57 protein-coding genes and 1 riboswitch (1 of these 58 only partly in view) are annotated in these 56328 nt (G+C 70.5%); of the genes, 31 read left to right on the plus strand and 26 right to left on the minus strand.

Features of this window, described 5'->3' with window-relative positions; genetic code table 11:
- A partial coding sequence (locus tag AB0O28_RS00005) for a hypothetical protein (protein WP_363634520.1) occupies positions 1-273 on the plus strand: 273 nt, incomplete at its 5' end.
- Positions 274-320: 47 nt separating this feature from the next.
- Here AB0O28_RS00005 and AB0O28_RS00010 read toward each other — a convergent pair.
- Positions 321-1385 carry a glucose-1-phosphate thymidylyltransferase gene (locus AB0O28_RS00010; RefSeq protein WP_363634522.1) on the minus strand — a complete coding sequence of 355 codons (1065 nt, stop codon included), beginning with the start codon at positions 1383-1385 and terminating at the stop codon, positions 321-323.
- Between the two features lies 1 nt (position 1386).
- Entirely contained in the window at positions 1387-2784 is a 1398-nt protein-coding gene (locus tag AB0O28_RS00015; protein WP_363634524.1) for a sugar transferase, read from the minus strand.
- A gap of 618 nt (positions 2785-3402) precedes the next feature.
- Here AB0O28_RS00015 and AB0O28_RS00020 point away from each other — a divergent pair.
- Entirely contained in the window at positions 3403-4164 is a 762-nt protein-coding gene (locus AB0O28_RS00020; protein ID WP_363634526.1) for a crotonase/enoyl-CoA hydratase family protein, read from the plus strand.
- 46 nt (positions 4165-4210) lie between these two features.
- Here AB0O28_RS00020 and AB0O28_RS00025 read toward each other — a convergent pair whose 3' ends face one another.
- From AB0O28_RS00025 to AB0O28_RS00035, 3 genes are all read right to left on the minus strand, one after another.
- The gene (locus tag AB0O28_RS00025) at positions 4211-4582 is read right to left on the minus strand and encodes a hypothetical protein (RefSeq protein ID WP_363634528.1); all 372 of its coding nucleotides are present in this window, start codon (positions 4580-4582) and stop codon (positions 4211-4213) included.
- Positions 4583-4703: 121 nt separating this feature from the next.
- Complete coding sequence (locus AB0O28_RS00030; RefSeq protein ID WP_363634530.1) at positions 4704-5318, minus strand: GntR family transcriptional regulator; 615 nt, start codon at positions 5316-5318, stop codon at positions 4704-4706.
- 78 nt (positions 5319-5396) lie between these two features.
- Positions 5397-6401 carry an EamA family transporter gene (locus AB0O28_RS00035; RefSeq protein WP_363634532.1) on the minus strand — a complete coding sequence of 335 codons (1005 nt, stop codon included), beginning with the start codon at positions 6399-6401 and terminating at the stop codon, positions 5397-5399.
- Positions 6402-6576: 175 nt separating this feature from the next.
- Between AB0O28_RS00035 and AB0O28_RS00040 the strand changes: the two genes are divergently transcribed.
- Both AB0O28_RS00040 and AB0O28_RS00045 read left to right on the plus strand, forming a co-directional pair.
- Positions 6577-8676, plus strand: a complete 2100-nt coding sequence (locus AB0O28_RS00040) for a nitrate- and nitrite sensing domain-containing protein (protein ID WP_363634534.1) — start codon at positions 6577-6579, stop codon at positions 8674-8676.
- The gene (locus AB0O28_RS00045; RefSeq protein WP_363634536.1) at positions 8673-9026 is read left to right on the plus strand and encodes a DUF742 domain-containing protein; all 354 of its coding nucleotides are present in this window, start codon (positions 8673-8675) and stop codon (positions 9024-9026) included. The genes AB0O28_RS00040 and AB0O28_RS00045 overlap by 4 nt, the downstream gene beginning before the upstream one ends.
- Positions 9027-9166: 140 nt before the next feature.
- On the opposite strand, the gene AB0O28_RS00050 is transcribed toward AB0O28_RS00045, so the two are convergent.
- Together AB0O28_RS00050 and AB0O28_RS00055 are read right to left on the minus strand one after the other, a co-directional pair.
- A complete protein-coding gene (locus AB0O28_RS00050) occupies positions 9167-9571 on the minus strand; it encodes a hypothetical protein (protein WP_363634538.1) in 405 nt (134 codons plus the stop codon).
- A 76-nt stretch (positions 9572-9647) separates the two neighbouring features.
- Positions 9648-10067, minus strand: coding sequence for a hypothetical protein (locus AB0O28_RS00055; RefSeq protein WP_363634540.1), 420 nt, complete (start codon positions 10065-10067; stop codon positions 9648-9650).
- A gap of 261 nt (positions 10068-10328) precedes the next feature.
- Between AB0O28_RS00055 and AB0O28_RS00060 the strand changes: the two genes are divergently transcribed.
- A complete protein-coding gene (locus AB0O28_RS00060; RefSeq protein WP_363634542.1) occupies positions 10329-10685 on the plus strand; it encodes a hypothetical protein in 357 nt (118 codons plus the stop codon).
- A gap of 29 nt (positions 10686-10714) precedes the next feature.
- Here AB0O28_RS00060 and AB0O28_RS00065 read toward each other — a convergent pair whose 3' ends face one another.
- From AB0O28_RS00065 to AB0O28_RS00075, 3 genes are all read right to left on the minus strand, one after another.
- Positions 10715-12292 (minus strand): hypothetical protein, encoded by a 1578-nt coding sequence (locus AB0O28_RS00065; RefSeq protein ID WP_363634544.1) that lies wholly within the window; start codon positions 12290-12292, stop codon positions 10715-10717.
- A gap of 191 nt (positions 12293-12483) precedes the next feature.
- Positions 12484-13311, minus strand: a complete 828-nt coding sequence (locus AB0O28_RS00070) for a Sua5/YciO/YrdC/YwlC family protein (protein WP_363634546.1) — start codon at positions 13309-13311, stop codon at positions 12484-12486.
- 65 nt (positions 13312-13376) lie between these two features.
- A complete protein-coding gene (locus tag AB0O28_RS00075) occupies positions 13377-14006 on the minus strand; it encodes an NAD(P)H-binding protein (protein WP_363634548.1) in 630 nt (209 codons plus the stop codon).
- Between the two features lie 200 nt (positions 14007-14206).
- Here AB0O28_RS00075 and AB0O28_RS00080 point away from each other — a divergent pair, with 200 nt between their 5' ends.
- Entirely contained in the window at positions 14207-14560 is a 354-nt protein-coding gene (locus AB0O28_RS00080; RefSeq protein WP_363634550.1) for a helix-turn-helix domain-containing protein, read from the plus strand.
- 14 nt (positions 14561-14574) lie between these two features.
- Here the strand turns inward: AB0O28_RS00080 and AB0O28_RS00085 are convergent, their stop codons facing one another.
- Positions 14575-15129: a TetR family transcriptional regulator gene (locus AB0O28_RS00085; protein WP_363634552.1), complete on the minus strand. Its 555-nt coding sequence runs from the start codon at positions 15127-15129 to the stop codon at positions 14575-14577.
- A gap of 102 nt (positions 15130-15231) precedes the next feature.
- Between AB0O28_RS00085 and AB0O28_RS00090 the strand changes: the two genes are divergently transcribed.
- Positions 15232-15684, plus strand: coding sequence for a nuclear transport factor 2 family protein (locus tag AB0O28_RS00090; protein WP_363634554.1), 453 nt, complete (start codon positions 15232-15234; stop codon positions 15682-15684).
- Positions 15685-15726: 42 nt separating this feature from the next.
- Positions 15727-16242 carry a GNAT family N-acetyltransferase gene (locus AB0O28_RS00095; protein ID WP_363634556.1) on the plus strand — a complete coding sequence of 172 codons (516 nt, stop codon included), beginning with the start codon at positions 15727-15729 and terminating at the stop codon, positions 16240-16242.
- Here the strand turns inward: AB0O28_RS00095 and AB0O28_RS00100 are convergent.
- Both AB0O28_RS00100 and AB0O28_RS00105 read right to left on the minus strand, forming a co-directional pair.
- Positions 16239-17120 carry a GNAT family N-acetyltransferase gene (locus AB0O28_RS00100; protein WP_363634558.1) on the minus strand — a complete coding sequence of 294 codons (882 nt, stop codon included), beginning with the start codon at positions 17118-17120 and terminating at the stop codon, positions 16239-16241. The genes AB0O28_RS00095 and AB0O28_RS00100 overlap by 4 nt on opposite strands.
- Before the next feature lie 44 nt (positions 17121-17164).
- Positions 17165-17596: a MarR family transcriptional regulator gene (locus tag AB0O28_RS00105; RefSeq protein WP_363634560.1), complete on the minus strand. Its 432-nt coding sequence runs from the start codon at positions 17594-17596 to the stop codon at positions 17165-17167.
- A gap of 75 nt (positions 17597-17671) precedes the next feature.
- On the opposite strand from AB0O28_RS00105, the gene AB0O28_RS00110 reads away from it, so the two are divergent.
- Together AB0O28_RS00110 and AB0O28_RS00115 are read left to right on the plus strand one after the other, a co-directional pair.
- Positions 17672-18850: a TIGR03086 family metal-binding protein gene (locus AB0O28_RS00110; RefSeq protein ID WP_363634562.1), complete on the plus strand. Its 1179-nt coding sequence runs from the start codon at positions 17672-17674 to the stop codon at positions 18848-18850.
- A gap of 339 nt (positions 18851-19189) precedes the next feature.
- Positions 19190-21331 (plus strand): glycoside hydrolase family 6 protein, encoded by a 2142-nt coding sequence (locus AB0O28_RS00115; RefSeq protein WP_363634564.1) that lies wholly within the window; start codon positions 19190-19192, stop codon positions 21329-21331.
- 81 nt (positions 21332-21412) lie between these two features.
- Here AB0O28_RS00115 and AB0O28_RS00120 read toward each other — a convergent pair whose 3' ends face one another.
- Entirely contained in the window at positions 21413-23968 is a 2556-nt protein-coding gene (locus AB0O28_RS00120) for a DUF6185 family protein (RefSeq protein ID WP_363634566.1), read from the minus strand.
- 147 nt (positions 23969-24115) lie between these two features.
- Entirely contained in the window at positions 24116-25078 is a 963-nt protein-coding gene (locus tag AB0O28_RS00125; RefSeq protein WP_363634568.1) for a lytic murein transglycosylase, read from the minus strand.
- A gap of 149 nt (positions 25079-25227) precedes the next feature.
- Here AB0O28_RS00125 and AB0O28_RS00130 point away from each other — a divergent pair, with 149 nt between their 5' ends.
- Complete coding sequence (locus tag AB0O28_RS00130) at positions 25228-26337, plus strand: ThiF family adenylyltransferase (RefSeq protein ID WP_363634570.1); 1110 nt, start codon at positions 25228-25230, stop codon at positions 26335-26337.
- A gap of 255 nt (positions 26338-26592) precedes the next feature.
- Here AB0O28_RS00130 and AB0O28_RS00135 read toward each other — a convergent pair whose 3' ends face one another.
- Positions 26593-27477 carry an NAD-dependent epimerase/dehydratase family protein gene (locus tag AB0O28_RS00135; RefSeq protein ID WP_363634572.1) on the minus strand — a complete coding sequence of 295 codons (885 nt, stop codon included), beginning with the start codon at positions 27475-27477 and terminating at the stop codon, positions 26593-26595.
- Positions 27478-27644: 167 nt separating this feature from the next.
- Between AB0O28_RS00135 and AB0O28_RS00140 the strand changes: the two genes are divergently transcribed.
- The 7 genes from AB0O28_RS00140 to AB0O28_RS00170 all read left to right on the plus strand — a co-directional run bounded on the left by AB0O28_RS00140 (position 27645) and on the right by AB0O28_RS00170 (position 32363).
- On the plus strand, positions 27645-28493 hold the full coding sequence (locus tag AB0O28_RS00140; protein ID WP_363634574.1) for a helix-turn-helix transcriptional regulator: 849 nt from the start codon (positions 27645-27647) through the stop codon (positions 28491-28493).
- A 125-nt stretch (positions 28494-28618) separates the two neighbouring features.
- Entirely contained in the window at positions 28619-29047 is a 429-nt protein-coding gene (locus tag AB0O28_RS00145; protein WP_363634576.1) for a hypothetical protein, read from the plus strand.
- Positions 29041-29274 (plus strand): helix-turn-helix transcriptional regulator, encoded by a 234-nt coding sequence (locus tag AB0O28_RS00150; protein ID WP_363634578.1) that lies wholly within the window; start codon positions 29041-29043, stop codon positions 29272-29274. The genes AB0O28_RS00145 and AB0O28_RS00150 overlap by 7 nt, the downstream gene beginning before the upstream one ends.
- Positions 29271-30275 (plus strand): NAD(P)-dependent alcohol dehydrogenase, encoded by a 1005-nt coding sequence (locus AB0O28_RS00155; RefSeq protein ID WP_363634580.1) that lies wholly within the window; start codon positions 29271-29273, stop codon positions 30273-30275. The genes AB0O28_RS00150 and AB0O28_RS00155 overlap by 4 nt, the downstream gene beginning before the upstream one ends.
- A gap of 240 nt (positions 30276-30515) precedes the next feature.
- The gene (locus AB0O28_RS00160; RefSeq protein WP_363634582.1) at positions 30516-31442 is read left to right on the plus strand and encodes an SPFH domain-containing protein; all 927 of its coding nucleotides are present in this window, start codon (positions 30516-30518) and stop codon (positions 31440-31442) included.
- Between the two features lie 3 nt (positions 31443-31445).
- A complete protein-coding gene (locus tag AB0O28_RS00165) occupies positions 31446-31721 on the plus strand; it encodes a hypothetical protein (protein ID WP_363634584.1) in 276 nt (91 codons plus the stop codon).
- A 15-nt stretch (positions 31722-31736) separates the two neighbouring features.
- Entirely contained in the window at positions 31737-32363 is a 627-nt protein-coding gene (locus tag AB0O28_RS00170; protein WP_363634586.1) for a GPP34 family phosphoprotein, read from the plus strand.
- Positions 32364-32375: 12 nt separating this feature from the next.
- On the opposite strand, the gene AB0O28_RS00175 is transcribed toward AB0O28_RS00170, so the two are convergent.
- A complete protein-coding gene (locus AB0O28_RS00175) occupies positions 32376-33014 on the minus strand; it encodes an HNH endonuclease family protein (protein WP_363634588.1) in 639 nt (212 codons plus the stop codon).
- A gap of 269 nt (positions 33015-33283) precedes the next feature.
- Between AB0O28_RS00175 and AB0O28_RS00180 the strand changes: the two genes are divergently transcribed.
- The gene (locus AB0O28_RS00180) at positions 33284-34186 is read left to right on the plus strand and encodes a pirin family protein (RefSeq protein WP_363634590.1); all 903 of its coding nucleotides are present in this window, start codon (positions 33284-33286) and stop codon (positions 34184-34186) included.
- A gap of 132 nt (positions 34187-34318) precedes the next feature.
- Here AB0O28_RS00180 and AB0O28_RS00185 read toward each other — a convergent pair whose 3' ends face one another.
- On the minus strand, positions 34319-34900 hold the full coding sequence (locus AB0O28_RS00185; protein ID WP_363634592.1) for a TetR/AcrR family transcriptional regulator: 582 nt from the start codon (positions 34898-34900) through the stop codon (positions 34319-34321).
- Between the two features lie 83 nt (positions 34901-34983).
- On the opposite strand from AB0O28_RS00185, the gene AB0O28_RS00190 reads away from it, so the two are divergent.
- The 4 genes from AB0O28_RS00190 to AB0O28_RS00205 all read left to right on the plus strand — a co-directional run bounded on the left by AB0O28_RS00190 (position 34984) and on the right by AB0O28_RS00205 (position 39485).
- Positions 34984-36207 carry an FAD-dependent monooxygenase gene (locus AB0O28_RS00190; RefSeq protein ID WP_363634594.1) on the plus strand — a complete coding sequence of 408 codons (1224 nt, stop codon included), beginning with the start codon at positions 34984-34986 and terminating at the stop codon, positions 36205-36207.
- A 109-nt stretch (positions 36208-36316) separates the two neighbouring features.
- The gene (locus AB0O28_RS00195) at positions 36317-37222 is read left to right on the plus strand and encodes a hypothetical protein (RefSeq protein WP_363634596.1); all 906 of its coding nucleotides are present in this window, start codon (positions 36317-36319) and stop codon (positions 37220-37222) included.
- Positions 37223-37292: 70 nt separating this feature from the next.
- The gene (locus AB0O28_RS00200; protein WP_363634598.1) at positions 37293-38381 is read left to right on the plus strand and encodes a hypothetical protein; all 1089 of its coding nucleotides are present in this window, start codon (positions 37293-37295) and stop codon (positions 38379-38381) included.
- Between the two features lie 321 nt (positions 38382-38702).
- A riboswitch (cyclic di-AMP (ydaO/yuaA leader) is annotated at positions 38703-38860 on the plus strand.
- A gap of 58 nt (positions 38861-38918) precedes the next feature.
- Positions 38919-39485 (plus strand): NlpC/P60 family protein, encoded by a 567-nt coding sequence (locus AB0O28_RS00205; RefSeq protein WP_363634600.1) that lies wholly within the window; start codon positions 38919-38921, stop codon positions 39483-39485.
- 70 nt (positions 39486-39555) lie between these two features.
- On the opposite strand, the gene AB0O28_RS00210 is transcribed toward AB0O28_RS00205, so the two are convergent.
- Entirely contained in the window at positions 39556-40125 is a 570-nt protein-coding gene (locus tag AB0O28_RS00210) for a TOPRIM nucleotidyl transferase/hydrolase domain-containing protein (RefSeq protein WP_363634603.1), read from the minus strand.
- Between the two features lie 74 nt (positions 40126-40199).
- Complete coding sequence (locus tag AB0O28_RS00215) at positions 40200-41483, minus strand: PEP/pyruvate-binding domain-containing protein (protein ID WP_363634605.1); 1284 nt, start codon at positions 41481-41483, stop codon at positions 40200-40202.
- A 59-nt stretch (positions 41484-41542) separates the two neighbouring features.
- Between AB0O28_RS00215 and AB0O28_RS00220 the strand changes: the two genes are divergently transcribed.
- Both AB0O28_RS00220 and AB0O28_RS00225 read left to right on the plus strand, forming a co-directional pair.
- On the plus strand, positions 41543-41938 hold the full coding sequence (locus AB0O28_RS00220) for a DNA-binding protein (RefSeq protein WP_363634607.1): 396 nt from the start codon (positions 41543-41545) through the stop codon (positions 41936-41938).
- Positions 41935-42570: a transcriptional regulator gene (locus tag AB0O28_RS00225; RefSeq protein ID WP_363634609.1), complete on the plus strand. Its 636-nt coding sequence runs from the start codon at positions 41935-41937 to the stop codon at positions 42568-42570. The genes AB0O28_RS00220 and AB0O28_RS00225 overlap by 4 nt, the downstream gene beginning before the upstream one ends.
- A 299-nt stretch (positions 42571-42869) precedes the next feature.
- Here AB0O28_RS00225 and AB0O28_RS00230 read toward each other — a convergent pair whose 3' ends face one another.
- Positions 42870-43112 (minus strand): hypothetical protein, encoded by a 243-nt coding sequence (locus AB0O28_RS00230; protein WP_363634611.1) that lies wholly within the window; start codon positions 43110-43112, stop codon positions 42870-42872.
- A gap of 511 nt (positions 43113-43623) precedes the next feature.
- Between AB0O28_RS00230 and AB0O28_RS00235 the strand changes: the two genes are divergently transcribed.
- A complete protein-coding gene (locus tag AB0O28_RS00235) occupies positions 43624-44547 on the plus strand; it encodes a helix-turn-helix transcriptional regulator (RefSeq protein WP_363634613.1) in 924 nt (307 codons plus the stop codon).
- 693 nt (positions 44548-45240) lie between these two features.
- Positions 45241-46578, plus strand: a complete 1338-nt coding sequence (locus AB0O28_RS00240) for a cellulose binding domain-containing protein (RefSeq protein ID WP_363634615.1) — start codon at positions 45241-45243, stop codon at positions 46576-46578.
- 647 nt (positions 46579-47225) lie between these two features.
- On the opposite strand, the gene AB0O28_RS00245 is transcribed toward AB0O28_RS00240, so the two are convergent.
- Both AB0O28_RS00245 and AB0O28_RS00250 read right to left on the minus strand, forming a co-directional pair.
- The gene (locus AB0O28_RS00245) at positions 47226-47696 is read right to left on the minus strand and encodes a hypothetical protein (RefSeq protein ID WP_363634617.1); all 471 of its coding nucleotides are present in this window, start codon (positions 47694-47696) and stop codon (positions 47226-47228) included.
- 485 nt (positions 47697-48181) lie between these two features.
- Complete coding sequence (locus AB0O28_RS00250; protein WP_363634619.1) at positions 48182-49198, minus strand: YafY family protein; 1017 nt, start codon at positions 49196-49198, stop codon at positions 48182-48184.
- Between the two features lie 93 nt (positions 49199-49291).
- Between AB0O28_RS00250 and AB0O28_RS00255 the strand changes: the two genes are divergently transcribed.
- Positions 49292-49690, plus strand: a complete 399-nt coding sequence (locus AB0O28_RS00255; protein WP_363634621.1) for a VOC family protein — start codon at positions 49292-49294, stop codon at positions 49688-49690.
- Positions 49691-49734: 44 nt separating this feature from the next.
- Here the strand turns inward: AB0O28_RS00255 and AB0O28_RS00260 are convergent, their stop codons facing one another.
- Positions 49735-50907, minus strand: coding sequence for a hypothetical protein (locus AB0O28_RS00260; protein ID WP_363634623.1), 1173 nt, complete (start codon positions 50905-50907; stop codon positions 49735-49737).
- The gene (locus AB0O28_RS00265) at positions 50904-51401 is read right to left on the minus strand and encodes a SigE family RNA polymerase sigma factor (RefSeq protein WP_363634625.1); all 498 of its coding nucleotides are present in this window, start codon (positions 51399-51401) and stop codon (positions 50904-50906) included. The genes AB0O28_RS00260 and AB0O28_RS00265 overlap by 4 nt, the downstream gene beginning before the upstream one ends.
- A gap of 387 nt (positions 51402-51788) precedes the next feature.
- Between AB0O28_RS00265 and AB0O28_RS00270 the strand changes: the two genes are divergently transcribed.
- Entirely contained in the window at positions 51789-52610 is an 822-nt protein-coding gene (locus AB0O28_RS00270; protein ID WP_363634627.1) for a 5'-nucleotidase, read from the plus strand.
- A 161-nt stretch (positions 52611-52771) separates the two neighbouring features.
- Here the strand turns inward: AB0O28_RS00270 and AB0O28_RS00275 are convergent, their stop codons facing one another.
- Positions 52772-53647, minus strand: coding sequence for a ribosome-inactivating family protein (locus AB0O28_RS00275; protein ID WP_363634629.1), 876 nt, complete (start codon positions 53645-53647; stop codon positions 52772-52774).
- Positions 53648-54057: 410 nt separating this feature from the next.
- Here AB0O28_RS00275 and AB0O28_RS00280 point away from each other — a divergent pair, with 410 nt between their 5' ends.
- Together AB0O28_RS00280 and AB0O28_RS00285 are read left to right on the plus strand one after the other, a co-directional pair.
- A complete protein-coding gene (locus AB0O28_RS00280; protein WP_363634631.1) occupies positions 54058-54864 on the plus strand; it encodes a ribosome-inactivating family protein in 807 nt (268 codons plus the stop codon).
- 270 nt (positions 54865-55134) lie between these two features.
- A protein-coding gene (locus AB0O28_RS00285; RefSeq protein WP_363634633.1) for an endonuclease/exonuclease/phosphatase family protein crosses the window boundary here: on the plus strand, positions 55135-56328 show its start. It continues 2376 nt past the right edge of the window; the window shows 1194 of its 3570 coding nt (coding positions 1-1194); its start codon is at positions 55135-55137; its stop codon lies beyond the right edge, outside the window.

The raw sequence follows: 56328 nt of genomic DNA on the forward strand, positions 1-56328 counted from the left end.
GCCCCCCAGCACACCGCACCGGTCTTCCTCGTCGACGCCAACACCGGCGTCCAGGTCACGAACAACCTGCTCGTCGGCGGCACCTACACCATCAGGGTCAGAGCCGCCCGCGGCGCCGTCGTCCGCGGCAACGCCGTCGTCGACAAATCCTGGGACTACGGCCCCTCCGACTCCGACTGCCCCACAACGAACTGGACGGGCAACCGGCTGGTCACCATCGACGACGACTACAACGTGACCTCCGTCGTGAAGGACCTCTCCTGCCAGGGTTAGGAACGCACGAGGCCGGGGCCACCACAGGGGTCAGGAGCCGGCGACGGTCAGGAGCTGATCTGGACCCTGCTGTGGTCCCCCAGCACCAGGCGGTGCGCCCTCGGGGTCTCGGGCGCCGGGGTGACCTCGACGTCATGCCCGATCAGTGAGGCCTCGATCCGGCGCACCCCTTGGATGGACGCGCGGGACAGCACGATCGAATACTCGATCTCACTCCCGCTCACCACGCAGTCCGCGCCGATGGAGGTGAACGGGCCGACGTACGAGCCGGTGATGACGGTCCCCGCGCCGATCACCACCGGTCCGACGACGCGCGAGCGGCGCACGGACGCGCCGGCCTCCACCACGACCCGGCCGATGATTTCACAGTCCTCGACGTCCCCGTCGATCCGGGGCTCCGACGACTCCAGCACGAGGCGGTTCACCTCGAGCATGTCGGCGACGTTCCCGGTGTCCTTCCAGTAGCCCGAGATGACCGACGGCTCGACATCGTGGCCGGAGTCGATGAGCCACTGGATGGCGTCGGTGATCTCCAGCTCACCCCGCCAGGACGGTTTGAGCTCCGCCACCGCGTCGTGGATCGCCGGGGTGAACAGATAGACGCCGACCAGGGCGAGGTCGCTCTTCGGTTCACGCGGCTTCTCCTCCAGACCGACGACCCGGCCGTTCGCGTCGAGTTCCGCGACGCCGAACTGCCGGGGGTCGGACACCCGGGTCAGCATGATCTGCGCACTGGGCCGCCGCGCCCGGAAGCGCTCGGCCAGACCCTCGATCCCGCCCACGATGAAGTTGTCGCCCAGATACATGACGAAGTCGTCGTCGCCGAGGTAGTCGCGGGCGATCAGCACGGCGTGCGCGAGCCCGAGCGGCGCCTCCTGGCGGAGATAGGTGGCCTGCAGGCCGAACCGGGAGCCGTCGCCAACCGCCGCTTCGATCTCGGCGTGCGTGTCGCCGACGACGATGCCGACCTCGCGGATGCCGGCCTCGGCGATCGACTCCAGGCCGTAGAACAGCACCGGCTTGTTGGCCACCGGCACCAGTTGTTTGGCCTGCGTGTGCGTGATGGGGCGCAGACGGGTTCCGGAGCCGCCTGCGAGGACGAGGGCCTTCATGTCAGTACGCCCCGTCGCCGCGGGTGACAGCCGACCACGTCTTCCACAGCACCTGCAGGTCGAGCATGAGCGACCAGTTCTCCACATAGCGCAGGTCGAGCCGGACCGACTCGTCCCAGGACAGGTCGGACCTGCCGCTGACCTGCCACAGGCCGGTCATGCCCGGCTTGACGACCAGGCGGCGGCGCACGTCCACGCCGTACCGCTCGACCTCGGCCGGCAGCGGCGGACGCGGGCCGACGAGGGACATCTCACCCCGCAGCACGTTGATGAGCTGGGGAAACTCGTCGAGCGAGTAGCGGCGAAGGACGGCCCCCACCCGGGTGATCCTTGGATCGTTCCGAATTTTGAACAACACCCCGTCCGATTCGTTCTCCTCAAGGAGAACCTGCCGCAGCTTCTCCGCGTCCACCACCATCGTCCTGAACTTGAGCACCTCGAACTCGCGGCCGTGCCGGCCGACCCGGGTCTGGCGGAAGAGCGCGGGCCCGGGGCTGGTCAGGCGGATCGCGGCCGCGATCGCGAGCATCGGCACCGCCGCGATCGCCAGCGCGACCGCCGCGACCACCCTGTCGAACACGCTTTTCACGAGCTGGCCCGTACCGTCGAGGTCGGGGTGCTGCACGTGGAGCAGGGGCATCCCGGCGACCGGCCGCACGCTCACCCGGGGGCCCGCGACGTCCATGAGCGCCGGAGCGACGAACAGCTCGGCGCCCCTCGACTCGATGCCCCACGCGAGGCGGCGCAGCGCCGCGCCGTCCAGCTCGGGGCAGGCCAGTACGGCCACCGCGTCGGCGGACACCTCGTCGACGACCCCCGGCACCTCGCCGAAGTTCCCGAGCACGGGGATGTCGTCGACGTCGAGCCGCTGGCTGCGGTCCTGCGCGTTCGGCAGGCACGCCGCGACGACCCGCATCCCGTGGTACGGCTGCCGCCGCAACTGCATGACCAGGTCGAGAACGGCCGCGCCGTGCCCGACCGCGACGACCCTGCGCATGTACTCGCCCCGGGACCGGGACCGGTGCAGGCGCTTGCGCATCCGGTGGCGGAACACCAGCGTGACGAACGTCGCGAGCGGCACCATGGCCATGACGTAGCTTCTGGCCACGGTGGTCTGCGTGACGTACGCCCCGATCGCGACCGTCGCCACGAGTCCGAAGCCGCCCTGCGCGACGGCCCGGAACTCCTCCGTCCCCTCGCCGTGCGCACTCCTGCGGTAGCTGCCGACCAGGCTCATGACGCCGGGCCACAGGACGGTCAGGGTGACGCCGAAGATCAGATCAACCACGGGAATGAACGCACCCAGCGCGAGCCGAGTCCCCTCGACCGCGCCGAACGCGAGAACGGAGCACGCCAGATCACCGGCCACGAGCAGCCTGAAGTAGACCGCCGTCGCCATGCTGGTGTATTTCCGCTGCCCAACACCCGCGGGGACAGTTCGCGTCTGGGTCGGCCCCAACCGCGTCTCCATCAATCACGCCCCTAGGTCGCGTCTGACAAACCAAGCCCTGCCGCGCGGGGCCCGGGCGGCGCCTCGCTGCGTTCTCGTCACCGGACGGAGGCTCCGCTCCGCCCTCCTCCTCGGCCTTACGATGCGTCCACCCGGATCCGCGCTCGCGACGGGAAGCATTTGTCAGACACTCCTCAGTCGCCGGACTTTGCAGAATTGACGCCCGTTCCGTCACACAGGTTGACGCGGAGCACACGGTTTCATGGCCTGGCACCCGACTCTGATATTAAAGAGCGCCTCTTCCGTTAGGAACGACGATCGTCTGTCCACATTCGGCCGCATTGGAACTATCCAAATGACTTGACGGGAACGGTCCAATGATGCCATCTTTAGCGACTTTCCGAATATTGACGCCATAGATAGGGCGGTTCCCGCCCGGCCGAAATCGCCGATTCACGGTGGGTGGTTGGATTTGGGGTGTTTCGCCCATTATGTCCTCGTATAGGCGGTGCCGCTGTCCACTGAGCGTGGATGCCGTTCGGCACAGGCCGGAATACAGTCGGCGTCATGTCCGTACGCGTGGACCGGGACGGCCCGGTCACGATCGTGATCCTGTCCCGCCCCGACGTCCGCAACGCCGTCGACGGGGCCACCGCCGCCGCCCTGGCCGGGGCGTTCCGCGCGTTCGACGCCGACGAGAGCGCGTCCGTCGCCGTGCTGTGGGGCGAGGGCGGCACGTTCTGCTCCGGCGCGGACCTGCACGCGGTCGGCACCGACAGGGGCAACCGGGTGGAGCCCGACGGCGACGGCCCCATGGGGCCCACCCGCATGCGCCTGTCGAAGCCGGTGATCGCGGCCGTGGAGGGCCACGCCGTCGCCGGCGGGCTCGAACTGGCCGTGTGGTGCGACCTGCGGGTGGCCGCCGAGGACGCGGTCTTCGGCGTCTTCTGCCGGCGGTGGGGCGTGCCGCTGATCGACGGCGGCACGGTGCGCCTGCCGCGCCTGATCGGCACCGGCCGCGCGCTGGACCTCATCCTGACCGGGCGGCCGGTGCCGGCGCGGGAGGCGCTGGAGATGGGCCTGGTGACCCGGGTGGTGCCGCCGGGCACGGCGCTGGAGGCGGCGAGGGAGCTGGCGCACCGGCTGGCGGCGCTGCCGCAGGCGTGCCTGCGCGGCGACCGGATGTCCGTGCTGGAGCAGGAGGGTACGGCGGAGGGGGAGGCGATGGCCGCCGAGTTCCGGCACGGCCTGGCCACACTGGAGGCGGGACGTCTCGCCGGCGTGGAGCGCTTCCGTGCCGGCCATGGCCGGCACGGCATCCAGGAATAGGGCCCGACACGGCACGGGAAGAGGACCCAGGAGTAGGGCCCGGCGCTCAGTCGTATTCGAGGTCGGGTAACGGGGACGGCGGCTCCGGGCTGCGCCACACCACGACGTAGTCCGCACGCGCGCTCGCGACCGCCGTGCTCAACCGGTCGAGGTCGAAGTCCGGCAGGTAGCGCAGCCGGGCCAGGAAACTCGCGTCGGTCGCCGAGTGCGGGACCACACAGCCCTCGCCCTCCCGGTCGAGCAGGACGATGAAGACGTCCTCCTGCTGGGCGGACGGATCCCGGTGGCTCTGGCCGCCGACCCGGACCTCGACCACGTCCTCCCAAGCGAGGGCCTCGACGCTGCCGTCGGCGTAGTGACGCGTCACGCCTTCTTCGGTGACGTACACGTAGGTGTCCGGCACTGGGTTGCCGTGCATGGGCGCGATTGTGACGACTTGAAGCGGCAGCGTGCAAGAGAACCCGCGTGGGAGACCGCCTGCGGGAGGCCATGTGCGGGGTGATCGGCGTCCCCCCGGCCGCACGGCGGCCGTCGCGGGCTCAGGCGTGCCGCCACCGCAGGTGCTCGCGCACCGCGTGGACCGCCGCGTCCGCCGGTCCCTCGGCGATGACGCGCAGCAGCGCGGCGTGCTCCGTCGCGAGCTCGTGGGGATCGGCGTACGCGTGCCTGAGCCGGACCAGCCCGAGCCGCGTCTCGGCCGCGAGCGTGGCGTACAGGCGCTCCAGTCGCGGGCTGCCGGCGGCGGCGACGAGCGCCTCGTGCAGTGCCATGTGCTCGGCCACCACGGCCGCCCAGGGCGCCCCCGGAGGCAGGCCGGCCAGCCGGTTCAGCGCCTCCTCCGCCGCCGTGACCCGGCGCCCCGCGACGGCCTGCGCCATCAGTTCCTCCAGCGGCCCGCGCACGTACATCAGGTCGGCCAGGTCGGCGGAGGTGATCACCGGGACGTACGCGCTGCGGTTGCGCTCACGCCGCAGCAGTCCCTCGTGGACGAGCAGGGCCAGCGCCTCCCGCACGGTGGGGCGGGCCACGCCGTACCGGGCCGACAGCTCCTGCTCGGGAAGCGCGGCCCCCGGCTCGATGTCCCCGGACAGCACCCGCTCGCGCAGCGCGGCGGCGAGCGCCTCGACGGTGGAGACGGGCCTCAGGGTGGTCACGGGGCCGAGCCTAGTGCGGCGACCGGCGGGGTGGAGCTCCGCCGCGGTGCCGTTCCGGGCCGGGGAGCGGGACACGACCTACGATTCATGCCCTGCCGCGCGTGGCCCGGGCTCGCGACGAGCCGCGATCGGCAGACGTTCCCCGGCGCCGGCCGTCCGGTCCACGGCGGGTACGACGGGTTCCCGCATGATCGGCCTGGCGGGCAGCGCCACCACGACCAGTCCCAGGGCGAGCAGCACCAGACCTGCTAAGGAGACGGGGGACAGGTGCTCGCGCAGCGCCACGACGCCCAGCAGGGCCGCGACGGCGGGCTCGGCCAGCGCGAGCGTGGCCGCCGCGGCGACCGGGGTCGTGCGCAGGCCCCGGCCGTACAGGAGATAGGCCAGACCGGTCGTGGCGCAGCCGAGGTAGAGCGCGGCCAGCAGACCGCCCGGACGTGCGAGCCAGGCCGGTCCGGTCAGTGCGAGGACCGGCAGCATGAGCAGGGCCGCGCCGCCGAAGAGAGCGCCCATGACGATCCCCGATCCCATGCCCCCGCCGATGGCGCGGGCCGCCACGACCGCGTAGAAGGCGTACAGGAGCCCGCCGAGGAGGGCGAGCGCGACGCCGCCCGCCTCCGCGCCGCCGGCTCCCCCTCCCCCGCCGGTCACGAGCACGGTGCACCCGGCGACGGCGGCGGCCGTGGCGAGCGCCCAGCGCCCGCTCGGCCGCTCGTGCCCGACGATCCAGGACAGGAGCCCGGTGAAGACCGGGCCGCTGCCGATGGCCACCACGGTGCCGATCGCCACGCCCGTCCTGCCGACCGCGGCGAAGAAGCACAGCTGGTAGGCCGCGACGGCGGCGGCGCCCAGGACCAGTGCCCAGCGCGTGGCATTGCCGGGCGCGGGACCGTTCCCGCGGGCGGTGCGGCGGCCCCGGCGATGCGCGACCAGCGCCAGCGCGCCCAGCAAGGCCCCGCCGAGCACGAGGCGGGCCGCCGCCAGCGAGACGGAACTCGCGGTGGCCAGGGCGCCCACGGTGCCCGCGGTCCCCCACAGGACGGCCGCCCCGACCACCGCGAGAGGGCCCGATCTGGAGTTCATGGTCGATTGTCTGACAACCAGACACAGGACAGCAAGCACTTTATTCCGGGAACGTCGAGACTGTCCCGATATGGGGCTGTAGCCCAAGTCGTTAGGAACGATCCCTGGTGGCGCAGCTCACGGATTGCTATGGTTTCGCCACTGTTAACACATGTGTAACCGACGGGCAGGTCTGATGGCTGGTCGGAAACGATCCATCCGCTTCAAGATTTTCGCGATCCTGCTGGTGCCTGTGACCGCCCTGGTGGTGATCTGGGGGTTCGCCGCCAAGCTGACCATCGAGCAGGGGCAGCAGCTCCTGCGTATCCAGAAGGTCTACGACAACATCGTCTATCCCGTCAGTGAGGCCATCAACGCGCTGCAGAGCGAGCGGTTCGTGTCGGTGAGCTACCTCGCCTGGCGCACCAGCTCATTGCGTACGGACCTGCAGGCGCAGCGCCGCAAGACGGACGCCACCGCGGTCCTGCTGGCCCGCCTGTCGGAGGAGGCCCGGGACGAGACGCCCCCGGCCATGTGGGACCGGGTGCAGGACCTGCGCCGGCAGTTGGACCGGCTCGACGTCCTGCGCGGCCAGATCGACGACCAGCGGCTCACCCGGCTCGACGCCATCGAGGAGTACAGCACGGCCGTCGAGGCCGCCCACCAGGTCTACGACCGGCTGATGATCTCCCCGGACATCGACATCATCGAGCAGACCAAGGCGCTCATCCTCATCACCCGCAGCCGCGAACTGGTGAGCCAGCAGTCCGCCCTCGTGCTGGGCGCGCAGGCGTCCGGGCGGATGACGCAGGACGAGCGGGACGCCTTCTCCGGCATGGTCGGCAAGCGGCGCCTGCTCTACCAGCTCGGCACCAGCCAGCTCGACGCCGGCCTGCTCAAGCAGTACGGCACGCTGAACTCCTCCGCCGTCTACACGTCGTTCGTCTCCCTGGAGGACGACGTGATCGCCAGAGTGCGGCCGGGCCAGCCGCTCCCGCCGGAGGCGATCGCCTGGCCGACGACCGCCCAGGCCCTGACCCGTCAGCTCACCGAGACGACCGACGCGGCCGCCGACGCCACCGCCGCCCGCGCCGTGCCGCTGGCCCAGGACGTGCTCTGGGACATCGGCATCGTCGGCGCGCTCGGCCTGGCGGCCCTGCTCGCGACCGCGTTCATCTCCGTCAGGTTCGCCCGGACCGTGGCCGGCGAGCTGAGCATCCTGCACCGGGCCGCCGCCGACCTGGCCGGGCGGCGCCTGCCCGACCTCGTACGGCGGCTGCGGCGCGGCGAGGACGTCGACGTGGCGGCCGAGACTTCGCCGATGGCCCAGGCGAGCGGCACCGTCGAGATCGAGAACGTCGGCCGCGCCTTCACCTCCGTGCAGCAGACCGCGATCGAGGCGGCCGTCGGCCAGGCCGAGCTGCGCAAGGGCGTCAACAAGGTCTTCCTCAACCTGGCCCGGCGAAGCCAGTCGCTGCTGCAACGCCAGCTCGGCATGCTGGACGGCCTGGAGAAGGAGATCAGCGACCCCGATCTGCTCGAGCGGCTGTTCGGCGTCGACCATCTCACCACCCGCATGCGCCGCCACGCCGAGGGCCTGATCATCCTGTCCGGCGCCGTGCCCGGCCGGGGCTGGCGCAATCCCGTCCGGCTGTACGACGTGGCCCGCGCCGCCATCGAAGAGGTGGAGGACTACCTGCGGGTGGACGTCAACCTGCCGCACGGGTTCTCGCTCGCGGGCAGCAGCGTCACCGACGTCGTCCACCTGCTCGCCGAGCTGATCGAGAACGCCACGGTCTTCTCCCCGCCCCACACTCGTGTGCAGGTCAGGGGGGAGATGGTCGCCCGCGGCTTCGCGATCGAGGTCGAGGACCGCGGGCTCGGCATTCCCCCGGAAGAGCTGTCGCACCTCAACGCGCGGCTCGCCGATCCGCCCGAGTTCGACCTGGCCGACAGCGACCGGCTGGGACTGTTCGTCGTCGGGCTGCTGGCACGGCGGCACAACATCCGCGTCTCCCTGCGCACCTCGCCGTACGGCGGGACGAGCGCCGTGCTCCTGCTCCCGCAGGAGATCGTGGTGGAGAACGAGACCCGGGAACCGGTGGTCGAGCGCCTCGCCCAGCCGGAGGTCCCACCCCCAGCCCTGGCCCTCACCCCGCCGATCGGCGGCCAGGCCCAGGATTCCCTCCCCCGCCGGGTGCGGCAGGCCAACCTGGCCCCGCAGCTCAAGGAGGAACGGAGCGATGTATTCTCCTCCTTCCAGGCCGGCTGGCAACGCGCTCAGGAGGACTCGTGACCGAGCACGAGGACGGGCCGCTGCTGCGTCCCTACACGCTCACCCGTGGCCGTACCCGCCCGACCGGTCCGGAATTCGACCTGATGACCATCATCAGGACGGCTCCCTCGGCGTACAGCGGGGTCACCGGGCTGGCTCCCGAGCACTGGCGGATCCTGCAGCTGTGCCGGGTTCCCTCCTCCGTGGCCGACCTGGCCTCGGAGCTCGGCCTGTCGCTGAACGTCGTGCGCATCCTGCTGGGCGACCTGCGCGACCAGGGACTGATCACGGCGCGGCCGCCGGCCACGGTCGCCCAGCTGCCGGAAGAGCGCCTTCTCCGCGAGGTGATCCAGGGGCTTCAGGCACTGTGATCCCGCGAGAGGCACTGACCCCGCGGGAGGCACTGTGATCCCGCGAGAGGCACTGCCCCCGCGAGAGGCACTGGGATCCCGCGGGAGTCCTCCTCGCGGGGCGCCGCTCTCCTCCCCGGGCGTCCGCCGGCGCGCGACGCCTAGGAGTCGGCTTCGCACGACTCCATGAGCCGCTGGACGTGCCAGCGAGCTGGGGTCAGCAGCTCGTCGGCGTACCGGTCCAGCAGGGCCGCGCACGCGAGCGGATCGGCGGTCTCGACGGGCGGCAGGACGAGGAGCTCCTCCTCGCCGTCCAGCACGAGGTCGCCCCGCACGCCGAACGTCCCGTCGCCGACCGCGACCGCGGTCTCGAACACGAGGTCGTGCCCGGGCAGCGCGAGCGCGGCACCGAGCCGTACGGCGGGTCCGGCCAGGTCGCAGACGGGCTCCACGCGGACATGGGGGAAGAAGTCGCGGGAAACGGACCGCCCCATCTCGCTGAACCGCGCAGCGGTGCGCATCAACGCGCTCAGGAGTTCGGCGGCACCCTGACTGTTGGCGTCCACCCACGCAGGGTAGATCACCGAAAGTTGCGGTTTAGCCAAAATATTGCGTTCAGCCGGAAATTCCGCCGAAAACGGCTCAGCGGAAGGCGTAACACTCCACCTCGGCCCGCCGCCGGGTCAGTCCGCCGCCCACCGACTCTTCGACGCAGGAGCGCTGAGCGGCGGTGAGTTCGAGCACTCCGCAGACGCTGACTCCGGAGTACGTGCGGCAGTCGAGGTTCGGATTGAAGGCGCCCACCGTGTACTGCTCGCGCACCTGCGCGCGGCAGCGATGCCGCGCCTCGGACGTCTTCCGGTAGCGGCACTGGCCGACGAGGATGTCGTACTGTTTCCGGCTCACCTCCTGCCGCTCCACGCCCCCTTCGGGCGCGGACGCCTGCGCGATCCCCGCCCTCGGACCGATTCCCGGGCGGCCGCCGGCCCCTGCGGCCACCGAGGCGACCGTCCCGAGCATGGTCATCGCAGCGAACATGGCGACAGCGACGATCTTTCTCATGGCGATCCTCCCGAGCAGGAACGTACCCACGGGCGAACGGCAGCCCTCCTGCGCCGCGCGGGGCCCGCATGGACGGTCGTGACCTTGTGTCATGCCGAAGTCGACGTATTCACTACGAGGCGTAAATACCCCATTGCGAAGTGTGACGACAGACGATCAAGGGTAGGTGAGGCCACGGAACCGACGGGGACGGCGTTGACGCCATCCACACCCGATTCTCGGTTCGAAATCCGGTCATTTTCAACACAACGGAGCTTTTACGTGCGATTTGTTCACGCAATCACGACGGGCGCGCTGGTCCTCACCGGGCTCACGGTCACCGGCGCGGGCGCGGCCGCGCTGGCCGACGCGGGCCCGCAGGCCACATCCCGCGCCGTCGTGGACGGCTACCAGGTCGTGACGCTGCCCAACGCGAACGTGCCGAACTTCACCCGGCGCACGGTGTACTGCCCCCAGGGCAAGCGCGCCGTGGGCGGCGGCGGCGAGGCGCAGGGCAACGACGCGGTCCTCGTAGGCAGCTTCCCCACGCCGGACGGCACCGGATGGATCGCGCTCGGCCGGCAGAACAGCTACAGCACCGTCGGCATCAGCGTCTACGCCATCTGCGCCAACGTCTGATCGGATCACACGCGGCCGTTTCGCGGCCGTCACGCGGAGGGAGCGGGCATGGCCCGCGCCCTCCGCGTGCGCGTCCGCTCCAGTACGACGGCGCGTACGGCGACGAACAGAACCACCGCGCAGAGCAGGACCGCGAGCAGCACCGCGACGCCGTAATCGTCGGGCAGTCCCATGCTCCAGCCCAGGAACGGCAGGAAGACCGCGGCGAACGCGGCCGGCGCGGCGAGCAGGAGACGGGTCCCCCTCGGCGGCCACCGCAGCCAGACGGTGAGCACGCCGACCGCGCCGATCACGAACAAGGGCACGGAGTACACCAGGGAGAAGAGGGCGGCCATACCCTGCGCGGTCGCGAACAGCAGAACGCTCACCCACATGATCGCGGCGAAGACGCAGAAGCGGACCGGCCACCTGCGCGCGCCCGTCGTCGTGCCGAGGGCCGCGAGCAGCGCCACGAGCGCCACGAGGACGGCGACCCCCAGCTCTGTGCCGATCCGCTCGCCGGGGGACGCGAGGGGGGCGGCGGCGTCCTCCGACAGCGGGGCCCTCTCCGCGCCGTGCAGGGGGAAGCCCAGCCGCCGCCACCGTCCCGACACATCACGCAGCGCGACCCCGTCGGTCCCGTTCGCCACGGCCACCACGTGCCCGCCCGGCACCGCCTGCACGGCGACGGCCACGGAGGCGGCCCGGTCGCTGCGCTCGCCCAGGGGATCGGGATTCCCGTAGGCCCGGTCGAGCCAGCCCTGCCTGCCACTGGAGATCTCCCAGGCGACCGTCCAGGTCGCTCCCCCGTCGGCGGTCTCCTCGACCCTGAGCCTGCCCGATGTGACCCGGTAACAGTGCTTCGGGTCGGCGGGCACGCATGCCCGGGTCGCCGGAGACAAGGAGGGAGACGAAGATGGCGAGGGGGACAACGAGGGGGACGCGGAGCCCTTCCACTCGTGCCACGACCTCCCGGCGTCGGCGGTGGCGATCGCGGGGCCGTAAGGGGCGACGGCGATCACGATCTCCCCCTGACGCACCTCGACGGCCCGGGCGGACGACGAGGCGGGCACCGCGCTGGTCGCGGTCACGGCGAAGACCGCGGCGGGGAGCACCACCAGCGTGCGGGCCCGCAGGAGGTCCCGGTCCGTACGCCGGGCCGCGCGCCGCCACACGAGCCACGCGACGGCCAGGACCGGAAGGGCGATCAGGTCGGTGGGGTCGGCCGCCACCCGCGAGGACGGCACGAACACCGCCCACGCCCGGGTCGCCGCCTCCGCACCCGCCGCACTCGTCTTCATCCACGCGAACAGCGCCCCGGTCAGCACGATCGCCCCGGCGGCCGTGCGGTCATCCAGCGGGACGCGTCCCGCGGCCCGGAGCGCGTACGCGGCGAGCAGGGCCAGCAGCGGGGGCGCGACGAGCATGCCGGCGATATCGCTGAGCTTGCCGGTGACCACACCCGGCCACAGGAGTTTCAGCACCCGGTCGTTGACGATCAGCACGGTGACCGCCGCGGCGGTCAACGGATGGCCGAGCCAGGCCGCCTGCGCGCCGATCCGAGCGCCCCGCACGACGCCCGGGGCCGTCTTGATACGTGAGCGGTCGTTCCAGAGACGATCACGCATTCGCCGATCGTAGATCGGTCTCCTCCGGGGCTGCAGTCCCTTCCCCGGCGGTCGGTCCGATCGTTGCGCGAATGGCATGAAGCGAGCCGGCCGTGCCCGAAAGCCATCCCGCTTGTCCTGCGTGACGGCTTTTCCTGCGTGACGGGCCCTGCGTAACGGCTCGGGGGGCGCCCGCGCCGTGTCGTCCCGCGCTACGGGGTGCTGACGGGCGACGGCGCCGGGGTCGGCTCCTTGGAGATGAAGGGCGAGGAGGTCCCGCCCAACGACAGGCGGGCAGGCAACCCGGCCGTCCAGCTCTGGCGCTCCGCACGGACCAGCCCGGTCACGGTGAGCGTCCCGTCGCACGGCCACTCGTCGGCCGGCTCGCCCGACCGGTCCCACACCGCGAGCGGGCCGTCCAGGCGGGCGGTGAGCAGATGCTGCAGCGGGGTGCGGGGCAGGAACAGGTCGGCGTCGGGCGTCTCGCGCCGTACGGCCCGGGGAAGCATCGGCTCGCGCAGCCGCACCAGCGTGGCGGGCTCGGCCCGCTCGACCAGCGCACGGATTTCGGGAGCGGTCAGATTCGCCACCTCCCTGGCCATCGAGACGTTCCGGACCAGCACGCGGACCCGTCCGGACGCACCGTCCACGCGGGCCAGCGCCTGCTCGGATCTGGCGTCGCAGACGACCTGGTCGGCGAACAGGTCGCGCACGCCGGCCACTCCCCCGGTTCCGATCGCCGCGACGGCCGCGGCCAGGGCGTCCGCGCCCGTGATCCCCTGCCAGCGAAGGCCGGGACCGCAGGCCGTGCAGCCCGTCGCGGCGGACGCGGACCGGCGGGCGTCCGGCCCGCGGCACTCTCGTCCGCAGTCCGCGCACAGGACGGCGGAGGGCGCCGCCGCGGCGCGCGGCCGGCAGTCGTCGCAGCAGACGAGCGGATACATATACCTGCGGCCGGCCCGGTCGAACAGCTCTCGCACGCAGGCCGGACAGAGCCCGTGCTCGCTTCGCCGAGCGCCGGGGGAAGCCGAGATGACCATGAAAGCCGCACTGCCCCCGGCCGACGCCTCTAATCACATACGTCCCACCAATCTCAGCGGCGTGGTCACGCCTGCTCCACACCGAGGTGAACGCGCCGATGACGGGGCCGCTCCGCCTCGTCGAGCACGGCCACCGCGAGGTCGGGGTAGGAGATCCGGCTCCCGGCGTCGCCCGGCGCCGGGCGGTACCGCCCGGTGCGCCCCCCTTCGTGATCGAAGTCGCCGGACGGGCTGATCACCAGCCAGTCCACCGGAGTGGCCGCCTCGCGCAGGACGGCGGTCCCCGCCTCGTGGCCGAGGTAGAACTCGAGGTAGTCCTGGGGGTAGCCCGGTGTGTCCCGCAGCAGCGTCCCCGAGGCGGTCCGCAGGCCCGTGGCCAGGCCGACCGCGATCAGGCGCCGGACACCGGCCCGTTCCAGACCCCCGAGCAGCGCACGGGCCGCCGCGGGGAAGAACTCCATCGGCGGGGCGGTCAGATCGGCGGCGGCGTTGACCGCCACGTCGTGGCCCACGGCGATCCGCGCGATCGCGTCCGCGTGTGTGACGTCGCCCGCGACGACGTCGTCCGCCTCCGGACCGCCGTACGCGGCGGGATCGCGGACCACCGCCGTCACCGTGTGCCCGCGCTCGCGCGCCTCCCGTACCACCGCGCGGCCCGCCCTGCCGCCCGCCCCGAACACCACGATCGCGCTCACGCGCACCCCTCTCCGCCCGGACCGGTCACAGTGGCCGGCCGTCTTGGAGCGGACGCTATCCGGGTGGGCGGTTACCTCCGGGTCACCGGCCAGGGAGTGATCTTCCCCCGCACGGAGGATCGGCGACGTGGGCGGGCCGCTCGAGGCGCCGTCGCGCGGCAGGCTGGATAGATCACTCGACACGACCTAGCGTTGTCGCCGTGACCGAACCACTCGACCCGGACATGTTCGATCCGCTCTGTCCGTCCGGCCTGATGCCCATCAGGCTCGGAGACAAGTGGTCCGGGATGATCGTTCGCTGCCTGGAACAGGGGCCGCGGCGCTTCTCCGAACTGCGCGTCCCCCTGCGCGGCATCTCGGCCAAGGTGCTCACCCAGTCGCTGCGCACGCTCGAACGCGACGGGTTCGTCCTGCGCACGGCCCACCCCGGGCCGGTTCAGCGGGTCGAGTACGCGCTGACGCCGCTCGGCCGGAGCCTGCTCGAACCGCTGGACGCCATGTGCGCGTGGGCCGAGGAGCACTGGGAGGAGCTTCTCGACGCCCGCGAGGCGTAGCCGTACGGGCCTGCTCAGCCGTCGGCGAGGGCGCGCAGGGACGGGCGCAGGGCCTCGGCGATCCGTTCGGGCGACGCGTCGCGCAGGGCCGTGAGGCCGAGCAGCTGGTGGGCGATCGTCACGCCCAGCATCGTGCTGACCATCAGGGCCGCCCGTAGTTCGGCCTCGTCGGAGCCGATCGCGTCCGCCAGCTGCGCCACCTGACCGTCGAGCTTGCCGCGCACCTCCTCGGCCGCGTCGGGGTGGGTGAGCATGGAGCGCATCATCGCCAGCGTCGCCTGCGGCAGCGGTCCCATCTTCATGCCGATCCTGCCCAGCAGTTCCTCGACCGGCTCGAGCTCGCCGTCCAACGGCGGGATCGACGGGATTCGCACGGCCCGCTCGAACAGGTCCTGCTTCGACCCGAAGTACTGCATGACCAGGGCCGGGTCGACCTCCGCCGCCGCCGCCACGGCCCGGATCGTCGTGCGCTGGAAGCCGCGCTCGGCGAAGATCGCCCGCGCGGCGGACAGGATGCGCTCCTCGGTGCGGCGCCGGCGCTCGGCCCGGCTCGTCGGCGTCCCCTCCACGCGACGACTCTACCGGCGTTGACCGTGCAGGGTCGTTCGCTCTACAGTCGTTGAGTCAACGAATGTTGAGCGAAATGCTCGCCGAATGATCGGAGTGAACGGATGACACTCACCCCGCGCGAGGTCCTGGCCCGCTTTCACCGGGCGATGGTCGACAGGTCGGCCGACGACCTCGCCGGTCTCTACGCCGCCGACGCCGTCCACACGTTCCCGTTCCGGGCACCGCTGTTCCCCGCCCGCCTTCAGGGCCGGGAGGAGATCCGCGCCCTCTACCGTGCTTCGTGGGGCGCGAGCCCCGTACGGCTCGCCGAGATCCACGACGTCGTCGTCCACGAGGCGGCCGACCCCGAGGTCGTCACCGGTGAATGGGAGGGCACCGGCAGCGTCGGCCCGGACGGCCGGCCCTTCCGGGCCACCGGCCTGCTGACTCTGCGCGTACGGAACGGCGAAATCGTGGAGACGCGGGACTACATGGACGTGTTCGGCACCTACCACGCCATGGGCCGGCTGCGGGACGTCGTTGCCGCCGCGGAGAACGAACCTGCCACGGCCTGATCCGGGCCGCGCAGGCGCGCGGGCACGGCCACAATGGCGACCATGACGATCTCGCCGATCACTGTCCGCCGGTCGGGAACGGCGGACGCCGCGGCCCTCGTCCGCCTGCGCGCCCTGATGCTGGAGGACATGGGGGCGGACGTCGGGGACGAGAACGCGCCCTGGCGGGCGGCGGCCGAGGCGTGGTTCACCCGGCGGCTGGGCGATCCGAGCAACTTCGCCGTGTTCGTGGTGGATGACCCGGAGCTTGGCGTGGTGAGCTGCGCGGCGGGCACCTGTGACTCCCGCGCGCCAGGGCCGACGAACCCGGGCGGCCTGCACGGCCACGTCTTCAACATCTGCACCGACCGGCGCCGACGCCGGCTCGGCCTCGCACGCGCCTGTCTCGACGCGCTGCTCGCCTGGTATCGCACCGAGACCGAGGTCCGGACGATCGACCTCAACGCCACGTCGAACGGGATCGAGCTGTATCAGTCCTTCGGGTTCGACGCGCCCCGCTACCCGGCTCTCCAGCTGCGGCTGGGCCCGCCGCTCGGGCGTGGTTTCGGCAGTGATTAGAGGTCGAGCCGGTAGCGCACGGTCCGGTGCGTCGGCACGTAGCCGAGGGCGTCGTTGATGCCGCGCATGTACGTGTTGCCGTCGGCGGTGTCGGCGAGCAGCCCCGCGAGGTCCGGGTGGCGTTCCCGCACCAGCCGGATCATCTCGGCCTTCATCCAGCGGCCGAGACCCCGCCCGCGGTGTTCGGGAAGGACGCCGGTGCCGTAGTGCTGGCCGTCGCCGGTGCCGTCACCGGGGACCACCAGCTCGGTGAAGCCCGCGATCGTCCCGCCGGCCTCCTCGACCGCCGCGACGGTGTGCAGGAGCTCGCCGCGCCGCACCACCGCCTCGGCGACGGCCCTGACCCGGGCGACGTCCCAGGGAGCCGGCCTGTGGTCGAGGCCGTCCATCGGCATGTCGTCCATGGCGCGGCGGGACGCGGCGAACGTCTCGGCCAGTTCGTCCGGGACGACGCCCTCCCAAGCGACCAGCCGGTATCCCGGATGCGGCTCCGCGAGGGCCGCGGCGAGGACGGCGGGGTCCACCTCGGCCAGTGCCAGGCGGGTGAACGTCAGGCCAAGCGCCGGGCGGAACCCCCGCGCGGCCAGGAACGCCTCTGCGGGGCCGCCGGCCTTCGCCTCCGCGGTGACACATCGCCGGCCCTCCTCGCGCGCCGCCGCCAGGGCCGCGGCGAGCAGGCGCGACCCCACCCCGGCGCGGCACTCGGCAGGGTGGACGTGCAGCTCGAGCTCGGCGAGATGCTCGTCGCCCGCGGCGGTGAACAGGCGCAGGTACGCCGATCCCACGGGGACGCCGTCGGGCCGGGAGGCCAGCCAGGCCAGACGGTGACTCGAAGCACCGGTGTGCGGGTCGACCAGACGGGTCAGCTGAAGAGACATGGGCGCACACCATACGGATCGGTGCGCTCATCGATCAACGGGATTTACCGGAACTCCTGCGCGGGCAGGGCCGACAGGGCCCGCAGCGCCCGCAGGAACGTATCCCTTTCGTCATCGGGCAGCCGGGCGAGCAGCCGTTCCTCCATCCGGCGGATGCCCGCCTGGGCCGCGTCCCGTACGCGGCGACCCTCGGGGGTGATGGACAGGAGCCGGGCGCGGCGGTCGGCCGGGTCAGGGCTCCGCTCGATCAGGCCCCTGTGCTGAAGGTCGTCCAGGACGCGGATGATGCGCGTCTTGTCCGCGCCGATCGCCTCCGCCCGCGCGGCGTGCGTGCGCACCGGCCGGTCGTCCAGACCGAGGAGCACGACGTACGCCCACATCGACAGGCCGTGCTCCCGCAGGATCGGCGTCTCGGCGGCCATCAACGCCCTGGTCAGGGGAGCCGCCATCGCGGCGAGATCGGGGCGGTCGGACATGCCCCACAGCTTAGGCTTCGACAAACAATAAGCATGCACATATCGTCCGCGCAGACTTACTAATTGAGGAGACATATGGACATCCGGGACCTGGACCGGCGGGCCGTGCAGGCGAGCGTCGGCGTGGTGGCGGAGGTGCGCCCGGGCGACCTGGAGCGCCCGACGCCATGCGTGGGCTGGACCCTTGCCGACCTGCTCGCGCACATGACCGCCCAGCACCTCGGTTTCGCCGCCGCGGCGGAGGGCCGCGGGGCCGACCTCGACGCGTGGCGGGAGCGGCGCGCCCCCGACCCCGTCCGGGCCTACGCCGTGGCGGCCGAACGCCTCATCGACGCGTTCGCGGCCGAGGGGGTGCTCGACCGCGCGTTCGTCCTGCCCGAGATAGGGGTGGACGCGCCGTTCCCGGCCGTGCAGGCCATCGGCTTCCATTTCATCGACTATCTGGTCCACGGGTGGGACGTCGCCCGCACGCTGGGGATCTCCTATGATCCCGGCCCGAACTGGCCGAGGCCGCCTGGCCGATCGCCCTGGCGGTGCCGGACGGCGACTACCGCGACAGGCCCGGCGCCGCGTTCGCGCCGATCCTGCCCGCCGGGCCGGAGGCCTCCCGCTTCGACCAGGTCCTCGCCCGCCTCGGCCGGGCCCCCGCTCACGAGATGGCGGCCCTCCCCGCCGACGAGTCCTGAGTGCCCGCGTGCTCACACGGCCCGGCTTGCGAGCTGGGCTATCGTGAAAATGCCGCCGATGTCCGGCTTCGTCACACCGGCCGCGGCGCAGGCGCACCGTACGGCCGCTCTCGTCGGGGGAAGGGAACGTCCGATGTCCGAAGTGCTCCGTGCCGTGGACAAGCTGAGACAGGCCATCAACCGCCATGACCTCGACGCCCTGGCGCAGTGCTTCGACGAGCGGGCCGTTCTCGTGGCCCCGGACGGCATCGCCGAGAGCAGGGAGGAGATCGCCTCCTACTACAGCCAATGGCTGGAGGCGTACCCCAACATGGTGATCACGCCGCAGTCGGTGACCATGTTCGGGGACACGGTGGCGGCGGAGTTCACGATCAGCGGCACGCACAAGGGGCCGCTGCTCTTCCCCGGCGGGGACGTTCTCGAGGCGACCGGGCGGCCCATCCTCCTGCGGTCATGCAGTTTCTCCACGGTGGAGGACGGGCTGATCCTCAGTCACCGGCTCTTCTACGACCAATTGGAGGTGGCAGCCCAGATCGGCGGCTGCCTCTGTTTCGGCGACCACCCGTAGCCGTCCGGGCGCGTCCGTCGCCGACGACGTCGTCTCCGGCACGTTCCTGACGGCCTTCCGCACGCGCGAGCGCTATAGCCCGACGTCGTCGGTCGCCCGGCCCCGGGGCGCGCTGAATATTTCACCGAATTCGGCGGCGACCGGCAGATCTTGTACGGCGTTTCCCAAGGTGCCTTACGGTTCCCGCGCGTTTGTTTTGGAAAGGTCTATTTTCACTTCGGGCGAATCGTGTACATGAGCCGAGCGATTGCCGAATCTGGGGGGCGTCGGCGCCGTGTGCGAAGCCGGAACGGGCGCCGGATGCCAGAACTGGTCAAGTCACCCTGGAGACGATCGCTTATGCCCTTCGGCCATCATCGGTTCGCCCGCAGGATCCTGACGGCCGTCGCGGCGGTCGCCCCCGCCGTGGCGCTGGCCGCGGCGGGATCGGTCCTGGGCACGGCGTCCGCCGACGCCGCGGTCACCTGCCAGGTGACCTACTCGAGCGCCCAGTGGGGCACGGGTTCCGGCGGCTTCACGGCCGGGCTCACCGTCAAGAACAGCGGCGACCCGCTGTCGGGTTGGAAGCTGACGTTCACCTTCCCCGGCTCCCAGAAGCTCACGCAGGGCTGGTCGGCCCGGTGGACCCAGCTCGCCGATCGCGTCACCGCCGAGAACGAGTCCTGGGGCGGCACGGTGGCGTCCGGCGGATCCCTTCATCTCGGGTTCAACGGCACCTGGACCGGGAGCAACCCGGCGCCCAGGGACTTCGCCGTCAACGGCGTGCCCTGCCAGGGCACCCTGCCGAACATGTCGCCGAGCCCGGTCGTCAGCCCCAGCGCGAGCCCGTCACCTGGCCCGCTGCGGATCCTCATCGAGCCCAAGCAGGTCACCGTGCCCGAGGGGGGCACCGCGAGCGTCCAGGTGTCGCTCAGCCGCAGGCCCGAGGGCACGGTGTCCATCGGCACCGCCCACATGACCGGCGACGAGGACCTGACGATCGTCCACAGCCCGTCCTTCACCCCGGACAACTGGAACATCCCGCAGCCCCTCACCGTGGCCGCCGCCGAGGACGACGACGCGGTGAACGGCAGCGCCACCTTCGACACGCGCAGCAGCCAGGCCACCGCGCCCAGCGCCGTGCTGTGGACCGCCACCGAGCAGGACAACGACACCGCCGATCCCTCGCCGAGCCCGAGCCCGAGCGTCAGTCCCAGCCCGGACGTGCCGGTGGACAACCCGTTCGCCGGCGCCACGGGGTACGTCGACCCCGGCTGGGCGGCCGATGTGGAGTCCTCCGCCGCGAAGGTGGACGACGCGACCGCGCAGAAGATGCGGAGCCTGAAGACGACGCCCACCGCGGTCTGGCTGAACCGCATCGCCGACGTCACCGGCGGCTCCGGGGTCACCCGTACGCTCAAGGACCACCTCGACACCGCCCTGACGCAGGGCGCCGGGTACGTCACGCTCGTGCTCCACAACCTGCCCGACCGCGACTGCCGGTCGCGCGTCTCCGACGCCGAGCTGCACATCCAGGGGAACGGACTCAACCGCTACAAGGCGGAGTTCGTGGACCCCGTCGCCGCCCTCCTGGCCAAGCCGGAGTATCGGAACCTGCGCGTCGTGACCGTCATCGAACCGCGTGCCCTGATCGACCTCATCGTGGGGGCCTCCCAGGGCATCTATCCGTGCGAGCAGGCGGCAGGGTCGGGCGCCTACCTGACGGGAATCCGGTACGCCCTCGACAAGCTGTCGTCCCTGCCGAACGTCTACACGTACCTGGACGCGGGCAGCGCGGGATGGGCCGGCTGGGAGACCAACTTCACGCCGCTCGCGGCCATCATCACCGAGACCGCTCGCGGCACGACGGGGGGCCTGAACAGCCTCGACGGCATCGCCACGAACGTCGGCGACTACGTCCCCCTCCAGGAGCCGTTCCTGACCGGCCCCAACCAGACCGTGAGCGGCCAGCCGATCCTCCAGAGCAGGTTCATCGACTGGAACCCCTACCTGAACGAACGGGACTACGCCGTCGCGATGCGCAGCGCCCTGATCGCCAAGGGCTTCCCCGGCTCGCTCGGCGTGGTCGTCGACACCTCCCGCAACGGCTGGGGCGGGCCGGCCCGGCCCACGGCCGCGAGCACTTCGAGCGACCTCAACAGGTTCGTGGACGAGAGCCGCGTCGACAGGCGTCCGTCGCGCGCCGCCGAGTGCAACCAGGACGGTGCGGGGCTGGGGGCCCGGCCGGTCGCGGCGCCCGCGCCCGGTGTCGACGCCTACCTGTGGATCAAGCGGCCCGGCGAGTCGGACGGCGTCGGCGGACCGCTCCTGCCCGAGGGCTCCGACCGGCTGATCGACTACAGGTGCGATCCCAAGGGCACCCTCACGCCCGGGACGGACGGCTGGCGGCCGACCGGCGCTCTCCCCAACGCGCCGCTGATCGGCGACTGGCACCACGAGCAGTTCGTGATGCTGGTGAAGAACGCCTACCCCGCGCTCTGAGGCCGGGTGCGGCTCCGGCCCGAGCGCCGGAGCCGCACCCGATCTTCTCGCCGGCCGGGCCCTGACGACGAGCCGGGACGTCTACGTGCCCGCGCGTCCCTGGAGCAACTGCGCGTCGGCGGGGAGCGACGCCTGGGTGGAGGTGTCCACCTGTGAGGTGATGTCGATGCCGTTCCTCAGCTGACTCCACAGGCCAAGGACGGCCGCCGCCTGCGCGACGATGAGCGCGATCCCGCTGCCCGCGGTACCGAGCCGGTAGACGACGGCCACGGGGGTGAGCCGCGACGCGAGGCCACCCGGGCGGGTCTGGAGGGTCCGCGCGTCCATGAGGACGGCGACGACGGTGAGCACCAGGAACAGCAGCAGCACCCGCACCAGCGAGCCGCGCACGGGGGCCTGATCGATGACGTTGTTCAGCACGGCGTGCGCCCCCGTCGCCGCGGCGTACGCGAGGACCGGCACGACACCCTTGAGATAGCCGCGTCTGCCGGGCAGGCGACGCCACAGCGCGCCCAGCACGAAGCCCGCCACCGGCCAGATCAGCAGCCCGCCGATCAGGTCACCGGCCAGGCCGTAGAACCCGTTCGGGTCGCCGAGCCGGTCGAGCCAGCCGTCGCGCCCCCGGCTGTCGGTGCTCCAGGTGGCCCAGATGAGGAACACGGCGGCGGGCGCGCCCACGTAGGACGCGTACCGCGCGGCGAGCCGGGCGTTCGCCCACCACGACACGCCCGGCCCGCGCGACAGCGCCAGGTCGAGCGGGCTGACCCCGTCCTCCCTGTCCGGGTCGAGGCCGATCTCCATCCGGAGCGTGCGGATGCGGCCGGCGACCGGCTCGTTCTCCTTGTGGAAGGCGTCGTCGTCCATGTCGCCCGCGGCCCAGCGCCGCCGCAGGCCCTTCTCCCGCGCCTCCAGGTCCCGGTACTCCTCGACGATCACGGCCAGCCGTCGCCGCGACACGCCCGGGTCCGCGGCCTCGGCCCGCCGCGTCAGCCGCAGCAGCAGGGGCAGCGCCGCGAGGCCGACGAGCGCGGCGAGCGGGACGGGCATCCCCGCGTACGTGCCGGGCCATCTGATCGTGCCCACGACGAACAGGAAGACGACGAGCCACGTGGTGTGCGGCCCGACGGACTCCGTACGCCGCCCGTGCAGGCGCAGCAGCAGGAGAAGCAGGAGCACCACCAGCGGCCACATCAGGTACGCGACGCTCCGCAGCAGGAAGAAGGGCGATTCGACGACGTTCCACAGGCCTCCTGTGCGCACGACGACCGCGTGGATCACGAACGCCAGGGTCAGCAGCGCGAGCCCCGGGACGCTCCAGCGCAGCAGCACGCGGACGGCCCGGGGCGTCCGCCCGCCCGGGATCCGGGCGGCCCGGACCGCGATCGCCCACGCCGCCCCGGTGAGCAGCAGCGCCGCCGCGACGGCCGATGCGATCCATGCGGAGTTTTCCGGGTCGTGGAAGTACCGCATGGACAGGGGCCCGAAGCCGCAGACGGCGACGAGCACCGCGCCCGCGAGCACCACCGCGGCGAACGCCGGACCGCTGAGCCCCGAACCGGTGGATGCCGGGCCGGTGGGGGCGGGGCCGGTGGATGCCGGACCGGTGGATGCGGGGTCGGTGGATGCCGGACCGGTGGATGCGGGGCCGGCCCGCCGGATCCGCGTACGCGCCGACCGCCATGCGGCCGCGCAGAGCGGCGCCGCCAGGAGGGCGATCGCCACCCCGTCCGTCAGGCCGATCATGTGGGCCAGGAAGCCCGCCTCGGTGAGCACGAGGACGACCGTGATCGCCTCCACCGTGGTGATCATCGCCAGGGCGCCGAGGGCGGTCCTGACGAGGGCGCGCTCGTCCCGGTCGCCCGAGCGCCGGCCGAGCAGCACGAGCAGCCAGGCCAGCAGCAGGTACGGCAGCGCGAAGCCCAGGCAGGTCGCGACCGCGAGCACATTCTGCCCGCGCAGGGCGACCCAGCGCTGGAACATCGCCCGCGCGGACAACGGCACCGCGACCTCGACGCGCGGCGGGGTGGCGCCGTCCCGCCAGACGTAGGTGCCGCCGGGGAGCGCCTGCGACGGCAGAGGCGTCACGGTGCGCACCCGGGACTCCGGCGTCTTGACGACCACGGTCCGCCAGCGCGCCCCGGCCAGCCCGGACGGAACGTCCCCGGGCGAGGGCAGCAGTGCGACGAACCAGGTCCCGCCGGACTCGCGGCTCGCCCACAGCCCGGCGGACTCCTCGCCCCACTGCGAGCCGTAGTCCTCCAGACGGATCTCCTGCGTGCTCTGGGCCACCACTTCGGCGCCGTCGGCCGACGTCGTGACGGTCGGTGTGCCGCCGTCCGGCAGCAGGCAGCCGACCGCGCTCCCGTCGCCGAGCAGAGCGGCGGACCCCGCCCAGTCACGGGGGACGCCGACCCGCGTCGTGCTCGTCATCACGGGGGTGTCGTGGCCGCGCTCCGTGATGGTCACGGAGGTCTCCACCCAGGGCGAGCGGGGAGGCCCGAACCCGCAGGGCGCCACGCCGGCGAGCGCCGGGCCCGAGCCCCAGATCATCAGGCCCCAGATCATCAGGCCCCAGATCGTCAGGCCGAGCGCCACCACGGCGAGCGGCACCACAGTGAGGATCCCGATGGGCTTCATCCCCGCACCACTCGTCAGGCGTCGCACAGCCGACCTCCCGTACGCGATCGATCCCCAAGGATGAGTCGCGCGGAAAGCGGCTTTGGTTACGAACCCTCCCGCCACCGCCCCTCCCGGGCGCCGCGCCGAGCCTCGGCGTCGCCGCCGTCAGGGGCCGGTCAGGCGGCGCTCGCCCTTCGTGGTGATCACGTAGACCTGCCAGGTGTAGTAGGCGTAGTAGTTCCTGATGTCCCGCTTCATCTGGCGTGCGTGCGACAGGACCGCGTCGACGTAGGCCTGCGAATGGTTGTAGGCGTACAGCGCGCGCCGGTAGTCGCGGGGCGCTCCCGACGCGTGGAGGTAGTTGGCCGCGGCGAGCAGGGCGTCGCGGGTGTCGTCGATGTCACCGCCCATGCCGTACGCCTTCCAGGTGCCCGGCATGAACTGCATCGGCCCTCTGGCGCCCACGTAGCTCGGCGACCGCACCCGTCCGAACTTGGTCTCGACGAGCATGACCGCCGCCAGCACCTCCCACTCGACGCCGAACCGGCGCTCGGCGCGCCGGAAGGCGGCGAGCAGGACGTCGGCCGGCTCCGCCCGCTCGACCTTGATCTTGATCGGTCCGCTGACGGGGTGGGCGAGGGAGAGCAGGTCGCGGATGGCCGTCACGTTGTCCCGGGCCCGCGCGGCCTCCTCTTTCGGCAGCTTCCCGTACGTCCGGGACGCGACCTTCGCGTTGCGGGCGAGGTAGCGGTACACACGCTGCTCGTACAGGGACAGCAGGACCACGGGCTCGGGCGCCTCCCCCTTCGCGGGGTCACCCGTACGCCTCCAGTCGTCGATCGCGTCGCGCAGGTGCCCGGCCGTACGGGTGAGGGCGTCGGCCAGCCGGGCGGGGTCCTTGGGGATCGCCTCGTCCGGCGCGGGCAGGTCGCGTGCGGACGGCTCCGGCGCCGGACTCGCGGAGGACGCCGACGTGGACGGGGACAGGCGCTCACGCGGAGCGACGGAGGCGGCCTCCCCCGCCGCGCCGCCGCAGCCCGAGAGCGGAACGGCCACGGCGGCGAGCACGGCGGCCAGCACCCTGCGGAGCGGCATCGGCGGTGGGATCACGGCAGGCTGATCGTTCATCGTCCCCAACGTATGCCCAGCGGTGCCGTTCCATGTCCTCGTCCGCGCGGCGGGACGCCGGAAGTCGGGAACGTTACGGCCCACCCCTTTTTCCTCCGATTGAAATTCGCTGTTGACTCGCCCAGTTATCGCACAGTAATCGTCGTCACGTGCAACTGCCTCGGGTGAAATTCGAGCACCGGCCCCACCGGTACGAGGACGGCACCGTTCGCATCGGCGGCGAGATTTACGGGATCGCCGCCGAAATCGCCGACCCGTACGGCTGGGTGTGGACGACCCTCACCCTGATGGACGGCACCCGCTCCCGCGACGAGATCGCCGAGCGGCTGCGGCTGGCCCATCCGGAGGTGCCGGACGCCGTGGCGATCGTCGAGCAGCTGGTCGCCACCCGATACGTGGAGGACGCCGCGGCCGTGCCGCCGGCCGGGCTGAGCGAACGCGAGCTCGACCGCTACAGCAGGAACCAGGCCTTCTTCCGCACGGTCGACGCCGTGCCGCGCGCGCACGGCTGGGAGACCCAGCTCCGGTTGAAGTCCGCCCGGGTCGTGGTGCTCGGCCTCGGCGGCACGGGCAGCCACGCGGCCTGGGCACTCGCCGCCAGCGGTGTCGGCACGATCCACTGCGTGGATCCGGATCTGGTCGAGCTGTCCAATCTGAGCCGCCAGGTGCTCTACGGCGAGGACGACGTGGGGCGCCCCAAAGCGGAGGTGGCGGTCGAACGACTCCGCACCGTCAACTCCGACATCTCCGTCACGGGCGAACGCCGCCACATCGGCGGCAGGCGGGAGCTGGACGACCTGGTCGCGGGCTGCGACGCGCTCGCCCTCTGCGCGGACCGGCCCACCGGCCACGAGATCAGGGTGTGGGCCAACCGCGCCTGCGCCGCCGCGGGCATCCCCTGGGCCGGCGGCGGGTACAACGGGCCGCTGGTCACCGTGGGGTGCTTCGCGCCGGAAGCGGGCGCCTGCTACGAGTGCCTGAGCAGCGGCGAGGAGGAGAGACGCCGCCCCGGCACGCCGGTGGACCTCGGCGGGTCCGGCGTCATCGCCACCTCCGCGGGTGTGTCCGGGCAGCTCGTCGCTCACGCGCTGCTGGGATTGCTGACCGGGGTGCCCGTGCCCCCGGTCGGCACCATCCAGGGCGTCAACCTGATCGCCGCGGACCATCACGTGTGGGTCCGCCATCCGCCGCGTCCCGGCTGCCCGGTGTGCGGGACACGGGCACGCGCACGGGATACGAACACAGTCCATTTCGGTTGACGACCGAAATCGACGGCGGCGGAATGCCCATCGAATGTCCTGACTGCCTGTGTCAACCGGCAAATCGTGAACCGGTTTTCATGTCCCCGCCGGAGGCGACGGGAAAGGGCCGGTCATCGTCATCGGCGGGTCGTGGGGGTCCCCCGCCGACCACCACCGGACCCGGCCGAGGCCCGCCGGGCGCGTCGCGGAGACGCCGCTCTCCGAGTACGCCGTACGAGGGGATGCGCGGGCCGTCCGGCCGGCCGCCGCCGATCAGGACTGTGCGTAGGAGCCGGTGGTCAGGTCCTCGATCAGCCCGGGTCGCTCCGGGGCCCACCCGAACAGCCGCCGGGCCCGCGAGGCGTCCATCGGCGACGACCGGGTGAGCACGCCGGCGGACTGCCCCATCGCGGCGGCCGCCTGCTCCGGCGTGATCGACACGGCCCGGGCGCCGGTCAGCTCGGCGACGGCCTCGGCGATCCGCCGCATCGTTGTCCGCTCGGCCGAGGCGGCGTTGACGACGGCCCCGGGCGTACGGCGCTCGACCGCGGCCACGTACAACGCGGCGAGGTCGTCGACGTGCACCGACGTCCACGCGTTGGTGCCCTCGCCGACGTAGGGCACCGTCCCGCTCCGCCTGCCGCCGGCGATGAGCCCCTGCAGCAGCCCCGACCCGCCGCGCCCGTAGACCAGCGCCGCCCGGATCACCGTGGCCGCCACGTGGCCCGCCGACAGGACCCGCCGCTCGCCGAGGACCTTGTACGGCATCGGCGAGGTCTCCGCGGTGACGGGGTGATCCTCGTCCACGGTGGCGCCCCGCGTGTCCGGGTAGACCAGCCCGGTGCTGGTGTAGACGAACGCGCCTCCGTCGTTCAGGCCGCCGAGCAGCGCCGCGAGGGCATCGCGCTCGATCTCGCCCATCTCGGGATCGGTGTAGTCCACGGCGGTGTGGACCACGGCCTCGGCCGCCGCGGCCGCGTCGCGCAGCACGTCGAGGTCCCGCAGGCCGCCGGGCACCGCCTTCGCGCCCAGCCCCTCGACCCGCTCGCGCGCCCGGTCCGACCTGGCCAGGGCGGCCACCTCGTGACCGGCCCGGACGAGGTGCTCGGCCACGACTCCGCCGACGTAACCGCTCGCACCGGTGATGAGAATCCGCATGATCATGTTGCCTTTCGCTGGGATCGGTTGACCTGCGGCGGGTCCGTGTCCGCCGTCGCAGGCCGGTGCAACCCCACGGTCGCGCCCGTCCATCCCGGACAGCCAGGGACCGAAAGTCCGTGGCTGCGCGGGCCGGCGCTCCCGCTTGCGGGCGTACGGTCATCGACATGGACAAGCACGGCCTGGCGAAGTTCCTGCGCGGCAAGCGGGAGCAGGTCGGCCCCGCCGACGTCGGCCTGCCCGAGGGACGCCGCCGCACCCCCGGGCTGCGTCGCGAGGAGGTCGCCCAGCTCGCGTACATCTCCGTGGACCACTACACCCGCCTGGAGCAGGCGCGGGGCCGGCACCCGTCACGGCGCGTGCTCGACGGGATCGCCCGCGCCCTGCGCCTGTCGGACCAGGAACGGGCCCACCTGTTCCATCTGGCCGGGGAGCGGGAGGAGAGCCGGTCCGCCGAACCCGTACGCGAGGTGCGGCCGAGCACGCTGAACCTGGTCAACCGGCTGACCGACGCCGCCGCGATCGTCGTGGACGACACCTGCGCCGTGCTGGCCTGGAACCCGCTGGCCGCGGCCCTGTTCGAGGACTTCTCCGCTCTGGCGGGCCGGGAGCGCAACGTCATCCGGCGTTACTTCCTGCACCCCGACCCCGAGCGGCGGTACTACGGCATGGGCAGCCCGGAGCGCTTCGTCGTCACGGCGGTCAGCTACCTGCGCGTCGCCGTCACCCGTTATCCCGGCAGCCGTGAGCTGAGGAGCCTGGTCGAGGAGCTGCTGGCCGGGAGCGAGGAGTTCGCCCGCCTCTGGAACTCCCAGCGGTTCCACATCGAGCGGCATCTGCGCCAGACCGTGCGGCACCCGCGCGTCGGGCCGATCGAGCTGGACTTCGACGTGCTGACCGTGCCCGACCAGGAGCAGCAGGTGGTCATCTTCACCGCCGAGCCCGGGTCCCCGGCCTACGAGTCCCTCCAGTTCCTCAAGGTCATCGGCGCCGAGCAGGCGCCCGCCGGCGCCTGACATCCCTCCGGTTCCTGCCGGGCGGGGGTGCCGCCCGGCGTGCAATGTAAAAAAATCTGTACATGAGGTCAAAGATTGGCTACCTTGGAAGTGTCAAAGATTTCATACATCAGGAGGTTCCGATCATGACTCACGAGGAGAAGCGCGCCTGGATCAGGCTCGTCGTCGCCGTGATCGCCTACGCGGCGTACGTCGTCGCCGTCCTCAGACGGGCGGACGGCGGCCCGTTACCCGACGTGCCGTACGCCGCCGCCCTGCTGTGGACGGTGGGCGGGGCGATCGCGGCGTCGATCCTGGCGGAGATCGGGATGGCGATCGTCAACCCGCGGGCCTCGCGCGTCGTCGACGCCCGCGACAGGGAGATCGGACGGCTCGGCGACCACACCGGTCAGGCGTTCGTGGTCATCGGGGCGCTCGCGGCGATGCTCATGGCCGTGGCGGAGTGGGACAGGTTCTGGATCGCCAACGTGGTCTACCTCTGCTTCGTGCTCTCGGCGATCCTCGGCGGCATCACCAAGATCGTCGTCTATCGCAGGAGCGTTCCGGAGTGGTGAAGCCCACACGCGTGACGAACCGCATCCGCGCGCTGCGGTTCGCCCACGACGAGATGACCCAGGCCGAGCTCGCCGACCGCATCGGCGTGACCCGGCAGACCGTCATCGCCATCGAGCAGGGCCGATACTCACCGACCCTGGAGATGGCCTTCCGGATCGCCCGGGTGTTCGGCGTTCCGCTCGACGACGTGTTCCAGTATCCCGACCTCCCCGAGGAGACGACGTGAAAGCCATCGTCCAGGACGCGTACGGCACGGCCGACGTGCTCGAACTGCGTGACGTCGACCGCCCCTCGATCGGCGAAGAGGAGGTGCTCGTCGAGGTCCGCGCGGCCGCCGTGGATCCCGGCGTCTGGGTCCTGATGACCGGCCGGCCGTACCTCGCGCGTGTCGGGGGATTCGGGCTGCGCCGACCCAAGGTCCCCGTGCGGGGCCGCGACGTCGCGGGGGTGGTGGCGGCCGTCGGCGCCGGCGTCACCCGCTTCCGGCCCGGTCAGGAGGTGTACGGCACCTGCCCGAGCGGCTCGCTCGCCGAGTACGCGAGGGCGCCGCAGGACCGCCTCGCGCCGAAGCCGGCCGGTCTCACGTTCGAGCAGGCCGCCGCGGTGCCGGTCTCCGGCATGACGGCGCTGCAGGCCGTCCGCGACGTCGGCGGCGTACGGCCGGGACAGCGGGTGATGGTCATCGGCGCGGCGGGGGGCGTGGGGTCGTTCGCCGTGCAGATCGCCAAGGCGCTCGGCGCGAGCGTCACCGGCGTGTGCGCGGCGGCGAAGGCGGACTTCGTGCGGTCGCTCGGGGCCGACGACGTCATCGACTACGCCCACGAGGAGATCGACCGCGACGGCGCGCGTTACGACGTCGTCGTCGACACGGCGGGCAACCGGCCGCTGTCGCTGCTGCGGCGCGCCCTGACGCCGCGCGGGACGCTGGTGATCGTCGGCGGCGGGCACGTCGCGTACCGCTTCGCCGGGGGCATGGGACGCACGTTCCGGGCGCCGCTGCTGTCGATGGTCACGGGGTCGATGTTCCGGGGGCGGCGGCTGCGCCCGATGTTCTCCCGCGAGCGCGCCGAGCACCTGGAGGAGCTGACCCGGCTCATCGAGTCCGGAGCCGTCGTCCCGGCGATCGACCGCGTCTTCCCCCTCGGCGACGCCCCCGGCGCGCTGCGCCACCTGATGGGCGGGCATCCGGCCGGCAAGGTCGTCGTCACCGTGGCGGAAACGGCCTGACTCACCTGCGGTCCGGCAGCTCGGTCTTCCAAGGGCCTGGAACTCCTCCTCGGTCAGCACAACACCCTCGTCGCGGAGCACGCGCGACGCTTCACCGCAGCCGTCGTCGACGCGATGCCGGTCGCCGAGTCCGTGCCCGGCTACCCGTCCCACCGCAAGGGCCGGCGGCCCGTACGATCTCGGCTCTGGCGAAAAGTGATATCACTTTGCTAGTGTCGTGCTAGACACCGAGGAGAAGACATGACAGATGTGAGCATCGCGGTCGACATGCCCACCCCCCAGACCCACGAGCGCGCGGCCCGCGCCTCCGCGGGATGGCCGATGCTGATCCTGGCCCTGCTGTGCCTGCTGAGCCCGGCCGCGCTGATCCCGATCGGAGCCGGCCTCGCGGCCGACGGCGACGGCGGCGCGGGAGCCGTCCTGATCGCCGCCGGGGCGCTGCTCTTCCTGGCGGCCCTCGTCGTCCTGACCGGCCTCACCGCGGTCGCCCCCGGTGAGGCGCGGGTGATCCAGTTGCTCGGCCGTTACGTGGGCACGGTCCGCACCCCCGGCCTCAGGTTCGTGCTTCCCTTCACGCAGAAGCGCAAGGTGTCGACCCGGATCCGCAACCACGAGACCGACATCACGAAGGTCAACGACGCCGACGGCAACCCGATCGAGATGGCCGCCGTGGTCGTCTGGCAGGTCGAGGACACGGCGAAGGCGGTCTTCGAAGTCGACGACTTCGTGGAGTTCGTCGCCTTCCAGACCGAGACCGCGGTCCGGCACATCGCCGGCAGCTACCCGTACGACGGGCACGACGACATGCTGTCCCTGCGCCAGAACGCGGACGAGATCACCGGCCGCCTGTCCGCCGAGATCCAGGCACGGGTGGCCTCGGCCGGGGTCAAGGTCATCGAGTCGCGCGTCACCCGCCTGGCGTACGCTCCCGAGATCGCACAGGCGATGCTGCGCCGCCAGCAGGCCGGAGCGGTCGTCGCGGCCCGTCAGCGGATCGTGGACGGCGCCGTCGGCATGGTCGAGGCCGCCCTGGCCCGCCTGGACGAGCACGACGTGATCGAGCTCGACGAGGAGCGCAAGGCCACCATGGTCAGCAACCTGCTCGTCGTCCTGTGCGGCGACCGCGACGTGCAGCCCGTGGTGAACACCGGTTCCCTGTACCACTAGACCGTGGCGACCGAAAGGAAGAGCATCCTGCTGCGGCTGGATCCCGCGGTGCACGACGCGCTGGCCCGCTGGGCCGCTGACGAACTACGCAGCACCAACGCGCAGATCGAGTTCCTGCTGCGCCGGGCGTTGTCGGAGGCGAGCCGGCTCCCGGGCGACGCCGGTCGCATCCCCCGGCGCGGCCGGCCGGCCAAGAAGAAGACCTCGCCCGAAGAAACGCCGCCCGGACGGACCCCGCCTCCGGAGGCTCCCACCGCCGGCCCACCCGACGACGACTGAGAGGAAGGCAGTCCCGTGGACGTCCCCGCCTCCTTGACGGCTCAGCTCTATCTGCTCGCCTACGACCCCCGCAAGGAGCGGGTGGTGACGAACCACCGCTTTCCCTACCTGCTGCGTGCGGCCGCGCTCACGGACCTGCTGCTCATCGGCCGGATCGCCGACGACGGCGGCAAGGTGCGCGTGGTGTCGGAGGACCGGGTCGCCGACCCGGTCCTCGACGGCCTGCTGCACCAGCTCGCCCAGTCGGGGCCCCGGCCGTGGCGACACTGGATCGGCAAGGACGGCCGCGCGACGGTCCGTGCGGTGCGGGACGAGCTGGAGAAGGGACGCTGGATCAGGGTGGAGCCGCACCGGCCGTTGCTGATCTTCGCCATGAATCACGTCCGCGTACGCGACACGCGTGTGGTGAAACGACTGGCGACGCGGGTCTCCGGCGCGCTCACCGGCCCGGTGTCCCGGGTCGGGGACCGGGAGGCGGCCCTCGTCGGCCTGGCCGCCGCGGGAGAGCTCGGGACGGTCCTCCCGCGAGCGAGACGACGGGCGCACAAGCAGCGCATCGCCCAACTGGCCGAGCGCGGCGGCCCGGTGGCGCCGGCCCTCCGCAAGATCATCCAGCAGGCCCGCGCGGCGAGCGGAGGCTGAGGCTGTCCACCGTCAGCAGGTGCGGAGCATGTTGAGCAGGGCGACCTTCTCCGACCGGGTCACGAAGAGACGGTAGTGATGCTTCACCGTGATCCACGAGGTCGCGTAGCGGCACCAGTAGCCGCGGCGCGGCGGACGCCAGCTCTGCGGACCCCTGCCTCCCTTGGCCATGTTGACCGAGTGGCTCACCACGACCAGCTCCGGACGCGTGAGGTCGTTGGCGAACGCGCGCCGCTTGGCCTGGCTCCACCTCTTGGCCCCGGAGCGCCAGGCGTAGGCCAGGGGAACGATGTGGTCGACGTCGGTCTGCTTCACGCTCTTCAGCACCTTGCCGTCGTACGGGCTGTGCCAGACGCCCTTCACGGCCTGGCACGCCGCGTTCCTGCGTACGCGCCGCCCGTCGCGGGCGAGAACCACCTCCCGCGCGTCGCACTCCCCCTTGTGGTGCGCCCATCGGGGCTGGAAACGCCGATGGCTGTACCCGCGGATCGACAGCGGCTTGGCGACCTTCAGATGAGCCAGCATGCGGCGGGCCGTCGCCCCGGCGCCGGTTTGCTGGCGGGCGTCGGCCGCGGCCTGCGGGGCGAGCGCGACAGCGGTGATCGGGAGGACCAGAAAGGACAGTACGGCGACTCGGAGCGTGCGACTCATGAAGATCATGGTTCCAGCCATACCAGTCTCTCCCCACCGGCCGTGACGATATGCGACGGATCAGATGCGGAATCGTCTCACCCGCCGGATGTCCGGGGCCGCGGAGACGCCGAGGGAATGTCCGGCGATCACCGGTGGTTCCAAGACAACGAAAGTTGAAGTTTCAATCAGAAAGGGCGGCCATGCCCGCTGTCACCGCAGACACCCTGACGCTGCCACGAGTCGCCGTACCGGATCCGGCCGTTGCAGCACCGCGCCCCGTTCTCTCGGTGACGACCGCGCCCAGCGGCTTCGAGGGCGAGGGCTTCCCCGTACGGCGCGCGTTCGCCGGGGTGCCGCAGGCCATGCTGGACCCGTTCATCCACATGGACCAGATGGGCGAGGTCGAGTACGCCCCGGGCGAGCCGAAGGGCACGCCGTGGCACCCGCACCGCGGCTTCGAGACGGTCACCTACATCATCGACGGGGTCTTCGAACACCAGGACTCCAACGGAGGCGGCGGCACCATCACCAACGGCGACACCCAGTGGATGACCGCCGGGTCAGGCCTGCTGCACATCGAGAAGCCGCCGGAGCACCTGGTGGTCTCGGGCGGGCTCTTCCACGGCATCCAGCTGTGGGTGAACCTTCCTCGCGCGCACAAGTTCCACCTGCCCCGCTACCAGGACATCCGGGGGCGTGAGGCGGCACTGCTCGCCTCGGCCGACGGCGGCGCGCTGCTGCGGGTGATCGCCGGCGAGCTGGACGGGAACGCCGGCCCCGGCGTCACGTTCACCCCGATCACGATGGTGCACGCGACCGTCAGCCCCGGCGCCCGGCTGGACCTGCCGTGGAACCCGGAGTTCAACGCCCTCGCCTACGTGCTGGCCGGTCAGGGCTCCGTGGGCGCCGAGCGGCGGCCGATCCGCAAGGGGCAGCTCGCCGTCCTCGGCTCCGGCGGGTCGCTGACCCTCGCCGGGGACACCGCTCAGCCCCAGGCCGAGCCCAATCTGGAGGTGCTACTGCTCGGCGGGCGGCCGATCCGCGAGCCGGTCGTGCACTACGGGCCGTTCGTGATGAACACCCGCGCCGAGATCATTAAGGCGATGGAGGACTACCAGGCGGGCCGTCTGGGCGTCGTCCCCGCCGAGCGGGTCCCGCACGCCGACGGACCCCTGACCGCGACGGACTGACCCGCCCGCCGGAAGGCCGGCCGGCAGGCGCGCACACCCGCCGCCCGGCCGGCCTTCGACAGCGGAGCCGCGGTTCCCTACGCGGGCCCGACGTGGACCGCGACTCCGGTACGACCCTCCGGGCCCCGCCGGTCACTGCGGCCCAAGACGCGCGCCGACCGTACGCAGCGCTTCGAGAAGATCGCGCGCCGACGGGGCGTGATCGGGATCGACGAGCCACTGGGTCGCCATCCCCCCGAGCAGCGCCTGGTAGAACGAGCCGACGGCCATCGCCTTCCGCTCGTCCGCGCCCGGATCCAGGTTCTCGAAGATGGCCGCGAGTCCCAGCCTCGCCTGCCGGTTGGCGGCCCCGAACGCCTCGCGCAACTCGGGCAGACGGTCCATCTGCGCGATGAGCTCGAACTGAATGGCCCAGAGCGGCCGCAACCTGACGAAGGACTCGATGATCCGCGTCCAGGTCGCCTCGAATCGCTGTGCGGGGGCGCCGCTGAGCGACGCGTCGGCGGCGAGAGTCTGCTCGATCTCCTTTCCCCATTCCTCCATCGCCTCGATGAGAGCCGCGTTGAGCAGCGCCTTGGTCGATCTGAAGTGATAGCCGATGGCGGCGAGGCTCGTGCCGGCGGCCGCCGCGATGTCCCGCGCGGTGGTGCCGGAATATCCCTTCTCCATCAGGCAGCGCTTGGCTCCCGCGAGCAGATCTTCCCGGTTTCCCATGGTCGGAGCTTAGCCGACGTCCGAACAAACGTCTTGCACATTTGTCCTAGACATTTGATTGAGACGTTTGTACAGTCTCAGTCATGAAGCACATCCTGATCTCCGGCGGGAGCGTCGCCGGCCTGACGCTGGCTTTCTGGCTCCGTGAGCACGGCTTCGCGGTGACCGTCGTGGAACGCGCGCCCTCGCCGCGGGACGGCGGCTACAAGATCGACATTCGGGGAGCGGCACTCGACGTCGTCGCCCGCATGGGGCTGCTGGAGGAGGTGCGGCGGCACAGCACGGACATGCGGGTCGCACGCTTCGTCGACGCGCGGGGCAGGCAGACCGGCACGATGAGCGCCGACCTGTTCGGCGGTCGCGAGGGAGACGACGTCGAGATCATGCGCGGTGACCTCACCCGGCTCCTGCACGCGGCGATCGGAGACACCGTCGAGTACGTCTTCGACGACTCCGTCACGGCCCTGCGGGAGACCGCGGACGGCGTGCGCGTCACCTTCGCGAACAGCTCCCCGCGTACGTTCGACCTGGTGGTGGGCGCCGACGGCCTGCACTCGAACGTCCGCGCGCTGGCCTTCGGTGAGGAGTCCCGGTACGTCCACGACCTCGGGCACCACATCTCGATCTTCACGGTGCCGAACCATCTCCACCTGGACCGCACGGAGATGATGCACCCGGCCCCCGGCAGAAGCACCGGCATGTACAGCACCGGGCGCGGCGACGACGCCAAGGCGATGTTCCTCTTCTCCTCGCCGCCGCTGGAGTACGACCGGCGGGACACCGGCCGGCAGAAGAAGCTGCTCGCCGAAATCTTCGCCGGTCAGGGCTGGGAGGTCCCTCGTCTCCTCGACGCGATGTGGGACGCGCCGGACTTCTACTTCGACTCCATCAGCCAGGTGCGCATGGACCGCTGGTCGTCGGGCCGGGTGGCCCTGGTCGGTGACGCCGCCTACGCCGCGTCACCCGCGTCCGGTCAGGGCACCAGCCTGGCCCTGGTCGGCGCCTACGTTCTCGCCGGCTGCCTCGCCGAGACGGCAGCAGACCACGCCGCAGGAGACCACGCCGGGGGGTTCGCCGCGTACGAGCGGGAGATGCGGCACTTCGTGGAGGAGAACCAGAAGCTCGCCGCGAACAACCTCAAGGGCATGGTGCTGAAGTCCAAGGCACAGATCCGGTTCCAGATGCTGATGTTGCGGCTGATGCCGCACCTGCCGGGCAAAGACCGCATGATCGAGCGGGTCACCGAGCCCATCCGCAGGGCCGCGACCGCGATCACGATCAGGGATTACCGAACGCCGGCCGCGTAGCCGCGGACACCGTCATCCGCGTGACCAGCCAACGCCGATCGCTGGGGATCCAGCCCGAATCCGGAACATTCCGAGGTTCTCCGGCATCTCACCCGGCATGAGATTGCGCATGGCTCTCGCGGCACTTCTCCTGGCCACCGTTCCGCTGAGCGGACAGCCCGCGGCGGCCGCCACGCCGGCCACGATCGCGTACGCGCGGCTGACCCAGGCGTGGGAACTGGTCCTGACCGACGGAAACGTGGTGAAGGTGCCGGAAGCGCTCGCCGCGGCACCCGACGACGCGGTCAACGCCGGCTGGCGGGCGCCGTTCCTGATCAGCGGGGACGGACGGCACTTCTTCTACTTCCGCGAGTCGGACGGCCTGTTCGTCGAGCGGACCCCCAACGGCAGGGAAAGGGTGGTGTCACGGGAGATCAAGGCGTACGACATCGGCGAGGAGTGGCCGTGGGTGTCGTATGACGGGAGTTTCGTGATCGTCGGGAACTCCGCACCGGCGCTGGGGGCCTTCGTGGACCTGCGGAAAGGCACGACGATGTCGAATCCCGGGGGAAGGGACGACTGGAGCTTCGACGGATTCAGCCCGGACGGCGAGCGGCTGCTGTTGAGAAGGGTGGGCGGGAGCCGGGTGACGGTGTTCGATCGGCGACTGCGTGCCCGGTTGCGGCTGAAGGCGAAACTGTCGCCGGACGCGCTGGCGAACGACCACCACACGGCAGTGGAGCTCGTCGGCACGTCACCCACGTTGCGCAGGCTGCGCCCGGTCGACCTGCGCACCGGCCGCGCGGGCCGCACCGTGACCGTGCGGTTGCCTCGCGGGCAGTACATCGACGACCTCGAATTCGACCAGAAGGGACGCCTGATCGTCCGGTCGAAGACCAAGACGGGCGTGGCGATCTACCGGGTCTCGAAGACGACCGGCAAGGCGTCGCTGCTGCGCAGCCTCGCCAGGCCCGACGCGAAGGCCTGGGTGCTCCCGGGCGACAGCGCCTACGAGCCGTGGACGGAGAAGAAATGAGCCCGGCCGTCACCCGTGTGAACGGATGCCCTCTCCCAGACGTCGTACTGGCGAGTGGAGGGGAAGCACCATGCGTACCGTACTCGTCTCGGCCGTGACGGCGCTCGGGCTGGCGTGCATGCCGGCCGTGGCGGCCTCCGGCGTGACCCACCAGGGCCCGCAGGCCGGGCAGACCGCGTCGGCGTGGCGGCTGACCAGGGTGAACACACTGCCGGGGGACGACGTACTCAACGACCTGACGGTCCTGGGCAACGGGTCGGTGTGGGCGGCCGGTCACCGGGTCGTGAACGGCAGGCAGCGGGGACTGGTCCAGCGGTTCGACGGCGGCTCGTGGACGGTGATCCCCGGCAGCCCGCCGTACGAGCTGAAGGCCGTGACGGCGACCTCGAACAGGGACGTATGGGTCTTCGGCCCGAAGAAGGCCGCCCGGTGGAACGGCCGCGCGTGGACCACCCTCTCGCTCGGCGGCTTCTCGGCGACGGACGCCGACGCGGCGGGCGCGAAGGACGTCTGGGCGGTCGCCGAGTCCTCGGCCTCGGCCAGGCACTGGAACGGGTCCTCCTGGAAGAGCGTCCGGCTGCCGGCCCGCGCCGCCGCCGTCGACGCCTTCACCGCCGGTGACGTCTGGGCGGCGGGAACCACGGGCGACCGTCCCGCGATCATGCGGTGGAACGGAAGGTCCTGGGCACTGGCGCCCACGCCCGCGATCAAGCTGCCCGCTCCCGACGCGGCCGCGGTCCTCAACGACATCGCCGTCGTGAGCCCGGCGAACGTGTGGGCCGTCGGCGGCGTCACCTGGGAGGGCGCCGACGACGAGGGCGACGACGTGACCTACGGCCGCACCCTGGTCATGCACTGGAACGGCAGGTCATGGGACACCTCGATCGGTGCCGCCAACGCGCAGCCGTACACGGAGGTGGAGCCCGACGGTCAGGGCGGCGTGTGGGTCGTGCAGGGCAGCTGGAACCCCACCCTCTGGCATGTCACGGGTTCCGCGTGGCGCGGCGCCCCGCTTCCCCATAAGGCCGGCACCGACGCCGTCCTGTTCTCGATCGCGCGCAGGCCCGGGACGGCGACGGTGTGGGGCGCGGGATTCACCGTGCCGCAGGGCGACCCCGACGACCCCTCGGCCAACGGCGCGTTCTGGCGCACGCGCTGACCGGCTCGTCCGCGGGCACGGCCGACTCTCAGCGCGGGCACGGCCGGCTCTCGGCCCGGCGCATGGCCGAACGCCGTGAAGGTCGCCCTCTCGGGATGTGATGAGCGTCACAAAAAGCAGCCTCACCTGCGTACTGACCTGCGGTTTTTCCTTTTGATCCTTTAACGCCTTTTTGCCCCCTTTGCAGCGATATGGGGCTGCTTGGTAGTTTCCTTGCCCTACGGCGGCGCCCCTGTGGCGCCGCCGCGGCGAACCCGGCCCGGCCGTGTTCGGAAGAAACCATCCACAGTCACCGCCGCCATGTCCTCTCCGCCCCCCTGGGCGCCGGTGATGCCGAATCCGAGCAGCAAGGAGGCCCGGAGCCGGGGAACCAGTCGACCTTCGCCGAAGGTCTGGGGTGAATCGGCGCGCATGCGCCGTAGGGCGACTTCCCTGCCCGAATCCGTCAGCTAACCCGGTAGGCGCAAGCGGAAGACCGTAGGGAGAGATCCCCTGTCCACCAACCCCACCACTCTGCTCCGCATCGCCATCGTCACTGTGGGTAGCGCCACGCTCACCGCCTCCGTAGCGGGCTTCGGCGCACTGCCCGCGGCCGCCGCTTCGGAGACGATGGCAGCTCCGCCCCCGGCCCCCGGGGTCATCGCACCCGAGCCCGCCGTCACGGGGGTCACCCCGGACACCAGCGCGGCTCCCGCGGCGGAGGACGCCGCGGACAAGAAGCTCACCAAGGCCGCCCTCCAGCAGAAGAAGGCCGAGCGGGCCATCAAGGTGGTGAGAAAGCACCTCGGTGACCCCTATGTGTGGGGCGCCACAGGCCCGCACGCGTTCGACTGCTCCGGGCTCGTCCAGTTCGCCTGGCGCAAGGCCGGCGTCAAACTCCCGCGTACGACGTGGTCGATGCTCAACGCCGCCAAGAGAAAGGTCTCCCTGGCGCATATCAAGCCCGGCGACCTCATCTTCACCAGCGGCGGCGGTCACGTGGGCATGTACGTGGGACACAAGAAGGTGATCAGCGCGCCGCACAGCGGCGCGGTGGTCAGCGTCGACAGGCTCAACGGCTATTGGAGGAACGGCTTCCTGACCGCCGTACGCCCCGGCGTCTGACCCGGGACGTCGTAGAGGCGTCCGGCGGAGCTGCCCTGCCGGGGCACCGTCAGGGCAGCTCCGCCTCTGCTCACCCCTGCCGCAGGTGGGCCAGCAGTCCGTCCAGCGGCCGTGGCACGCGGTCGGGCTCCAGTGCCGCGACGAGCCTGCCCGAGTAGCGGATCTTGCGTCCGCCGCCTGATCCCATGAACCGGCGCAGCTGGTCGTGAGTGCTCCGCCCGCGCCATCCGGATTGCTTCTGGAGTGTGCGGAATGAGCGGAGCTCGCCCTCGGCATCGAGGACGCGTTCCACCGTGGCGGTGCCGAGGGCGCGGATCAGCTCGTCTTCCAGGTCGGCCACGCACACGAAGAACCCGAGCGTCTCCAGATCGCTCCTGTCGAGGTCGGATCCCAGGCCGGCACGCTCGAGGCCCCTCCGGAAGGCGCCCTCTTCACCGGCGTCGTACAGACCGGCCAGCCGGAGGTCGCGACCGGCGGGGCCGAACCTGCAGGCATATGTCCCGATGTTCGTGGCGCCGCCCATCGCCACGACGGAGATGCCTTCGGCCGCGAGGTCCCGGCCGCGGCGCTCGGCCAACGTCTCGACGGCCGACTTGTCACTGGTCCCCTCGACCAGGACCACAGTGCGCGTACGGTTCACGCGCTCAGCCTCGCACCCCATCCGGTGGAGTCCGTACCGGTTTTTCCTCCTCATGGGAGCGGCAGCGTGGCCGGCTACGTCGAGCCCGCGTTCGCCTCTGTGCCCGCGATGATTCCGGGCTCCGCCGTGGCGGTGCCGGTGGTGCCGTCGATGGTGACGACGGTGCCGTCGCGGAGCCTGCTCGTCACGTTCGGGATGCCGAGGACGGCGGGGATGGCGCGTTCCCGAGCGACGATCGCGGCGTGGGAGAGCACGCCTCCGGTTTCGGTGACGACGCCGGCGGCGATGCGCAGCAGCGGTGTCCAGGCGGGGTCGGTGAAGGGGCAGACGAGGATGTCGCCCGGACGCACGCGCGCGAAGTCGCCGCGCCCACGGACGATTCTCACGGTGCCGGTCACGGTGCCGCGGCTGCCCGGCGTCCCGGTGAGTGTGACGGCCGGCATGTCCGAGGCGTCGGAGGGCGATGCCGGTGGTGGCGGTGCGGCGGTGACCGGCCGTGCCTGCAGAACCCAGACGCGGCCGTCGGCGATCGCCCACTCGATGTCCTGCGGTCCACCGAGCACGGCGGCGATCTGTCCGCCCAGCTCGGCCAGCCGCGTGGCGGTCACGTCGCCGAGCGCCGGCCGGTTCCGGGAGCCGGTGGGCACGTCGCGGATGACGAGCCGCGTGCCGCGCCGGTCAAGGCGCTGCTGTTTGTCCGCCACGGTGCGGGTGACCGACCCGTCTGCCGTGACCCGGTAGGAGTCGGGGGTGACCCTGCCCTCGACGACGCTGGGGCCGAGGCCCCAGGACGCCTCGATCCGGGTCGCGTCGCCGGAGTCCGCGGGGGTGAACATGACCCCGGACACCTCGGCGTCCAGGTGGCGTTGGACGATGACGGCCATCACAGGGTCGCCGGACGGTCGGCCGTCGCGGCCGGAGGCGGCCCGGTATTCGACGGCACGCGGGGAGAACAGCGAGGCCCAGCAGGCACGTACGGCCTCGGCGACCTCACCGGCTCCCTGCACGGCGAGGAAGCTCTCGTGCTGACCGGCCGCCGACGCCTGAGCGGTGTCCTCCCGCGCTGCCGATGATCTCACCGCCACGGGCGGATCGCCGAGCTCGCCGAGCGCGCGTTCCAGCGCGTCGATCACGGCGGCGTGGACCGGCCGGGCCTCGATCGTCCGTGCCGCCGCATGGACGTCGTCCGGCTCGCCGGCGAACCGCCCGAGGTCCAGGTCGCGGACAGCGGCCAGATAGGCGGCGAACGAGACGACAAAGCCGTCGGGCACGGGCAGACCCGCGCGGAGCAATGCGCCGAGGGCACCGGCCTTGCCCCCGCAGGTGCCGGCGACAGCCTCCATGAGGGGTACGATCATCCGCCCCGCTCCTCAACAAATTGTTGACAATAGTTTATTGATTGTCCATCCTGGGACGCATGCGACGCAAGCACGACAGCGCGTACGGCGTGGGTTCCGACCACGTGCAGGCCCAGCGTGAGCAGGACGCGCGTGCACGTCTTCTGGACCTGGGCGCTGACGAGCTCGACGCCCGCCCATGGCGCCCCTCACCCGCCCCGCCGTCGGCGGTCGACCTCGTGCAGTTCGCCGTCTGGCGCAACGCCGGCCTGGACCCGGAGGACATCCTGAGCGCGCTCGCCCTCCTGCCCGCCGCACGAGCCGAGGTCGAAGGGCTCGAATCCGCCCTGCTGTTCATCGCCAGGAGCGCGGGTCTCACCTGGGCGCAGATGGCGCACGCGATGGGGTTCAACTCCCCTCAGGCGTGCCAGCAGCACTACATGCGCCTGACAGCGCGACAGGACGCCGACTCATGACGCGAGAGTCTCCGCTCGACCTTTTGGTCCTGCACGCCGTGCGTATCACCGGCTTCGCGGACACTCCGGTGATCGCCCGCCGGTACGGGCTCGACGAGGCCACGACGAAAGAGGCGCTGCGCGACGCCGAGGCGCGTGGCTGGGTCGAGCACACCGCCTTCGCCGGCACCGGAGGCTGGTCGTTGACCGACCCCGGCCGGGCCGAGAACGAGCGCCTGCTCGCGGCCGAACTCACCCGCGCCGGCGGTGCCGACGAGGTCCGCGACGTCTACCGCGGGTTCCTCCCGCTGAACGCCCTTCTGCTACACGCCTGCACCGACTGGCAGATCCGCCCCACCGCCGGCGATCGGCTCGCCGTCAACGACCACTCCGATCCGGTCTGGGACGCCGGGGTGCTCCATGAGCTCGCCTGCATCGACCGGGCACTCACGCCACTCGCGGACCGGCTCTGCCGCGTTCTCACGCGGTTCCGCGGATATGACACACGGTTCTCCACAGCCCTGGCCCGCGCCCGAGCCGGGGACGGCGCCTGGGTCGACCGCACCGACGTGGACTCCTGCCATCGGGTCTGGTTCGAGCTCCACGAAGACCTCATCGCCACGCTCGGCATCGACCGGCACGCGGAATCCTGACCTCGATCTCCGGACGACTCCGCGCCACGGCCACGGAGGGACAGACGCCGAAGCGGTCAGGCCCTGGTCGACGTCGTCCTCCCGCCGTGGCCCCGTTCTGGGATGGATTGCCGGACCAGAAGACGAACGAGACCTCCGGGCAGGCCTGACCGCCGCCCGGAGGTCTCAGTGATTCCGATCACTCCTCCGTCGAGGTCGTCACCCCGGCGAGGCACCGGGCAGAAGGGTCTCCGGCGTCGACACCGGTCGACGAGCCCGTATTCATGCGACCCACCGGTCCTCCGGAAGGTCGGGACGGCTCAGCGTTCGTAGAGGTACCACCCGCTGGGCGTCCCCTCGCAGTAGTACCAGTCCCCGGAGTGCCCTTCGGCCTCGGCTTTCTTCTGCTCGAAGTAGCCTTCCACGGCATTGCAGATGTATTTTCCGGCCTCGCTGGGCGCGAAGCTGCTGATCAGCGTGGCCGCCTGTGCCGGGCCGGCGAGCAGACCGGCGCTGGAGGCGGCGGCGGCCGCGACGACGGCGATGCGCGTTCCGAGTTTCACGCTTCGACTCCCATCGATCGGGTGCTGGGGGCGGATCCGGAGCCCACGGCGAGTTGATCTCGTACCGCCGACGGTAGGGTCCGCGACGGACGGCTCCCTGGATCTTCTGAACCGGGGTTTGGCATGCCTACCGAGATCCCGCGGTTCTGCGCTATGGCGGCAGGCTGAAGGCTTCGCGGCCATTGGGGAAACCCGCAGGTAGTCCATGCCGGCGAGGCTCCTGCCCGCGTCCCCGCGCCGCCGACCGGCAGTGCGCTCGACGGCTTGCCGTACGGCGCGGGCCGAGTGATGTTTCAGCGGTATCGCAGAAGATCGTTGTGGCGGGTGCGGCGGCTCCGTACTTCATGGGCGCGTCGTGGCCGCACTCGGCACAAGGTCGTCGGAGTCCGGCGGACGCCGGCCGGCCGAGCACGTCCACCAAAAGGAGGAGGACACCCGGCGGTGCGCGTTCGGTGAATCTTGGGCCGGGTGAAGCCGCCATCGCCGCGCGGTGGTAATGCAAACTTCAATCATGGGCAACGAGCGGGCAGCGGCCCGGGAGCTCGGGATATTCCTGCGCTCTCGGCGCGAGAGGACGACTCCGCAGGACCTCGGGCTGGAGCCCGGCCCGAGGCGAAAGGTCGAGGGACTCCGGCGCGAAGAGGTCGCCGCTCTGGCCGGGCTGAGCACCGACTACTACCAACGCCTGGAGCAGGGCAGAAACGTGCGCCCCTCCGACGCGCTACTGGACTCGATCGCCGACGCGCTCGGCATGGACGAGGTGGAACGGCGTCACCTGATGAGGCTGGCGCAGTTGGCGCGCAGACCGCGGCTTCCGGCCCTCCGTGCGGCGGACCGGGTGCCGAGGAACACCCGACTGCTGCTGGCGGCGATAGACCTGCCGGCGTTCGTGGCCACCAGGCACCTCGACATGCTCGCATGGAACAACCTGGCCGCGGCGCTGCTGGGCGATCCCCGCGAGCTTCCACCAGACCGGCGCAACGTGCTCCTCATGCTGTTTCACGAGGCCTTCCGGCTGCGGTGCCCGGGCTGGGAAGCCATGGCGTTGGACTACATCGGCATCCTGCGTGCCGCCGTCGCCACCGATCCGGATCATCCACGGGCGGTCGCGGTCGTGAACGAACTGAGCGTCGGCAGCCCGGAGTTCCGTCGGCTGTGGGCACGGCACGACGTCAGGGAAATCGTCCACGGCACCAAGACCATCCGGCACCCGCGCGTCGGCGACATCGCCGTCGAGTGGGACGCCTATCCGCTGCAGCCCCCACCCGGACCGCTGATGATCGTGTTCACCCCCAAGGCCGGGCACGAGGAGCGGCTACGCCTCCTGAAAGTCATCGCGGACGCCGGCGAGGACCGTGAGCCTCACGCCGCACCCTCACCTGCCACGCACCTCGCCGACGACGGCAGGCGACCGGCGCCGCCGCGTCCGCGGTAGCCGTCGCGCAAACGGCTCGAACACCATCAAACGCGCGCCTCGTCGCCGCAGCCGAAATCCGTCGACGATGAAAATTTCATCGCGACGTCAGAGGCGGCCGCGGTTTCTGTCCTGGTCAAACCCGAAGGAATGGACGGCCGAAGGCGAGGATCCTTTCCAAGGAGAAGGCTATTCCTTGACAGATCTCATGACTTCATATTTGCTCCCCACCACCACCACCTCCAGTCGCCCGGCAGAGAGGAGCACTTGACCGCCCCCGTCACTGTTAGCGCTAACATCTGTTGGTTCGACAGACGCAACCGATTGAGATGGGCAGAGCCCGGAACAGGCCGCCTTCATCCGGCATTCACCGGATGAGAAGCCACATTCCGTAGCTCCGCCACATTGTCATCGGAATCGCCGAGGAGAGAACACGGCAAGCACCATGCTAACGCTAACGGATATCTGAACTCGCCTTGCTCTTTCTGCGGCGGGAAAAAGGGGCGAGCACGCGCAGGCCGACGACGGTCGGTCGCCGCGCCGCTCCGGGTCGACTGACGGTGGGCTCACTTAGCGTTCGAGTCCGTCCGGGGAGGCCGCTCGACCGGCATGCGTGCACATGCCGGCTGCGGACGCTCCACCGGATGAGAGAAAACCAACGGCTTCCCTATCGACGCATGTCGATTTTCGAACGGCAAAGGGAGTTGCGTGAAGTTGAGACAGAGATCCATCTTCGCCACTGTCGCGGCCGCCGCGCTTCTCGTCCTGGGTACGGGACGCATGGCACTGAGCGACAGCCTCGGCGCGACCACGTCGTCCTCGACCAGCGCCGTCGCAGCGGCGACCGCCGGATGCGGCAAGACCCCGACACTGAGAAGCGGCTCACAGACGATCACGACCAGCGGCAAGAATCGCAGCTGGATCCTGAGAATTCCGGACAACTACGACAACAACCGCCCCTACCGGTTGATCTTCGCGTACCACTGGTTGAACGGCACCGCCCAAATCGTCGACACGGGCGGATCGGACGGAGCCGTCTGGTCCTACTACGGACTCAAACAACTGTCGAACAACAGCACGATCTTCATCGCGCCCCAGGGCATCAACAACGGCTGGGGCAATACCAACGGTGAAGACCTGACCTTCACCGACGACGTGCTGAGGCTCGTCGAGAGCAACCTGTGTGTCGACACCACGCAGCGCTTCGCCATGGGGTGGAGCTACGGCGGCGCCATGAGCTTCGCGGTCGCGTGTGCCCGGCCGACGATCTTCCGTGCGGTCGCGGTCTACTCCGGCGCGCAGCTCAGCGGGTGCAGCGGCGGCACGCAGCCGGTCGCGTACATGGGGATTCACGGCATCCATGACTCGGTGCTCAACATCTCCAACGGACGGTCGCTGCGCGACAGGTTCGTCACGAACAACGGCTGCACCCCCATGAACCCGCGGGAGCCCGCGCAGGGCAGCCTGACGCACATCATCACCGCCTACTCGGGGTGCCGGGACGGGTACCCGGTCGTGTGGGCCGCGTTCGACGGAGACCACACCCCCTCTCCGAACGACGGATCCACCTCCACCAGCGGTGCCAGGACCTGGACCTCGGCTGAGGTGTGGAAGTTCTTCACACAGTTCCAGTCCGGTCCGTCGACGTCTCCTTCTCCCTCCCCGTCTCCGTCCTCGCCGACGTCACCCTCGCCCTCGCCCTCCCCGTCGGCGTCCCCCAGCAGCGGTGGATCGGGCGCCTGCCGCGTCAGCGCCACCGTCAATGCCTGGGGCAACGGGCTGACCGAGGACATCACCATCACCAACACCGGCTCCTCCGCCCTCAACGGCTGGTCGCTGGCCTTCACCCTGCCCGGCGGACAGACCATCACCAACGGCTGGAACGCCACCTACTCGCCGAACAGCGGACAGGTCACGGCGAAGAACGTCAGTTACAACGGCTCGCTGCCCTCCGGGACCTCCGTCCAGATCGGCTTCCAGGCCACCCACACCGGCAACGCCGCCAAACCCACCGCGTTCACCCTCAACGGAAGCCCCTGCACCATCGCCTGATCGGCAATGAACACCCCGGGGGTGGCGCCCGACCGGACTCCACCCCCGGGCCCTTCCGCGCGTACGAAGCTCGTTCCCTTCAGATGCCGCAGATCAAGCCGATCGTCATGACCGGCGGATCAGCGCGGCTGCGCCGGCCCGGGGCAGCCCGGGCTCGGCTGGTTGCTGCACCACCAAGCGTCACCCGCGGTCAGGCCGACGGGGCAGGAGGCGCCGTAACCGTTCGGCGGCACCGTGAAGAGGTATTGCTGGTGGTAGCGATTCGCTTCAGGCAATAGATCCACAAGCAACGGATCACGCTTCTGTGTCTTTCGGATGGCGAGGCGAAGCGTAGATCAACCACACGGTGCGCGTTCCGTCGTCGATGACGTACCGCATACGGCCTCCATTTGTGACCTCGAACTCCCACTGTTCGAGATCCTTGCCGTTGTGACGGTGAACTGCCAGGTCGCCGCGGAGACGATGCTGGCGCTCGTGATCTGCTCGCGAGCGTGGATCCGCGCGCAAAGCTTCAAGACAGCGCCGCGCGTTGGCCAGGGCGTGCCTGCACAGTTCCTCCCACCCCTTTACCGCATCACTGGTGGCGAAGCGAACGTCCCACTCATCGTCAGGAGGGGGAACGGTGACACGATCCCCGCGTTTGGGACTCATACAGAGACCTCAACCGGTCCGAAGTCTCCGCTCGTAGGCTTACGCGCGTTCGCGTCCTCCGCCGGGTCCGCCTTGATCCGAGCCGTCGCCCGCCAGCCCACGATCACTTCTTCAGCCCTGCTGTCCAAGTCCAGCTCTGCAGCGTCGGACAGAGCCTCGACCAGTTCGAACGTGAAATTCCGCAGTTCGTCCGTGGTGAGGTGGCGGACCCAGGGGAAGACCTCGGGCATCGCGATAGCCAAGGTCCTAGCTGTTGGATCATGTTTGAGGAGCGCAAGGAACAATCGAGACGCCGTCGCGAGTGTCCGGTCTCGCTGCTCCTCGCGGTCCGCAGCCGTCAGATAGAAGTCCGGTGCGTCCCGATGAGTGACACGTACGCGCCCCAGACGTGTCGCACGCTCCGCGACCGCTCGCGGGTTCCTCGACAAGTCTGAGAAGGTCACCGACTCTGCGTGGCTCGCGCTCATATCCCCATCATAGTCAGAACGTGTTCTGACATACATGCGGCTGGCTGGGGCGACTCTGGCCCTGGTCCATACCGGGCCTGCCGGGCGGCCAAGGGCCAGGATCAGCTGGTTACCACAGGTCAGACCTCGTCGGCGGTCAGGCCGACGGGACAGCTCACACCGGTGCCAACCCGAGCGTGTATCTATGTGACCCATGCGCAGAGCTGCGATCTACTGCCGGATCAGCCAGGACCGCGCGGGCGCCGGACTCGGCGTCGGAAGACGGCCTCATCGTCACCACCCCGGGCATGGGCTCCTTCGTGGCCCAGGACAAGAACGAGACCTCCGAGCAGGCCTGAACCGCCACCCGGAGGTCTCAGCCAATCCCGGCTACTCCTCCGCAGAGGCCGTCAGCCCAGTCGGGCACCAGGCCGAAGGGTCACCTGCGTTGACACCGGTGCCGCCAAGGCCGCGGTAGCCGTTCGGCAGGTGATTGGCGCTTCGCTTCAGGCAACACCCGCGCCTGGGGCGGGCGGGACCCTGCGGGCGGAGGCCACCAGCCGCTCCGCGAGCGAGGCGACACGGTCGCGGAGTTCATCCGGTCGCTCGATCATGAACGGCCGGTCGAGCGACGCGAGCACCGGAGGCAACCAGTCGAGCCGCTCGGCCCGCAACTGGACACGGAGCCAGCCCTCGGTCTCGGGGTCCGCGCCGCCGGCGGATGTGGGCTCCTCCACGGTCGCGACGCCGGCGGGAAGCCGGGCGCGGATCTGCTCGACCGTCCCCTGGATGCGCAGGACCACTTCGTGCCGGTACGGAGCCTTGGCGAACCCGGACAGAACGCGCTGCGCCGGATCGAACCCGGCGGGCGGCTCGAACGACCCGGGCAGGGTCCTCGCGTCCGCGATGCGATCCAGCCGGAAGGTCCGATCCTCGCCGATATCCGGCTCCACGCCCGTGACGTACCACCGGCCCGAATGGGCGACGAGCCCGTACGGATGCAGCGTGCGTTCGCTGCGCCGGCCGTCGGCGGCGGTGTACCTGATCGAGACCGGCCGATGGTGGCGCACCGCATCGGCGACGCAGAGCAGGACCGCGGTCTCCGGGGCGGCGAAGTCGCCGGGCGGAGCCGTGAAGGCGAGGGTTTCGAGCACGGTGCCGAGCCTGCGGGCGAGCCGCTCGGGCAGGACCCGCCGGATCTTGGCCGCCGCCGTCTCGCTCGCCGTGCCCATCGTCGTCATCAACCCTGTCCGGCGACCGGCGACCAGGCCGAGCAGCACGGCGAGCGCTTCGTCGTCACTCAGCATGAGCGGAGGCATGCGATATCCGGGAGCGAGCCGATACCCCCCGTAGCGGCCGCGCACCGACTCGACGGGGATGTCGAGGTCGACCAGGTGGTCCACGTACCGCCGTACGGTGCGCTCGTCGACGCCGAGCCGATCGGCGATCTCGGTCATCGTCCGGATGCCGCCCGACTGGAGGAGCTCCAACAGCGTGAGGACGCGGTGAGTAGGTCGAGGCACGTCTCACAACGTAGTGCGAATACTGGGCGGTTTCTGTCCGGTATTCGTCCTAGCCTGCGGTGGGAGAACCGCCCCACAACCAGGGAGACCACCATGGACTTCGTATCGATCCGCGTCATCACGGACGATGTCGCACGTCTCGCCGACTTCTACGAGCGGGCCACGGGAGTGCGCGCCAGTCGGTACAGCGAGGACTTCGCCGAGCTCAGAACCGCCTCCGGCACCCTCGCCATCGGCAGCACCCGCACCGTCGCGCTCACCGCGCCCGGCGCTGCCCGCCCTGCCGACAACCGCTCCGTGATCATCGAGTTCCTCGTCGACGACGTGGACGGCGTGCATCGGAATCTCACCGGCTTCGTCGAGGACTTCGTCAACGAGCCCACCACCATGCCCTGGGGCAACCGGTCGCTCCTCCTGCGTGACCCCGACGGCAACCTCGTCAACTTCTTCACCCCCGTCACGCCGGCCGCCCGCGAGAAGTTCGCCCGCTGACGTCGGCAAGCCGGACGATCCGAGAGACACCTTCCCGGTCTTGCCTACCGGTCCGAGTCGTGGATGACGGCCCACTTGTCGCCGCGCTTGAAGTAGAGCATCTCCGTATCGATGTAGAGGGTGGGGGATGCCTTGCGGTCGTTGCGGATCCACAGCCTGCCGGCCCGCGCCGTGGCGAGATCGAAGATCACTTCGGCCTTCCGTCCCTGCTCGTCGACCTGACTCATGGTGACGAAGCGGTCGGCCACGAGTGACCGGGGGCTGTTTCCCGGCAGGTCCAGAACCCGGCTGCCGTCGCGGCGGGTCGCCTGGTCGCCGATGAGGCACCAGGTCACGTCGCACCGCGCCCACGCCGGATCTTCGAGCCGCTCTCCGGTGCTCAGGTTGAGCAGATTCGTCATGGCACCCGGGCCATCGGCGGGGCGCCCCGCCCAGGGCCAGGAGGAGAGACGCAACCCCTTCGTGCCCGCGACGATCGACGGTTCGCCGCCTGCCACCGGGACCTGGTTGACGCCCCCCGACTTGGTCGACGACCAGAAGATTCTGCCGTCTCCGACGGCCAGGTCCACACCGTGGACGGTGTCCCCGTTCACCTTGTCCGCATCCAGCTCGGCCGGGAACGAGGCCACCGTGCGGGGAGTGCCCCCGGTCACGGGACTCGTCATGATGTGGATGTCTCGGTCCACATACTTGAACCAGACGATCACGCCTTCGCCCACCGCCAGCGAGTCCACCGGCGCGATGGGATGGTCGATGACGGCCAGGCGCCGAAAGGTCCGCGATTCCAGGTGATAAGCCCACAGTTCAGGCGCGGGATCGTAGCCCTTCTTCGACACGTACCCGAGCATGGTGCGTGCATCGATGAACAGCTTCGGCGTGAATGCCTCCCCGTTGGGGACCTTCCGGGGGACCTCCGCGATCACCGAAGGCAGCACCTGTTCCAGCGGCGGCGCGATCTCCCGCACGGTCCGTGGCTCGTGAATGTGCGGCGCGGGCTCGGCCGTGACGGCGGGTGGCGACTCTGGAGCCCGCCATGTCACGGCTGACGCCGCCCACATCACCAGACAGGTGGCGATCGCGGTCGCCGACACCAGGCCACGGCGTCCGCGCCGGGTCCGCCCCACTGTCACCTGGCGCAGCAAATCCGGCGGCGTGGCCGGGATCCGCGCCTCCGCGCCGGCGAACGTACGGCGCAGCGCCTCTTCGACGTCGTTCATCGCAGTCTCCTTAGCGGGGTGACGGTGTCGCGCAGTTTGCCGAGGGCGCGGGATGCCTGACTCCGTACGGTTCCGGGAGAAATGCCGAGGATCTCGGCGATCTCGGCATCCGATCGGTCCTCGTAGTAGCGCAGGACCAGTACGGCACGCTGCCTCTTGGGCAGTTTGGCCAGTTCGTCCCAGAGGTCCAGCGGCGGCTCCGCCACCGATTTCGGCTGTTCGGGCACCTCCCATGCCAGGTGTTCGCGCCTGCGCCGTCTCCAGACGGAGATGTGGAGCCGGGTGATGGTGGTTCTCACATAGCTCTCCGGGTTGTGCTTGCGCTGTACGCACGGCCATGAGCTGCGCAGCCGCACCATCGCCTCCTGAACGAGGTCGGCGGCGTCGTGAGGGTTGCCGGTGAGCATGTAGGCGTAGCGGAACAACGCATCGATCCGATCGGCGGCGAAGTCCGCGAGAGAGCGGGGCACCGTCCCCACGCCCCAGGCCGTCACGGGGGTTGCCGTGTTCGAGCGAGCGAGCCATCAGGTCCACGTTCTGAGACGGCCTGATTCGAAGCTGACGGGCTTTCGCCTGAACGGTGCGACGGAAACGTTCCGCTCATTCGGCGCACGGAATTGTCGGTCGGCGTGGCTAGTCTCTGCTCGTCCTTGTCGTCATCGACAGATGGGAAAACTGTGGGATTACCCAGTAGGGCTGGGCGTCGAATCGGAGGGCTGGCGGGCGTCGCGATCCTGGCGTCCGGTGCTTTCGTTCCCGCCGCGCAAGCCGCACCCCAGCGATTCATTTCGGGTACGGCTTCCGCCTCACTCGCATCGGCCGACAATCGGGTGCAGAAACTCACCCTCGCATTCGAGCGAACCACTGCGACGAAGTGCCCGGTGACCTTCAAGGTCTACGGGACCTTCGAAGGACTTCCCCCGGGGCTGCAACTCATCCAATACCGCATCGTCGGCACCGAGCAATGGAAGAGCATCAAAGCTCACGTCCCCTACAACGGCAGCTTCACCGCCCTGCTCGCGACGCTCGACTGGGAATGGGACCCCGAGACGTCGACATCAGGACAGACGTCAGTCCAGATCGAGCTCAAGCAGCCCGACGGTCTCACGTCCAACAAGCTCTATTACTTCGAGTGCGGCATGGCCGACGCGGAAGACACCTTCGGTGAGACCTCCGAGCCCATCGTTCGGACATCCAGCGGCGGCCCCTTGGCCGAACTGGTCGCCGACGCCAACCTCGACGCGGTTCAGGCCCGGTCGGGCGCCCAGGCCGCCCTGGTCAGCAGGTACGGGTTCCACCTGGACCTCGACGCGGGCCCGGTCACCTACGAGGAGGTGTTCGCGACGCTTCCGGCCGGGTTCGCGGTGGACGTGTGGGAGATCACCGGCGCCGCGCTGAAGTCCGTCCTCGCCTACCCGAATGCGCAGGGCTGGGTGCTCACGCCGTCCTCCTCGCTCCGCTACACGTTGGAGGGCGGCGCTGTCACCGAGATGACGTTGAACGGCGTTCCGGTGACCGACGACCAGGTCATCAGAATCGCGGCCAACTACATCCTGGTGGGCGGCTACGAAGGTTTCCCCCGATGGCCCGGAGTCACCAACGTCTATCGCGGCGGCCCGGACGACAGAGGGGCCCTGGCCACCTACCTGGTGAAGAACTCGCCGGTCAGCGCACCAGCCGGCGACCGGGTCACGGTCCGGTGAGCATCACGTGAACGAGCTGATCGCCGGGTGGAATCCGTTCCGCCCGGCGATGAGCCGCGGCTAGCGTCGCTTGAGACGGAAGTCGGCCCAAAGATCGACCGCCTGCTGCACGTCGAGGCGACACAGGACCTCTCTGACCTGCTGGGCGAACGACTCGCGACTCATCGCAGGATGACTCGAAGGTGATCCCTGACATCCTGCCAGGTGGAGAACGTGCCGACACCGTCGACCGTCAGGGGAGGAGTCGCCGGGACGTTGGTGATGTCCACCGCGAACTGGGAGATCCGGCCCCACGCCCCACGCAGCGCCCGCAGCTTGGGGCCCGTGATGGCGTAGTAGCCACCACCGGTACGTCCGGCGATCACGGGGTCCCACGTGTCGCGGAAATCGGTGAACCGGGCAGCCTCGGAGAAGGCGCCGATCAGCTTGATCATGGCGGCGGCGATGCCCGCCCGCTGGGATCCGTTGGCGGTGGCCAGGTCCTTCGTCTGGCCGAGGACGCGAGCGTCATCGATAAGGCCGTCGAGGCTTTCGAGCTGGGGTTCGCCACCGGCGACGTCGATGAGGGAACCGTAATTTCCACCGAAGTTCAGGATGTTGACTTTGCCGCCGCGGCCCATCTCGGTGCGCACGTTCTCCGAGGCGTCGTTGAAGGCGAACAGTTGCCCGTTCTGCGAACGGAAGCCCCCGATGTAGAGATTCGCCGGGTTGAGGTACATGCTCGTGAGCTCGTTATCGCCGCCGTCATGGATCCGCAGCGCGATGAGCCCTGGGGGTGTCGCCTGCGTGATGTACACGTCATCGTCGCGGAAGGGACGGCCCGCGGCCTGGCGAAGGTGGATGAGTGCCGTGTGGTACGGCCCGACATTGCCTCCGGCATAATCCCGGGCAAGCTTGACGACGACTGCTTTCGTCGTGCCGTCAGGCGTGTCCGCCCGAGCGTGCGGAGCGCCGAACCCGGAGACCGCCACCAAGGCGGACATCGAAAGCGCCAGCAAGCCACGCCTGCCAATGCGCCTGAGAGAGCTCAGTGTCATCGTTCTTCCCATCCCTGATCGTTGTGCCGGCCTGAGGGGTCGGCGTCGGCGCGAACTCGATTCACCGGAATCCCAGTCCAGTTGATACGCGGTCACGTCACCGCCGGTGCCGAACGCGCCTATCTGAAAAGGCGTGTCAGGCCGGGCGCCTGTCTCCTCCACCCCGGTAAGACCAGGCGGGCCTCCGGTTTGTGACAGCGGTCAGAGATTCGCACCGCGACCGCCGGCTGCCCCCATCCACAGCCGAGGACTTCATGGGTTGTCACAAGGGCGGAAGTCGCTCGGTCTAAGTGGTGAACCGGCGTTGAGACAGGCCGGCCGATCAGACCGTCACAACGATCAGAACAGGAAAAGGGATGTCAGTGAACTGTATCGGGCGCCGTGGTGCGCGTAGGTTACCGGCGCTTTCCTTGGCCGCATTGGTAGTGATTTCGGGGCTCGGCACTCCGCACGCTCGGGCGGACACGCCCGACGGTACGACGAAAGCCATCGAGCTGCAGATCAACTGGGATTTCACCGGGGGGAATGTCGGGCCGTACCACACGGCCCTCATCCACCTTCGCCAGGCCGCGGGCCGTCCCTTCCGCGATGACGACGTGTACATCACGCAGGCGACACCCCCGGGGCTCATCGCGCTGCGGATCGGAGACGGCGACACGCAAGAACTCGTGAGCCTGTACTTCAACCCCGCGAACCTCTACATCGGCGGCTTCCGCCCGCAGAACGGGCAACTGTTCGCCTTCAACGACGCATCGGAGAACGTACGCACCGAGATGGCCCGCGGCGGCCCGGTGCACATCCTGAACTTCGGCGGCAGTTACGACTCCCTCATCGCCACTGCCGGCGGAGAACCGCAGATCGAGAACCTCGACGGCCTACGCGGCGCCGTCAAGGACCTCGGAGCAGCCACCTTGTCCACAGATCGGGCGCGCGTCGCCGCGGATCTGATCGAGATGGTCGGCGCCTTTTCCGAGGCTGCCCGGTTCACCGATTTCCGCGACACGTGGGACCCCGTGTTCGCCGGGCGTAGCGGCGGCGACTTCTACCCGATCTCAACCCCTTACCTCAGGTCGCTGCGGGGTGCGTGGGGCCGGATTTCCAAATTCGCGCTGGACATCACCAGTGTCCCGACCACTCCTCCCCTGCTGATCGAGGGCCTCTGGCCGTTCCTCAGCTGGCAAGACGTCCGAAATCACCTTCGAGTCATCCGGCGTTGAGCCCGGAAAGCGGCTCCGCGGATGCCTCGACCCGAATACGAACGCCACACGACGCGGAGACAAGGTCACGTGAGATTTCTTCGATCAGCGGCCGTGCTTCTGTCCGGCCTGCTGCCCTCACTCCCATCGCCGGCGCTCGCCGCAACGGCACCGGCACACGTATCGGCGCACGTATCGGCGGCGACGGCGGCCGGGCCGGAGGCTGACGGGCCGGATCTGAGTTACGCCAACCGTACGAGCCCGCCCGCCGGCCTGCCGGACTGGTCGCGCGTGGGATATCGGGGTGGTCTGGAGCCTCCCGGCGGCGAAGACCTGACCGACGACGCCTCCTGCCGGATCACCCCCGAACGCCTCGCCTCCGCGTACAAGGTGATGGCGGACGACGGGATCGACGACACCGCCGGGCTGCAGAAGGCGATCGACGACATCAAGAGCCGGTGCTCGCCGCAGGCCAACTTCCACCGGCTCTCGCTGATCGAGTTGCCGTCCGGGCGGATCGACGTCTCCCGGCAGATCTACGTCGACGCCAACTTTTTGATCATGCGCGGGCAGGGCTCCGGCGACGGCGGCACGCGGCTGGTGTTCCGGCCGGATCTCAGCACCCGCTACGACACGCTGATCAACGGCCGCTGGGACCAGGACAGCATGGTGGCCGGCACCGGCAGCGACGTCGGTAGGGGCGGTTGGCTGTGGCCGGGGCGCGGCATGTTCCGCGTGCAGACCCGGGAAGTCGCGGACCGATACAAGGACGACTGGGAGGCGGCCACGACCCTCCCCCTGCGCAAGGACATCTTCGAGGGCAGCGTCAACCAGCACTGGGTCTCCGGCATCAAGCTGGCCGCCCCGGCCGGCGACCCCGGGTTCTCGGCCCGGCAGGGGGACAACCTCGTACGGCTGAACGCGAAAGCCGACATGAAGAAGTTCAGGCTGGGCGGCTACGTCTGGGTGGGCGCGGCCAACAGCCGCAAGTTCTACGCCCAGCAGGGCGTCACCGACCGGAGCATGATGGAGGCCCTCCACATGCGCCAGCAGATGTTCCGGGTCACCCGAGTGGACGCCACCGCCAAGACGATCACACTGGACCGCCCGCTGGAGTGGGACCTGCCGGTCGACTCCGAATCGGACGGCTCCGAACCGCTGAACGACGGTGGCAGCCCGTACGTCAGCAAGGTCACGCCGCTCAAGGTGGTCGAGGGTGTCGGGTTCGAGGACTTCGCCTTCACCCAGGACATGAACGGGCTGCCGAAGCTGGGCGGCGGCACGTACGCGCTGACCCCTGACCAGGCCGTGCACAACTACGGCAACATGGCGCCCGAGTACGCCATGCACGGCATCGTCTTCAAGTGGGCCGCCAACAGCTGGGCACGCGGCCTGAAGGCCACGATGACCGGCTCACATCCGATCGTCACCGAGGTGGCGCGCAACCTGCAGATCGAGCGCAACAGCTTCGACGGCGCCTGGAAC

Source organism: Microbispora sp. NPDC088329 (genome assembly GCF_040685655.1).
Lineage (GTDB): Bacteria > Actinomycetota > Actinomycetes > Streptosporangiales > Streptosporangiaceae > Microbispora.

Excerpts from the sequence above, each read along its gene's own strand:
- AB0O28_RS00145 (WP_363634576.1), top strand. The coding sequence starts at position 28,619 with ATGACTCACGAGGAGAAGCGCGCCTGGATCAGGCTCGTCGTCGCCGTG.
- AB0O28_RS00015 (WP_363634524.1), bottom strand. The coding sequence starts at position 2,784 with ATGGCGACGGCGGTCTACTTCAGGCTGCTCGTGGCCGGTGATCTGGCG.
- AB0O28_RS00200 (WP_363634598.1), top strand. The coding sequence starts at position 37,293 with ATGCGTACCGTACTCGTCTCGGCCGTGACGGCGCTCGGGCTGGCGTGC.
- AB0O28_RS00220 (WP_363634607.1), top strand. The coding sequence starts at position 41,543 with ATGCGACGCAAGCACGACAGCGCGTACGGCGTGGGTTCCGACCACGTG.
- AB0O28_RS00010 (WP_363634522.1), bottom strand. The coding sequence starts at position 1,385 with ATGAAGGCCCTCGTCCTCGCAGGCGGCTCCGGAACCCGTCTGCGCCCC.
- AB0O28_RS00175 (WP_363634588.1), bottom strand. The coding sequence starts at position 33,014 with ATGAGTCGCACGCTCCGAGTCGCCGTACTGTCCTTTCTGGTCCTCCCG.
- AB0O28_RS00055 (WP_363634540.1), bottom strand. The coding sequence starts at position 10,067 with ATGAGAAAGATCGTCGCTGTCGCCATGTTCGCTGCGATGACCATGCTC.
- AB0O28_RS00070 (WP_363634546.1), bottom strand. The coding sequence starts at position 13,311 with ATGGTCATCTCGGCTTCCCCCGGCGCTCGGCGAAGCGAGCACGGGCTC.
- AB0O28_RS00255 (WP_363634621.1), top strand. The coding sequence starts at position 49,292 with ATGGACTTCGTATCGATCCGCGTCATCACGGACGATGTCGCACGTCTC.
- AB0O28_RS00105 (WP_363634560.1), bottom strand. The coding sequence starts at position 17,596 with ATGTCCGACCGCCCCGATCTCGCCGCGATGGCGGCTCCCCTGACCAGG.
- AB0O28_RS00020 (WP_363634526.1), top strand. The coding sequence starts at position 3,403 with ATGTCCGTACGCGTGGACCGGGACGGCCCGGTCACGATCGTGATCCTG.
- AB0O28_RS00110 (WP_363634562.1), top strand. The coding sequence starts at position 17,672 with ATGGACATCCGGGACCTGGACCGGCGGGCCGTGCAGGCGAGCGTCGGC.
- AB0O28_RS00235 (WP_363634613.1), top strand. The coding sequence starts at position 43,624 with ATGGGCAACGAGCGGGCAGCGGCCCGGGAGCTCGGGATATTCCTGCGC.
- AB0O28_RS00100 (WP_363634558.1), bottom strand. The coding sequence starts at position 17,120 with ATGTCTCTTCAGCTGACCCGTCTGGTCGACCCGCACACCGGTGCTTCG.
- AB0O28_RS00225 (WP_363634609.1), top strand. The coding sequence starts at position 41,935 with ATGACGCGAGAGTCTCCGCTCGACCTTTTGGTCCTGCACGCCGTGCGT.
- AB0O28_RS00275 (WP_363634629.1), bottom strand. The coding sequence starts at position 53,647 with ATGACACTGAGCTCTCTCAGGCGCATTGGCAGGCGTGGCTTGCTGGCG.
- AB0O28_RS00190 (WP_363634594.1), top strand. The coding sequence starts at position 34,984 with ATGAAGCACATCCTGATCTCCGGCGGGAGCGTCGCCGGCCTGACGCTG.
- AB0O28_RS00245 (WP_363634617.1), bottom strand. The coding sequence starts at position 47,696 with ATGAGCGCGAGCCACGCAGAGTCGGTGACCTTCTCAGACTTGTCGAGG.
- AB0O28_RS00140 (WP_363634574.1), top strand. The coding sequence starts at position 27,645 with ATGGACAAGCACGGCCTGGCGAAGTTCCTGCGCGGCAAGCGGGAGCAG.
- AB0O28_RS00090 (WP_363634554.1), top strand. The coding sequence starts at position 15,232 with ATGACACTCACCCCGCGCGAGGTCCTGGCCCGCTTTCACCGGGCGATG.
- AB0O28_RS00125 (WP_363634568.1), bottom strand. The coding sequence starts at position 25,078 with ATGAACGATCAGCCTGCCGTGATCCCACCGCCGATGCCGCTCCGCAGG.
- AB0O28_RS00040 (WP_363634534.1), top strand. The coding sequence starts at position 6,577 with ATGGCTGGTCGGAAACGATCCATCCGCTTCAAGATTTTCGCGATCCTG.
- AB0O28_RS00095 (WP_363634556.1), top strand. The coding sequence starts at position 15,727 with ATGACGATCTCGCCGATCACTGTCCGCCGGTCGGGAACGGCGGACGCC.
- AB0O28_RS00065 (WP_363634544.1), bottom strand. The coding sequence starts at position 12,292 with ATGCGTGATCGTCTCTGGAACGACCGCTCACGTATCAAGACGGCCCCG.
- AB0O28_RS00185 (WP_363634592.1), bottom strand. The coding sequence starts at position 34,900 with ATGGGAAACCGGGAAGATCTGCTCGCGGGAGCCAAGCGCTGCCTGATG.
- AB0O28_RS00135 (WP_363634572.1), bottom strand. The coding sequence starts at position 27,477 with ATGCGGATTCTCATCACCGGTGCGAGCGGTTACGTCGGCGGAGTCGTG.
- AB0O28_RS00115 (WP_363634564.1), top strand. The coding sequence starts at position 19,190 with ATGCCCTTCGGCCATCATCGGTTCGCCCGCAGGATCCTGACGGCCGTC.
- AB0O28_RS00160 (WP_363634582.1), top strand. The coding sequence starts at position 30,516 with ATGACAGATGTGAGCATCGCGGTCGACATGCCCACCCCCCAGACCCAC.
- AB0O28_RS00260 (WP_363634623.1), bottom strand. The coding sequence starts at position 50,907 with ATGAACGACGTCGAAGAGGCGCTGCGCCGTACGTTCGCCGGCGCGGAG.
- AB0O28_RS00120 (WP_363634566.1), bottom strand. The coding sequence starts at position 23,968 with ATGAAGCCCATCGGGATCCTCACTGTGGTGCCGCTCGCCGTGGTGGCG.
- AB0O28_RS00215 (WP_363634605.1), bottom strand. The coding sequence starts at position 41,483 with ATGATCGTACCCCTCATGGAGGCTGTCGCCGGCACCTGCGGGGGCAAG.
- AB0O28_RS00035 (WP_363634532.1), bottom strand. The coding sequence starts at position 6,401 with ATGAACTCCAGATCGGGCCCTCTCGCGGTGGTCGGGGCGGCCGTCCTG.
- AB0O28_RS00195 (WP_363634596.1), top strand. The coding sequence starts at position 36,317 with ATGGCTCTCGCGGCACTTCTCCTGGCCACCGTTCCGCTGAGCGGACAG.
- AB0O28_RS00025 (WP_363634528.1), bottom strand. The coding sequence starts at position 4,582 with ATGCACGGCAACCCAGTGCCGGACACCTACGTGTACGTCACCGAAGAA.